Raw genomic sequence first — 43,255 nt, forward strand, 5'->3', positions numbered from 1 at the left:
CCCTTGGCAAGAAACACTGAAAATCAAAACTGATCACGTTATAATAGATGAAGTTCGTTAATATTAATAGCAGAAATAATAATAACATCTTCCCCATTTGTTCCTCCAATACCATTTAATGCTGATGTAATTGCCAATTGCATTATCATTCTTTTCACAACTAACACAGTTGTCATATTATAGTAAACAAATAATACATACTGTAAACGGTTTTATGCCCCTCTGCCTGATTTAAGTTAATTTTACATCACAATTTCACAATTATATTAATTACAGCTTACGTTAACATCTTTTACAATAGTATTGCATGCATAATTTGTTCCACAAATAGGCAACCATTTTTTCACCCGCTAAACCTTGCTAATGTACATATCTTCGCAAGGTCTCAGCAAAATCAATTTCAGTATATATCCTCATCAATCAGAATATGTGCACTTTTGAGCAGCAATGATTAAAAACCTACAATGATATCAATTACTGCATTGAACAGTTTCGTTGAGATAGAAATTAGTTCTTCAGTATGATCACATGCTTATTGCCTCTTTTCTGAATACTTTTTCTTCATCCGATTGATGCCAGATCCCTTCCCGGCTCAATCCTTTGCGGAATAACTCAATTATATGGGTTAATGCCATTTCACGTTATCTTGTGTATAAAAGATAAGGAAGTGATATAATGATAGATATAGAAAGAAACAATCTGGGGGCTTCGACATCACCTTATTTAAGGCAGCATGCAGATAATCCGGTGCACTGGCAGGAATGGACTCCGAAAGTGCTGGAATATGCCAGAGAACACAATAAACCGCTTCTGGTTTCTGTAGGATACGCTACTTGTCACTGGTGTCATGTTATGGCTCAGGAAGCTTTTTCTGATGACCAGATAGCCAGTTATCTCAATTCTAATTTCGTTAATATCAAGGTAGATCGTGAACAGCGACCGGATATAGACAACTATTTGATGTCTTATATCCAGGCAACTGGCGGTCACGGTGGCTGGCCCCTGAATGCCTTTTTAACACCTGAGCAAAAGCCGTTCTTTGCTGCAACATATCTACCTGTTAAAGCAAAATTTAATCTGCCGCCTCTTCTTACTATTTTGCAGAGACTGATAGGGCATTTCAAGGAACATGGTAAGGATATTCCCGACTATTATCCTCAAGCTTTTCAGCAGCAGGCAAGCAGCGAAAAAGAGATCATCGCTAACTTGAAGCGGCATCTAAGCCATTCCCAGGGAGCTCAGTTTCCTGCCCATAGCAGTCTGCTTTTTCTGCTTAGTTACTTTGAAACATATCCTGATATAGAGCTTAAAAAACTGCTGCAAATCTGGCTTGATAATATGGCCCAAAAGGGGCTGCACGATCATTTGCAAGGTGGTTTTTACCGCTACTGCGTAGATGACAAATGGACAATTCCGCACTTTGAAAAGATGCTTTATGATCAGGCTATGCACCTCTGGGTATATAGTCTTGCCTATAAAGTACTTAAAATAGAAAATTATAAGACAATCGCTAAAAAAATAGTGAACTGCCTGGAACAAAGTTTTGAAGGTGATGGACTATACTATTCTGCTCATGATGCAGATACCGACCATCAGGAAGGGATGACTTATCTGTGGACAAATGACGAACTGAAAACGGTATTAACTCAAGAAGAACTAGCAGACTTTTCCCGGATATATGAATTGCAGGAAAATTTCGAGGGCAAAATCCACCTGCTGAAAAAGCAAAACAACTTCCTGTCTGAAATAGAAAATAAGCTTTTGCAGGTCAGAAAGAAACGCCAGCAGCCCTTTTTGGATAATAAACTACTGACCAGCTGGAATGCTTTGACAGGAATAGCATTGCTGCAGGCAGGTCGCTGGCTGGGTGAAGAGAAGCTAATTCTGAAAGCAGCAACACTATTTGAACATTTGCTTGCCAGACACTATAAAAAAGGTAAACTCTTTCACAGCTCTAATGAAGGGATTTTGCAAAAGAATGAATTTCTGGAGGACCATGCAGCTGTTTTACTGCTTGCGACTTATCTGCAGGAAGAAACGGGTAATTACCGGGAGCAGATTATCAAGCTCAGAGACAGCCTGAAAGGGTTTAATCAGGATGGATGGAAAAGCAATCGCAGCGAAGATTTTATTACCATACCCGCGGACAGTTTTGATCATCCATCACCTTCGAGTGTGTCAATGGCAGAAGCAGCTTTATTGCGTACTGCTCTACTTTTAGAAGAGGATTATACCCCCAGGGAATATCGACAGCCTTTTATCAATGATTTTCATAATCTGATGGCATTCGTTTCCCAGGACAACTGGCATATCATCCATTCTCCCATCAAAATTGACTCGCAGAAATTACCGGCTAATTCCCTGATCATTAAAAGCTCTCATTTTCAGGACTGCTTTCAGGGTACGTGCAGAGAATTTTCCAGCCTGGAAGATTTTTTAACCGCTAAAAGCGCTAAATGACGCGAAAAAGAAATGTAAAATGTGAATATAGACTGCGGAATTCTTGTTGTAACCAGGGCATCCCTGCGCTGGGTGGGGGAAGAATTGGATGTTAAGATTTTTTTACCACAGAGGCACAGAGATCACAGAGAACGCAAAGGGAAGAGAATAATTGAAAATGTAAAATGTAATCAGAGCAGGAGAACGAGGGGGTGAAGAGGAGAAGAGGCGAAAATGCTAAGGTTAGAAGGTTAGAAGAAAATTTAGCTGGTATTTCATTAAATTGTTCGCGTTTGTTTGGTTTGTTCGCGGCTTAATGATCTTACATTACATTTTTTCGCGTTATTTAGCGGCTTTCGTGGTTGATGAATTTTGTATTATTAAAAAAGCCCCGGAAACCGGGGCTTTATTTTATTTATAATGCAAGACCTATTTGAGTAAGATCATTTTGCCGGTAGCAGATTCCTGATCAGTAATAATGCGATAGAAATATACTCCGGATGGAGCATCTTCCGCATTCCAGACCAGATCATGCTGTCCCGAATCGAAATGTTCATCGGCAATAGTTTCTACTTTCTGTCCCTTGATATTATAAACATCAATTCTTACATTAGAAGATTGATCAAGATTGAAAGCAATTTTTGTCTCAGGATTGAAGGGATTAGGATAATTCCTTGCTGAGAGATTATTAGAGACTATTTCGGCATTACCATTATCAGAATAGGTGATCCTGATGGAAGCATACTCGAAAGTAGAACCATTATTAAGACCCTGAGTCTGACTGTGGAATGAGCCATAATCATTATCATCAAGGAAGAATAAGTGCAATATCATATCTCCATTATCAGCTTCTTCGATCTTATCTCCAGGATATACAAAGCAGGGGATCATGCCATCAAGTTCTGTTACATAATTGTCACTTTCAGAATTTGCATTCATAAAGATGGGATCGCTCCAGTTCATTCCCCAATCTTCTGAAACGCAGATGGCAATTTCAGGTTTGGCAACCCAGGATTCAAATCCTGCAGTTCCTTCATTTGCTTCCTTGGCATTCAAACCATCTACCCAAACATAAGCCATCCAGCCATTTTCAGGATTGCTGGTCAAATAATATTGATTATAATAGAATCCGCTATCTTCATCAAAATGGAAGATCGGCCAGTCCATTGCCCACATAGGGCTTCTATCATCATAAGTCTCATCATATTCACCATCTTCATCCAGATCCCAGGGCTTCATCGGTATTCCATCATTGGGATTGGCTCCCGCTGGATATACATCAGTAAAGCTGAATTCATGAGTATTAAGATCAAATCTGAAGACTTTGGGATAAATTTGATACCAGAGAGGACGATACATACTAAGTTGGGTAGCATCAATATCAAAAAGAATACCTAATGAACCACCCCAGGAAACAGAATTACCTTCTTCTGAAGGATATAGATTAAATCTTCCAGAATTGATAAATGTCTGATATACTGCCGGATATGGTTCTGTGGGAGAAGTAGCTAAATCGGAATACAGGTAGTGGAGATCCCCAGAAACTGAATCTATCCAGGTAGGATTATCCTCTTCTATCTGCATCTCCTCATAATATTCCACAAATTCACCTTCGCCATAATTCTCATTTACAAAGCAAAACATATCATCAGGATCATAATCTACATTAGATAAACGGTATCCGGCAAATATGACCTTGTTATCGATTACTGTCCAGGATTTGAAAGCTCGATACCACATGGGTTCTTCAGCATTCCAATTGTCAAATGTTGTAATTGAGCGATAAGTCCAATCCAGATCGCTCTGCATGGATAGATCATCAGCATCAAAATCTGCATAACAGATAATTGGATTTTCTGATGGTAATGTCTCAGTTCCATCAGATGGATTAGCATTTGTAGCTACAGCATAAATCCTCTGCTTACCAGCTACAGGTGATGGTCCAATCTGTAATTCAGGCCAGATAAATTCATCATCATCAGTGGGATCAGGGAAAGGCGGATCATCTGAATCTATCACTGTGATCACTGGATCTTTCCATAATCCATGACCCTGAATAATATGATAAAGATCATAAGTAACAAAGCAATCCATTGTTTCCGGGGTTGAAGGCATTGCTGCATGCCAGGTGGCAAACACATCTCCAGTCTGCTGATCCACTTCCGCATCGCAGTAATAGCCAACTTCGCCAAGTCCTGCTGATGCCAGCACATTTCCATTGGCATCAATATAGGTGTAATTTACTTCGCTATTTCCTGCCTGATCTTTCACACGGTAAACAATATAAATTCCGCCACCGTGTTCATCAGGCTGCAAAGCAATTGGTAAGGCACTATATGCCTGGAAATAATCAGCGTAATTTGTCAGTAGGGGTTGTGGGGGAATATCCCATTCCCAATCTGGAGCGTCTCGGGTTACGGGTGGAGTATTTGCTACGGCATTAACTGAAAAGTCAGGTGTCCCATCTTTGGTTTTGATGGGCATTCTTTCAGCAAAGGCGCTTAGGGCAAATACCAATAAAATGCAGATTATGAAGAATTTCTTCATTTTTCCTCCTAAGGTTTTTTATATACACACAAGTACCGGACAAGCTATTCCCCCGAATATTTATCACCCCTCCGGTACCTGTATTCTTACCTTTTTATGAGCTGCTGTTCTAACAGTTTATAAAGATCTTTCCTATTTTCTTCTTCTAATTAATAATATCGATATTTATTTCTGTTTGTCAAGCTTAAATTTATTTTTCCTGTAATATTCACCATGAGACTGTTCAATTATCACCAGCCAAAACCTTGCGAATGGTGCTTGCACCTCCGCAATGGCTGATCAGAGGATATAATTTATTAAACCTATACCATTATGCCATTTAGCGTTGTTTATATTTCGTTAAAATCGGCCAACCATTGCGGAGGTCTATCGACCATTCGCAAGGTTTTTGAAAGGTTAATTTCATTATTATGTCCTATTGATTTTATTTTATCCGTGATAATCCGCGTCATCCGTAAGATCAGTGTTCAATTATCTCCCCTGGATATTCCTCACCCAGCACAGCAGCAGATGATCGATTATAATCCCGGCAGCTCCCATCAACAATAGATAAAACACCATATTCTCATACTGCAGCAAATACCTGAAATCCAGCAGCCGAAAACCCAGACCTTGTTTAACACCGAGCATTTCTACTGCGATCACGGTTGTCCAGCCTAAACCCCAAAGTATCCTAAACAAATTTATAAACTCTACTCTCAGTAACGGAATTTCCACTAAACTAAAAACCTGCCAACCAGTTGCCCCACACATCTCTGCTTCTTCACGATATTCTGTTTGCACCTGCTCATAAAGCTCCGTGGTCATGATAACTGCCGGGAAAAATAAAGCAGTGAACATTATTGCCGCAGCAGGGGTTTCTCCTAACCCAAACCAGATAATTGCTACAGGCAGCCAGGCATATGGTGAAATATGTCTGATAAAATTTAAAGCTGGTAAAGCAATGATCTTAAGCCATGAAAAAGAATATAGCAGCTTACCAATAATAATAGCTACAATCCAGGCAAATATTGCCGTAAGAGTTACCCTTAAAAAGGAATATACAAAATCCGATGACATTTCATGCCAGTTGATCTTAAGCTGAAATATATCATGCACTGAAATCTCCAGGCTGAATAATAATCCAGCCACGATCAACAGCAAAAAAAGCAGACTAAGGCTGAATCTGATGATATACTTCATCTACAAAAGTCTTCCTTGCCAGATAACCTTTTAATAGCATAAGTTCTGCTGCCTCTACCTCAAAATCTTTTCCTGATGCTTCCAGACCCATCATATATTGCGTGTGAGCAAGCGACTGACTGACGATTTGCTCTGATAAACCAAAGCGTTGTTGAGCAATGCGAAACGTATTTTGAGGATTATCCTTCATCAAAGCAATAGTATCATCCAGCAGCTTCACAAATGCCCTCACCTGAGCAGCTTTAGATTTCAATGCCTTGTCTGAAGCCACCAGATCACAGCAAGGATGGGCTGGAAATGTGTTACTATACCAGTCAACTATCTGAAACCTGTCTGCCAGATTAAATATAGAAGGTACATAATAGCTGATAGCATCCACTTCCCCACTTTGTAAAGCAGCAGCCATGTCCATTGGTGTCCTGAATGGCACCATCTCAGGCATTGATAATCCCTGCCTCTCAAAAACCATTTCCGGAATGATCTCCAAAGTTGAATTTTTCAATATTCCCATTTTTGCCTCAGCCAGATCCTGTAATTTTGCAAATTTCTTAGCAGCTATGATCCCATCACTTTCCCGCTCCAGGAATGAGATGATCTTCACTTTTTTATCTTGAGAAACATCCATCCAGGCATAAGTGAATGGCATAATTGCTAGATCTATCCTGCCGGCAACCAGCGCTTCATTAGTCTCCCAACCAGAATGAAAATACTCAAACTGGTAATTTTTTTGCTCTCCAGAAATATTATCAAGAGCATATTGCACTGGAAGATGATTCATGGAAGGCTTTATCAAACCTATCACAAGTTTATCTGTCTGCTGAGTTCCGCAAGCAGTAAGGATCAAACAGCAGATAATGATCATAAAATATTTCATTAGACCTCCTTGATATAAAAAAACAGCCACCTTGACCTTTACAGTCAGGGTGGCTGAACCTATTTCTTAACTGATTACTTTTTTCTTCTGCATCCAAAACTTTCATTCCCGGTTTTTGTGTCAAGTATACTACTCTCACCAATCTGGAAGCATTAAAGTACCATCCCTGAGAAACAACTCAACCCGGCATAACATAAAAATGTCATGCCGGGTTGAGTTGTTTCTCCTGGGGTTTACTGTATTGGCGGTGAAGAACATAAATAGCTTTTTTTATTGGAGTTATTGGGCTTATTTAACCTATTAGCAGTGTAAAAGGATATTGCTGATAAATTAATATTTGACTTTAAGGCAGTGCTGATAAAAAAGTAATTATTAGAAAAAAGATTAATGTAAGAGGAAATAAATTATGAGAATATTACTGACAAATGACGATGGGATAGAAGCAGCGGGGATAAATATTCTGGGCAGGCATCTGGAAGAGGCAGGTCATCAAATCACCTATTGCGCTCCGAAAACCCAGCAGAGTGCTGCTTCTCATTCCATCACTCTACATGCACCAATACGCTTATATAAAAGTAGTGAGAACAGGTTTTCTGTATCAGGAAAACCAACTGACAGTGTACTTATCGCTTATCATATTTTTGGTGCAGATGCTTTTGATCTGGTGATTTCCGGGATCAATCAGGGACAGAATATGGCAGAGGACATATTATATTCAGGCACAGTAGCAGCAGCGATTGAAGCCTGTTTTCTGGGATATAAATCTATAGCAATATCTGTAACCAGCTTCACAGACGTGCATTATGATACGGCAGCAGCGTATCTTTGCCGTCTATTAAAAGCGGGACTTGCTGATGAGATCAAAGAAAAAGAGGTGCTTAATATCAATGTGCCTAATGTGGATATTGAAGAGATCAAGGGCGTGAAGATAACCCATCCCGGTCACAGGCATTATGAGAACTTTGTTACTGAGATCAAGGCACCACAAAATAATAAACTTTATTGGATATCAGGAGAAGTGGTCTGGGCAGAAGATGATGAAGCAGACACAGCAGTAATCCAGGAAAATTATATCTCCATCAGTCCGATTTTTCCGGATTTCAGTAAAAATCAGGCCAAAAAGCGTTATCAGAACTGGCTTAAAACCAATAATTAGTAATATAAGGAATATTAATAGTGAATTATTTGATAGATATGGTGAAGGGTTTAGTAATTGGGGTGGCAAATATTATACCGGGAATCAGTGGCGGAACTTTTGCCTTGATCCTGGGGATTTATGAGCGATTGATAAGTGCAATCGGCAATTTAAATGGTGAATTTGTCAAAGAGCTGTTTTCCCACAGGATATTAAATTCGCTCAAGCGCATAGATTTCTGGTTTCTGGTGCGGATATTCCTGGGAGCTATAATATCAATTGTTCTGCTTTCCAGGGTAATAGAATATTTTCTAGAGCAGCAGCATGATCCCACTTATGCTTTTTTTGTGGGTTTGATAATACCTTCGATTGCCGTACCCTGGAAAATGATGCAACGGAGAAAAATGCCGGAACTAATCTGGTTTATGGTGGGAGCAATATTTCTACTGTTACTTTCAATCGGTTTTGGACATTTAAATGATCAGAAGCTGGAGATCAAGGCTCAGGCAGAGCTATTGACAGCAGTAGACCTTCACAGTGTGTGGCAACTTGTATTTGCTGCGTTCAGTGGAGCTTTGGCAATCAGTGCCATGATCCTGCCGGGGATCAGCGGATCATTTGTGATGCTGCTTCTGGGGCAATATAAAAATATGGTGACTGCGATCAATAATCGTGATCTGATCTTTATTGCTGCCCTGGGGATAGGAATGGTGATCGGGATCATCATGTTTACCAGATTATTGAATATGCTGCTGAAGAAATTTCATTCGCAGACCATAGCCTTTTTAATCGGACTGATGATCGCCAGTTTATATACATTGTGGCCCTTTAAGAAAGTGATAGAACAGGGCGGAGAATTATATCACACCTCGGTGAATATATTACCTCAGTCGGGAGCAAATCTGTGGATATCGCTGTTATCATTTGCAGTAGGATTTTTTATTGTATGGATATTCCTGAAACAGGAAAGAAGGTTAATAGTGAGAAGTGAGACGTAGAAATGCGAAGAATAATAAAGGGAAACAGGAGTAGAAAAATGCGAAGAGTTACCCTGATCATAGCCTTAATGCTAGTTTTAAGCAGTTGCACACGTAAGGTGAATGAAGTTGTGGAGAAATATGAAAATGGTAACTGGAAAAAGGTGATCGTTTATCAGGAGAAAGGCGATGAACGAAAGAGGGTCAAGTCAATTGAGTATTATGAAAATGGCAAAGTGAAGCAGGAAATTGACTTGCGGAAGGTGAAAGATTATTCTGTGAAAAAGGAAACGACACCAGAGGAGAATGAAGCAGTCTCTGAACCACTTCCAGAACAGGAGATAGAATATCAGGGACCTTATGCCGACATGATGAATCAGCCGGGAGCAGTAACGCGCAAGCTGGAGGGAGAAGAAAAGGAACGTGTTCTGGAAGCTATGCGTAAACGGAAAGAGGAACAGCAGCAGGGCGAAGAATTCACTGAACTTAATGAAGATGGTGAGGAAGTAACCAAAATCCGTCAGGTTCTGGAGAGCTTTGAAGATGGCTCTGTGAAGCATGAGCAGATATTCGTGAAAGAAGAAGCCGGAGGAGAACTGGAGAAGGATATCGAATATTATGCTAATGGACAAATCCGCACTTATGTACCTTATGTGGCTGGCATAGCAAATGGGAAGTGGTTAAATTATTATCGTAATGGACAGCTTAAGACCGAGGGATATTCACGTGATGGTGATCATAATGGTGAATATACGCAGTATTATGAGAACGGTAACCCGATGATGAAGGGACAATTTATAGCTGGTAAAATGGATGGTTTGTGGGAAAATTACTGGGAAAATGGTAATAAGAAGATGCAGACGACCTTTAAAGATGACAAAGAGATAGGACCTATGCAGCGTTATGATGAGAATGGAGAACCAATTAAACGTCAATCACCCTTTAAGGTTGGAGAAAAACTCGATTTAGATGGAAATTAATGCAATATAAATATCTTGCCCAATTTGCCCGAGAAGAGATCAATCCCGGGCTTTTTTACAGGTCAGTTAAGCGCTGGCGTGATCAATATGCAATTATCTTTAATGATGGAAAATATCTGCAGGTAAGCCTGATGCAGCAGGATCCGCTGTGTTTTTTTACTGATAAAGATATCATTGAATGGGGGCCTGCACCAGAGCTGGCGATGATGGATCAGCATTTGAACCGGGCAAAACTTGATAGAATTTCCATTTCAGATACAGATCGCATCATAATTCTGCAGTTCAGTAAACCAGATCCATTTCAGGGACGGCAGCAATTCACCCTGATCCTGGAACTGATACCGCAATTTGGCAATATTATCCTTACTCGCAATGAAAATGATAAGCAGGTTATTATTGATTGTGCCAAAAAGATCAGTCTGGCAGAAAACCGTCAACGTCAGATATTACCGGTAGTTGAATATGAAACACCCCCGGCAGGATTTGTGAATGATAAATCTGAGATAAGCTTTCCCCTGGACTTTGCTGAAAATATGAAGGTGGTCGAGGAAGCTGAGGCTGGTTTTCAAAATATAAATGACCTTCTGGAAGCTTTATATTATGAAGGATGGCTGCAAAAACTCAGTGATCAAAATCTGAAAAGCCAGCGAAAAAGCTTAAATAATAAGAAAAAGAAAAAAACAGCAAAACTAATAAAACTAAAAGCTGAGCTGGATGACGCTGAAAAACAGAATAAATGGCTGCAAATGGGTGAATTATTAAAAGCAAATATACAGCAGGTAAAACCTGGAAGTGATCACATCTCTCTTATAAATTATTATGATCCGGCAATGGCAAAAATCACTATTGACCTTCAGCCGGAAAAATCAATCCAGTGGAATATCAATCATTATTTCAAGAAATATCGCAAGGCGAAAACAGGAAAGCTAATGATCGCCAGGCAGATAAAACTAACAGAAGAAGAGATATCTGAGTTTGATAATGCTCTGGAAAAGCTGGATGAGATCAATCTGCTCTTACCCGGTGAAAAGCTTCAGCATGTGAGTGGGAAAAATCCTGTAAGTGCAAATATTACCCGATTGGTAATTGATGATAACTGGGTATTTCTGATCGGAAAAAACAGTACTGAAAATGATCTGATCACAACTAGAATTGCTCAATCCCAGGATTGGTGGTTTCATACTCGTATTTATAAAGGTACTCACGTAGTATTGCGTAATCTGAAAAAGCAGGAACTGCCAGAGCATCTTCTAAGACTTGGCTGCAGACTGGCAGCATATTTCAGTAAAGCAGGGAAATCTACTAATGTTCCCGTGGATTATACTCAAATCCGTCATGTACGCAAACCTCGCGGCAGTGCTCCAGGCTATGTGATCTATACGAATCAAAAAACCTTATATGTTGATCCTTTGAGTCTTAGAGATGCCCGTCAGGAAATAGCTGAATGGCGGAAATAGATCAACTGCTCAATTGCCGGATGTGCCCACGTAATTGTGGAATCAACCGCTATCAGGAAATTGGTTATTGCCGTTCCGGTGCCCTGCTCAAGATCAATACCTGGCAAAAACATTTTGGTGAAGAACCTTATATATCAGGCATGAATGGCAGCGGGACAATCTTCTTTTCCAGCTGTAATCTATCCTGTGTATTTTGCCAGAATTACCAGATCAGTCAACTCAATCATGGTAAAGAATATACTATAGCTCAAACGGCAGAGATCATGCTGGAACTTCAATCTTCTGGAGTTCATAATATCAATCTGGTTACTCCCAGTCATTTCAGTATTCAATTAATAGAAGTTTTGCAGCTTGCCAGAAAAAAGGGTTTGTCGATTCCAGTGGTCTGGAATACTAATTCCTATGAGAAAGTAGAGATATTAAGGGAATTAGGGGGACTGGTGGACATTTATCTGGCAGATTTCAAGTATGCATCCAATGCAGCGGCAGAGAAATTATCTCAAGCAAAGGATTATTTCAGTATTGCCACAAAGGCGATCAGGGAAATGTATCGTCAGACAGGTCATATTATGCTGGATGAAGATAATATAGCCATAAAGGGTCTGGCAATTCGGATGCTGGTTTTACCTGAAGATGCGAATGGCACTGAGGAACTCTTGAAATGGCTGGCTGATAATATAGGAAATGATGTATTGCTGAGCCTGATGTCACAATATTATCCTGCCTGGCAGGCAGATAAATATCCCGAAACTGCTCGCAGTCTGTCTTGTTCAGAATATGAACTGGCTATGGAGCTGGCAGAAAAATATGGTTTTGAAAATTGTTTGGTTCAGGAACTGGATCCATCGGTTGACTGGACTCCAGATTTCAATCAATGATCATTAAATTGACATCTTAAGCCCGAATATAAGATTATTATATCCCTGCCATTGAGTAAATATCCTATAGGCAATATCAAGCTGAAACTCTTTTGAAGCGATCTTAAAGGCAATGCCACAACCCAGATTATAATGCTGTGTATCCAGAGAATAAAGCTTTGTTGCCATACCAGTTCGTAATTTGAGAATGTTATTGATAAGGGCAATTTCCAGACCCGTTCTGAGATAATTTTCCCTGTCACTGTAAAGAGATAGATCATAATCAAGAGCAAATTGTACTTTGGGAATTTGATAGCAATAACCCAGCACCAGTGAGACCGGTCTGGACTCATTATATTTTCCTTCTGCTGTTCCCACTTCATTCTGGCTGTCATAGAATATTGTGTTCACAAGATTTCTATTAAATATCCCCAATCTCTGCTGAGCATTGATCTCGTATTGAAGCCCCCAGTCAATTGCAAATCCATATGAAGAACCTTGCACCTGATGATTAAATCCATTCTCATCATACCAGGCTCCATTTGTGTTATTTCCATAACTGCTGCCAAGCAGCTTAAGATTTATTCCCAGATCAAATTTACTTAGAATTCTGCTGTAACTGAGGATCATTTCATATTCGCTCAAAGCTTCATCTCCGGAAAAATCCATTGCCAGAGATAGAACCTGCCCCGGCTGCTGCCGCCAGCTTACTCCAGCGTAATTATAATTGATCAGGTCAAGATAGGTGGAATTACTAACCTGAAAATAGTATTGTTCAGTTTGACCAGCCAAAGCCGCTGGATTGGCGATAATAGCGGCAGGAGATGTACCCTGTACGGCAACTGACGCCCCTCCCATTGCTATAATGCGGGGATCAAAATCATAATAAGCAGCATCAATACCACTCAGATCACTTGCTATTAGAAATAATGGAAAAAGTATTAATATTAAAATCAGGATTCTCATCTCTATTCCTTATTTTATCAATACGATGCTTTTCAGCAATTCACGTCTTTTACTGCTGTCTTCAGCAATCAGATGGATCAGATACCTGCCGTTTCTTGCCATCCTGCCACCATCCGTATATCCATCCCAGTAAAGGGTATTCACTTCTCCAGCATCATGCTGGCCCTTGAGCATTGGCTCGTTACGAGCGATTTCACGCACCAGTTCTCCTGTCATATTATACACTCTAGCAGTGATATTAATGTAACGACTGCGAGGTGTAGAAAGTCGGAACTGGATTTGTAGACCCATATTATTGCCAATCACATCATTTGGTGTGAAGGGATTGGGTAGTAATTGGAGATCATAAATCCCGAGTTCATCAGAGCTTTTTAAGGCACAATAATCCTCAGCGAGCAGGTCTATATGCACAAGTGATGACCGTGAATCATTGATTATATCCCATCTGAGTTTTTGAGAATTCCAGCGCGCAATAACCGAGCTATCATCCGCTTCAAACTGCAAGCCCGGCAGAAATTCAAATGCTGATTCAGCCAAATCAGAATTGGGTTCAAATACACTGCTTACGGTTTCATATTCCACTCCCGTTTCTTCAAATGGGGGTACAGATTTTGAAAGCAGATACACTTTAGCCTGATTTTGAGGATTTTTGAGCATATTATCATAAAGCAGCAATTCGCAACCTTCTCCGGTAGTTAATGACCCCTGACTAGTGGAAGAATTGATCACATCATACACGACCAAAGGAAATTCCTGATCATACTCAATTCCTGTTCCCGGATCCTCTACAGATATTCCCAGAATTACCCTTCCCAAGAAACTTTCAGAAGGAATATAAATGATATTATCTTGATCTTTCAATAATTCACCGGCATAGGCTTCCAGAGATTGATAACTCCAGGGAAGATTCAATAATCTACCGGTTTGAGAATAGATATGCACATTATAAAGTGCAGAGGAGCTGTTATTAACTTCTAAAGGTCCAGTTATCTGCAAATTTGCTATCTGATAATTACCTGTTGTGAGATCAGTTTCCAGGTTCAGATGAAATCCCTGATAATCAATCTCTGCTCTGATCTTACTATTTATCTCAAAAACTTCCAGCCAGTATGCTTCAAAGTGTGCCTGTAATGGGGCTGATTCATCATAAATGAGATTTCCCATTTCAGGATTATCAAGAATCCATTCCACTTCTCCTTCAGATTCAATTTCATCATTCATAATATTCCCCAAATCATCTTTGATCAGTAGCGATAGATCTATCTCTGCATTATATGGCAGGATGGGATGTTGAGGAGTGATAGATGAATATTCCAGAGCAGGTATTCCCGCTGAGGATATGGTTATTAATGTGGTTTCTGCCGAATTCGTATAAATAATCCCTGTATTGGAATCAATTGCCCTGAACCAGAATTCTAATTCACCTGCTGCCTGTTGAGCAGGGATTGTCTGATAAAATCTATCGATATCAGAATACATGATCAATTCCCTGAGATTATCATTTACTGACCTGAAGTATAGTACTGATGAACCCTCAAATTCAGGTAATTTATATAAATACACAGGTATCTCAACGTCATATTGATAGCTGGTTGCATAATCAGTATTATCCTGCCACAATGACAGAACATATTCCTGCTGATAAAATCCTAGACTGTCTAAAATGATTGTCTGCTGAACAAGTGATATATGCAATTCACTCAAGTTTGCAGGTGAAGTTATCCTGATACTATACTCACCTGTATGCAGCACACTTCCCGTCGTGCAATAGCCAAATGAATTTGTGCTGAGATTGATTTGAATATCCTCACTGCTGATCCTGACCTGGGTTGCTGGTAAAGGCAGATTCTCATGCTGACGAATATAAAATCCAACTTCACTCAGAATATACTGGAAAATATGCGAATAGTGATAATTTTGAGTTATGTAAATCCAGGGAGTTGTATCTGAAAATAATTCCTCACCATATTCAACTACAATGCTCAGGCGATATTCACCTTCAGGTAAATTACTGAAATTATAATACCCGCTGCTGCCAGTTGTTATCACCAGACTATCACCGCTGCTGCTTTCCAGAAGCAGGAACGCATCAGGCAGCGGAATCTGTTCTTCATCCTGCATATAGATATAACCACTCCAGGTATATCTTTCCGGGATATAAGTGAAAGTAAAATACTCAGTCCAGACCTGAGGAGAATTAATCTGGATATTCTCTCTCCTCTCAACAAAGATTGTCTCATTATATTCTGCTGTCACCTCCAGACTAAATGTCTCTGGAATAATCAAATCCTCAAAACACCAGGTACTATCAGGACTAATTAACTGTAAAAGACTATCAATTCCAGAATCTGATTGCAATCTTATTTCACAACTTTCTGGTGATTGCCAGTCTTCATCCCAAATACGCACTGAACCACAAATATCTGCATAATATATTATAGGCTGCAGGTAGAAATTCTGCTGATAGAACAAATCTTCCCAGTTAAGTTCGATTATTACCGGTTGAGATGAATAGTAACCCTCACAGTTTACAGAAACCTGCCAAAATCCTATTGTATCCACCTGCACTTCATAATATCCGCTGATATCAGTTGTGTCAGTAAATGTCCGCCAATGAGCTAATTTAGATCTTTCTCTTCCCCTGCTGAATATTTCATCAATCCTTTCAATTTCCACTTCTGCACCATATACCGGAATCCCTCCATCGGTGTACACATAACCAAAGATATTCAATTCCTTTGGCAGCATATTAAAATCTGCTGTAGGGGGTTCAGATCCACCATCAGACAATATTATCTCTATTTCATCGATCGGTAAATAAGCGGGATGGGATGCCTGAACATAATAAAGCCCATCAGCAAGTGGACTAAAAAAGAAAGTACCATCAGGTCCTGTAGTAATTTCTTCCAGAATATTATGCAAACTATCTGTAAGTACCACCTCTGCCCCACTTATCCCAATTCTGGTACCTTCTCTTTGTACAATTCCGCTGATGCTGTTCTGTAAAAATGTCATATTTACTGGTGAGAGCACAATATCCTCTCCAGCATCGAGAGTAATTATTCCCGGTAAATTGCTAAATGTATAACCTTCGCAATAATAACTTACCGTGTAACTCCCCGAGGGCAATCCAGTCAATTCATATAATCCATCCTGCTCAGTGATATCCCTCGACCATCTTCCACTATTGAGATTTGTTGCGGTTACACTTACACCAGGTTTAGGTTCTCCCTGATACAGTGTTAAACCGGAAATCGAAGCGGCATCAATCAGCTCAGGGAAAAATCGTTCCGAGCCACCTGCTGGAATATTTACTCCAAAACTTATACTCGTATATTCTTCTCCATATTCTGCCCACACATCACGGTAGCCATTAATATTTGAGAACATATAGTCACCAAACTCATCAGTTTGTGTATCAGAAATTTCCATTGCCTGATCTCGTATCACAACGCGAGCATCAGCAATCTCATTTTCATCCAGAAATACTGTACCACTTAGACTGTTTTGCCACTCGCTTAGAACTATCTCCAGCATCAAGCTGTCCACAGCTACTGAATCAGGATATATATAATCAATAAATCCTGTTTTTGTCACAGAAATTTCATATAGCCATCCAGCTGGTAATGAATCAAGTTGAAATGCTCCACTGGCATAGGTTGTGTCCCTTGCAATAATTTCAATATCATGCCTGGCAGTAACTACTGCATTTTTTAGTCCGGCTTCCTCCCCACTTCTTACTACACCGCTGATTGTCCCGGCTAACTGTTCTATGATGATATTCTCTATAAGTTCATCATTATCATTGATCTGAATATTCTCTGCAAATAATTCATAACCCGGTCTGTAGGCAGAAAGTTCATATTGTCCTTCATATAGTTTATCAAAATTGTAGTAACCATTTCCAATAGTGATATCAGTAAAAGTTGTATCGGCTGAAATCAGATTTATTTCCACACTCCCAAGGGAATTAAATCCATCTGTAACCTGCCCACTTAGATTGGCATTATGCACATCCATTTCCAGAAGGATACCAGTGATATCCTCATTCGTTATAATTAGCTCTACCCAGTAATTATCATATTCCAAAGGATTCATATCTGTTGTGACTATTACCTCTGAATGAGGTATCACCTGATCAAAAGTAAAACTTCCAGTACTATCTGAAGTAGTTGCCATACTGATATCTGAGCCAACTATATCGATTAAAATAGCTGACATCGGTCGATTATCCGTATCTCTCACGTTACCACTCACTATCAGTGGTTGAGTGAATTCCATTTCAAAATCAAGTTGAATTTCTTCCCGATGGCCGAGATATATGCTGTCAATCTCTACTGATGCATATGAAGGCTTCTGAGCCTGAAGTGTATAGATACCTTCATATAAATATCTTATTCGGTAACTGCCATCTGATTGAGAAACTGCCCCACTTGTCTGCCCACCAATTATTTCATTCACATTAATAAGAGCACCTGCTACAGGTTCTCCCGTATCTATATCTGTGATTATACCTGAAATTATACTAATATGAACTGGTATTACCACTTCTCCAAGATCGAGATCACTATTGAATATTTCTGATTGCCAGCTAATATTTTCGTAACCATTTTCAGATGCTATTGTCCAGCAATTATATATACTGAAAGGAGCTAATGGTTCCAGCACAAAACTTCCATCTGCTGAAGACTGGGTTTGGACACCAGTGATCTGACTCTGACAATTTACCTGTATGCCTGGCAATTCATAACCCACCTGGTCGACAAGTATCCCCGTTATCTGGTAATTATGTTCATAAATGATCAGATCAAGATTATATGGCTCAGGTGTGAGATAGATATTCACGATCTCGTATTGAGAATAGCCCTGTTTGAGCACTTCTATCTGATAATACCTGTCCACAGGCATATCCTCAAGTATATAGGCACCATTTGCTGAAGTAAAACAATTTTCTTCATAACCATCATCACTGGTAGCAATTACGTTTGCGCCTACCACAACATTATTCTCCTGATCACGTACAAAACCATAGATAAGCCCATCAACCCGGATCAAATCAAAATTCAGCTCTAATGTATCTCCCGGCACTGGATAGACCAATGTATCACTGCTGGTATAATTCTCAAGATTTACACTCACTTCATAAGGTTGCAGACTTGCCAGATCAGTTATCAAACTCACTCCAGATTCATTAGTTACATCATATACTACTTCACCATTGACCAGGTTTTCAGCTGCAACTGTCACTCCCCCCAATCCTTCACCCTGATATCTAACTATAGATCTTATCGCAGCTTCATAAGGTTCTAATAGCACATCTATATTAGTAGTATAACTTCCAGGTAATAATGTATTTGCTTCAATGTGAGAATAATATCCTTCTCTGGAATATATAATGGATTCATATAGTCCTGGGAGCAGATTTTCGAGACGATAATATCCATAAATATTGCTGTAACCGCTATTCCCCCCCCCATTATTATAATTAGCTGTTATCAATACTTCCGACAGGGGTTCTCCTGTATTCTGTCCGATCACATAACCCTCAAGTATCGCAAAATTCTCCTCAAGATAAAAATCAAGTGAGTCTAATTGTGTTCCCGGCACCAGAGTGATTTCCATACTATCTTCTATATAACCGGGCTTTGCGGCTGTCACCAGATATGTCCCGGCAAAAATGCTTATTAACCAGCTTCCATTCAGGCTGGTTTCAGTACTGTAAACATCATCTCCTTCAGCAGTCACGTTCACACCCTGCAACGATATTCCATTCTGGTTATAAACCCTTCCCGAGATCGTGGAAGGCATTTGTTGAAGCATTATCTCAAGTTCAACCTCTTCTCCAATCTCCAAAATACCGGTTTGTCCTGATCCACTGCTATATCCCGCTTTACTTGCCATAACCAGGTAATCATTGCCGGGTTCTACTGTTACACTGAAATTACCATAATTCCCGCTTATGGAATTATAATAAATATCTCCACTCACCAATTCCAGCAAAGCACCTGATATTCCCAGTCCCTGATTACTGATCACCTGACCATTCACATAAGCTTCTACTGGTGTAAGATTAATATCCACATTCTCCAGTCCTTCTCCGGGTGCTACTGTCACGAAAACTGTATCTGCCGGCATGCACACAAAATTCGTTTTCTCTGCCCATAATTTATAACTCCCATGCAATAAACTGAAACTATATTCTCCATGCTGATCAGAAATTTCCATATTAGTTATTAATACACCATTCTGCTTCTCGGCATATACATTTGCTGCTGCTATATTGATCCCCTCATGATGGATTCTTCCATTAATCACACTCGCATTGGGATAAAGGATAAAATTTATGTTTTCCAAAACTTCATCAGGGGCTAATGAAAGCTGATAGCTCCTGTTGGTAGTATAACCCTCGCGATAGGCAGTCAGTTCATAAGTTCCCGGATACACGATCAGTTCAAATTCTCCATTCTCATCAGTATAAGTTTCATTATCTCCTGCTCTTATCCGCACAGCTTCCAGCCGGTCTCCTTCACTATCTACTCTTCCTCTGATGATTGCATCATTGGGTAATAATACAAAATCAAGATTATCAAGAGTTTCACCGGTGTTTAAGGTTACTTGATAGGTTGTCTGATTTGTATAATGGGTCTTATATGCTCCAATGTAATATGTTCCTGCAACCAGGTTCAGTTGATAATCCCCGTACTCATTTGTAATCGTTTCCACGGCATCACCCATAGCTGGCACAGCGGTTATCGTTACCATTTTAAGTCCCACCAGACCGTTTCTGGCAGTTCCAATTATCATACTCGATGGCTGTAATATCAGATCAATAATATTCGTCATCTGGGGAGAAGCAGTAGAAATAATAACACTTCCTTCATTTATTGGAGTATAACCTGCCTTTTCAGTTAATATTCGATAGCTGCCATAATTTAAACCACTGAACTGGTAATATCCATTTGCATCAGTGATACTTCGCACAAAACTTTCATCCGTTTCTGCTGTTATCAGACATCGCATCAAAGTAAGTCCACTGCTGTTATACACATAACCCTGAACGGATTTAGTGCTTTCTGTCATTTGAATATCTTCTAATTGCAGATTCTCTCCTGCCTCAATAATTACCTCGATATTATTCGTTTCAATCCAGCCATTTTTTTCAGCCCAAATACTCCATTCACCTGATGTTACTGATAATAGATAAGTCCCATTGATGGAAGTTATCTCACGTCTTTCTCCCTCATCACTTTCTGCTTTTATTATCACATTATTTAAATTATATCCTGCCAGACCAGTGACTCTTCCATAAAAACAGGAGGGAGAATATTCCAGAATCACTGTCACATCCGTAAATTCTCCTTCGTTGATTGTGAACACTGTATCAGCCGGCTCATAGCCATCTTTACTCACTTCCAGAATATATTCACCTTCCGGAATTATTTTTGTCTCATTACCACCTGCATTTACTGCCAGTGGAAAATTATCTGATGAACCCTCAATGGGATCTAGTTCTGCAGTAGCAAACGATACTCCACTCCCATAATTATCTCTTACGTGCAGGTTCAGTGTTCCCACTGCAATATCATAGCTGAAATTCTCTGATGCACTCACAGAACTGATCTCTGTGGAACTGGTGGCGTACACCTTCCAATTATAATCTGCTGCTATCAGGATAGAAGATGCATTCATATCTATATCTGTATTTGTGGTTACCTGATCCCATACCAGGTAATTGCCAATATTGCTACCCTCTTGTCGTATCTCAAATACCTGTACCTGGTAATACATTGCCTCTGCTACATCTGACCAGTTAAAATTGATCTCACTGCTGGAGAGCATTGTTCCATTAACGGGTGAAATTAATTCAGGAGACTCTATGGTTTCATCGGAACTGAAATAAAAAGAAAATGGATTACCGGCTACCCTTGAAGTGAATAGGGGATCGTTGTCATAGGTATTTGCCACTATCCAGTTATATTCCTGTCCAGGGATCAAAGGTGGAGCATTATCACTGAAAAATCCTGATGGATCGGGCATACCATACATTATTGACGTATCATAAGTGATCACCTGCCAGACAGTCTCTATTCCCGTTATTATTGTTTCGCCATTTTCATCATGCTCAATTATAAAAGGAGTATCTGATATACCAAGTATATAGTAAGGTACTCCAGGATTAACCTGCCACTGAAATATCGGCAATGGGTCTGAAATTGTTCCTCCATTAGGCGGATAGATCATCTGTGGAGCTGTGGAACTCTCCACTATCAATGGAAACTCTATTGATAAATAATTAAACTCAGGATTATGTAATACCCCACGGTAAACACCAACCCCTAACCCCAGTTCTGCTGGACTGGTCAACAGAATATCTTCTCCCCATATTCCACTTGCATCGTAATTGGAAAGTATCTCTCCACCTGGTGAAGAGCTGGTATATAGCTGATTATATAATCCCGCTGGTCCCCAGATAATCTCTATGGTCTCATCAGATTTATATAATCCAGCTGGTAATTGACTGATCTCAATATAGCTGGAATATCGGGCATAATAGCTCAAATGGGATGGATACCCCTCATATTCCTCACCGCAAGTGAAATAGGCATCATCTCCATAACTCCAGCATATAGCCTCTCCCTGGGGTTCTAGCTCATAATTCACTTGAACACCTGACTCTGAAAACAATTCCTCAACTGACATTCCCGGTTCTATTTCCCAGAAATATACCCTATCATAAGTTTTTAATAATAATTCCAACCCGCTGCTTGAAAGATCACCCCCTGTTATACCATAACCCTGATATAGATCTAAAGACAACTCACTGACCTCTTCCAACAGGTTCACATTGATCAGATCCTGCGGATATTCTGCTTTGAAAATAATATCAGTATCACCACTAAATGGATTAGCAGGATTGCGTTTTGTAACCACATATATGTCATTACTCTGATTATCAATAAACACCGTCTCAGCATCGTAATTCGCCCCGTCAGGATAAACCACAGCAATGACTTCGATATCTTCTGCGGAGATATAATAATCTCCTGGTATTTGCTGAGCATCCACCTCAGGTTCTTTTATCCTGTAGATATATTTTTCCGGATAGATCCCTGAATTATCACCTACATCTGCCAGATAAAGATATGAGTCTCCGGTTAATGGTCCTGACCCGCTGGCAATATCTTCCACATCCCTGAAATCTATACCTTCCAGATAGTATTTCCCCAGATGTTCGCCATATACACTAAGGGCATAGATCGCAGTCTCACCTCCAGAATCATTATGAGTCCACAGCACTTCAGCATCCCAGCCAGATACTGCCAGTCCTGATGCCTCACTGATCTCATCATTCTGCAGCATCCCTCTATCAATCCTGGGACCAAAGGATATCCCATACAAAAGACTTGATATTGTCACAAAAATAAGTATTATCAGCTTCAGCTTCATTGTTTTTTACCTAAATCATAAATCAGATTGAGCTTCATAAAAGGTCCCGGAAATCCAAAAATCAGGCAATCTGCGGTTAAATTACTGCTTATTTGCCAGCTCATCCCAAAATTTCCCGTGATTAGATTCATCAATGTCTCTGGCTCTATCTCTACACCGTTTTCATCCTTGATATTATCCATCACTTCTTCAAGTGAATAATACTGCAAACTCAAAAATATCCCAAATTTATCTGATAATAGATGTGCCAGATTATATTCCAGTTTAGATTTCAGCTTGATTCCATAGGTATAATCCACATCAGTTGAATTTTCATAATCTTCAAAATGATTGCCATTTTTCTCTCTGCCCGTTTCATATACATTACCCTGATACCTGAGTGATAATTCTCCGGGATAGGTGGACATGCTGATCTGATGCTGAGTTCTACCTCTGTCAATCCCCAATCCCAACCTTATTATCCCCGGATAATTAATGATCAAACTTCTGCAGCTATACACAGTTTCATAGGTAAATGTCATCTTACTGGGTTCCAGAAGGAGCTCATCAAATAATTCTTCCTCTGATTCTCCTATCAACGATTCATAATTAACTGCCCCCAGTCCATGAACTATCAATTCACTATTACCTGAAACCTCCTGTTGATATGGCTGTGATAAACCAAGATCAATTATGGTTCTTTCTCCTATTTGATATGATAAACCACCATTAAAGCCAAATAGAGTCTCTTCAAAATCAGATTGCCACGTATTATCAAGCGTATTGCGGAAGTACTGACTGTCTTGTGGATCATTAAATGCCTGATTTATATCAGTATCTCCACCAAATTGCCTGATGTAACCTTCAGTACGCGTGTAACCATCTCCTTCAATCTTCAAATTCAATATATCAATCCCTAAACCAATATTGATCCCATTATTTAGACGATGTACATATCCTGTTCTGATCTGTGACATCTCGATATTCAAACCTATCCGGAAGTCATTTCCTAACACTATTTTGGTTTCTTCATCCTCTCCCATCCCGGCATCAGTACGTAAGGTCATTAAAAAGGAATTTCCTGTAATATTTCCACCCAAAACCAGGGGCTGCCACATTGATATCCCCCAGCAACCACCATAACCGGATTCGATTTTACTGGTTAGTTCCTGAATCCCTCCTGCCTGAGCCAATTGCAAATCCATCTCTGGAAAAACAATCTCCAGACTATCTGATTTCACGCTCGAAACCAGGCTCTCCAATTCTTCATTCAAAGTTGATCTGTAATTTGGATATAATGATCCTGCGTTGATTTTTATCCCTGGTGAAATACTTGTCTTGATTATATTGTCTTCACTCTCCGCAATCAGAGCAGGATTCTCCCGAAATTGCCCGGCATGATTTATTCCGCTATCCCAACCTGAAAACATGTCCAGATAGTAATAGAAATCTGCTTTTACTCCGCCGCATTCAAGCTGACTAAGCTCACTCGCTCCCGCCAGACCATAAAATATTAACAGAATGAATCCAAAAATAATATATCTTTTTAACAAATTGCTCCCTTACCTCGCTTTTCTATGTTTTAGTCAAATATTCCCATTTGAAAAATACTGATCAATGTTCCCCACATCATTATTGCGAACACGTAACCTATTACCTGCAATACTAACCATGCTTTCGCCCAATTTGCCTTGCATATGTTTGTGCTGCGACTAAATGCCCACATCAGCAACATAATTATACCTACAAATGGTATTGATGATATTATCAGCGTGCCTAACCATTCTCCAACTGTCATCTCGTGATCTGATCTGCCATCATAATTTTCCATTGCTTACTCCCGGTTCTTATATTGATTCTTCTCTTTTCAGTGCCTGACAAATCATCTTCATACCCTTAATCACTGTCAATCCCTTTATTTCCAAAATCGTTCTCAGCAATAATCTGCCTTCCCAGTGCCACAACTCAACCCGGCATGACATAAAAATGTTATGCCGGGTTGAGTTGTGGTACTGGGTGTATTCTGGTTATCTGGAAATATGATATTTTAGGACTAATAGGCAGGATGGGTCAGCAAATAAATAATGCCCTCTATCGGATGATAGAGGGCATTATCAGTATATTAATGATCAGATTATTTCATCAGGATCATTTTCTTTGATGTAGTATATTTTCCAAACTTTGTTTTGTAGAAATAAACTCCAGAAGGAACTTCTGAGCCATTATCATCAGTACCATTCCAGGTTACTGTGTTGATACCAGCTTCATAAGTTTCATTTGTCAGAGTTCTGATCTTCTGGCCTCTTACGTTGTAAACATCAATTCTTACATTACCAGCAGTTTCATTTCTGAACTGAATAGTAGTAGTAGGATTGAAAGGATTAGGATAATTTTTGATCTCTAATGGAACAGAAACAAGATCATTTTCATCAGTATCGTCACCAATACCAAAATAAATACGCATTGCAGCATATTCAAATGTAGAGCCATTATTAAGACCATGCTGCTGGCTGTGGAATGATCCATAATCATTATCATCGAGGAAGAATAAATGAAGAATACCATATCCATCACCATCATCTTCAATTCTGTCACCAGGATAAGCAAAGCAGGGGATCATACCATCAAGTTCTTCAACATAAGTTTCACTGTTTACATTAGCATTCATAAAGATAGGATCACTCCATGTAGCACCCCAGTCATTGGAAACACATATAGCCATTTCTGGTTTTGCTACCCAGTCTTCGTAACCTTCCCATCCTTCATTAGCAGCTTTTGCCATCATTCCATCAACCCACATGTAAGCCATCCAGCCATTTTCTTCATTAGTAGTTAAATAATATTCATTATAATGGAAAGCACTATCTTCATCATAATGGAAAATGGGCCAGTCTTCTGCCCAAAGAGGATAATGAGGAAGACTTGGATCATCATCTGGAGTAAATTCATCAATTTCACCATCTTCATCCAGATCCCATGGTAATACGGGATTACTATCTGCAGGATTAGCACCCTGAGGATAAACATCAGCCTGAGTGAATTCTTCATTAACAAGATCAAAGGTGAAAGTTTTTGGATAGATCATGAATCTCAGTGGCCAGTAGTAACCTGGACCTGAACCGCTGTCAAAAGTAAGACCCATAGCACCAGCCCAGGTAACAGCTGTATTACCATGAGTGGGAACCAGGTTAAAATGTCCAGTATGGATTATATCTTGATTTACAGAGGGATATGTATATGTGGGTGGATCTGTAGGATATCCGGCAACGTTGTCTTCAAATAGATGCCATGTAATACCGTTCCATTCCCAGGAAGGATTCTCAACATCATATACCCAATCCTCATAATATTCCTGCCAGTTATCACCTTCACCATAATTATCATTGATAAAGCAGAACATCTTATCCTGCTGGTCAGGAGCAGCATCTCCAGCGACTCTGTAACCCATAAAGATAAGCTGGTTATCTATAACGCAGAAAGATTTGAAAGGACGATACCAGTACGGATCACCAGAATTCCAGGTATCCAGAACTGGAATTGTATTGTAGTTCCAATCCAGATCACTTTGTGCACTTAAATCTAATTCATCAAAATCAGCATACATGATCATTACATTTTCTGAAGGATTAGCTTCTGTGCCATCCGCAGTCTGATGGTTGCTGGCAACGCAATAAATTCTCTGCTTGCCTGCTACTGGTGAAGGGCCAATAGCCAATTGGGGCCAGATAAATTCATCATCTACTGTAGGATCAAGATCATCTTGAACGTCAGAATCAAGAACTGTGATCACTGGATCTTTCCAGAGACCATGTCCCTGAATGATATGATAAAGGTCATAGATTGCAATACAATCATAAGTGTCAGTACCATCATCAAGAGCATAATGCCAGGTTCCGAATACATCTCCAGTTTCCTGATGTACTACTGCATCAGCATAGTAACCTGGGCTACCAATACCCTGAGAAGCTTGAACTACTCCCATATTATCAATGTAACTGTAACTGATCTCGCTGTTTCCAGCTTGATCTTTCACACGATACATGATATAAACGCCACCACCGTGATCTTCTGGTTGAAGAGCAATCGGAGTCTGGTTATAGCACTGGAAGTAATCTGCATAATTAGTTAACAGATCCTGTGGTGTTACCGACCATTCCCATTCAGGAACGTCACGTGAAATAGTTTTTCGAGCAGGTGCAGATACTGAGCGATCTGGTGTAAACTTGTCCGTTTTCACCGGCATCAATTCTGCCCATAAGCTTACTACAAAAATAATAAGTAAACTGATTAATAATACTTTCTTCATTTGTCCTCCTAAGATAAATTAATATAACAATTTTATAGTGAAACGCTGTGGCGTTTCGATAAATGATTCGGTCAAATCTCCGAAATCAGAATATGAGTAATCGAGCATAATGATGAATGAACTGGTGGGAATGATGAATCCCATTCCACAACTGAAACCGGCAGCATCATATTCAAACTGATATCCACTTCTCAGGAAGAATTTCCCGATTTTATATTCAGCTCCAAGATTATAAGTTTCCTGGCGGTCAACATAACTATCTAACTGCAAAGAAGCAAGCAGATATGAACTTTCATCCGGATTGCGGAAAACATCACCAGCAATAGCTAAAGAAAAATTCATTGGTAATTTGAAAGGCATCTCATCTCTATCTTCATCGATTAAGCCATCACCGTCATTATCCAGCAGGTCAAAAACGTCCTCGTCATATTGACCATCACCATCTTCATCGACGTCAAATTCCATGTCCGGTCCAAAATTCCTCATAGCCATACCAATAGTAATATTATTCCAACCAGTATTATAAAGAGTTCCCAGATCAAAGGCAAAAGAGCCCCAATCATATAAACCAGTGGCAACATATTCATCAAGTTCTTCTCTGATATATTTTACTGTAAAACCAAAAGAAAACTTATCTGTGAACTGGTTAGCATAGGAAAGTCCTGCTGCCAGATCATAGCAATTAAACATTTCGCCAGTAGGTCCAAATTGCTCCTCAGTAGTCACTTCCATTTCTGGCATGTGCAAATATGACATACTAAATGCCAGAACACCAAAATCATAGTAACGGGAAGCGGCAAAATATTCATGCTGAATGTCTGCTACCCATTCGGTGTGAGAATAGAATACCTGATTTTGTGTGCTCAATGCAAGTCCTGCAGGATTCCAGTAAACTGATGAGATGTCATTAGTTACGGCAGTATAGGCCTCTCCCATTCCAATAGCACGAGCATCAATTCCTAATTTCAGGAATTGAACTCCCGCAGTTGCAGATTTTGGGAAAATATCCGCTGCCAGGAGCAGGGGTAATAATACTACCAATGTGATTATTAATAATTTCTTTTTCATGATTCACCCCCTACTTTATTATGACAAACTTGCCGACTTTCTTATCGCCGGAATCTTTGTCTTTTACTGAGAATAGATAAACACCTGGGGCAATGATCTGATTATGCCTTGATAAAAGATTCCAGGCATGAATTCCACCAGCAGCCTGAGCTTCATTAGCAGCTTTGGATACTGTCAGGATATCTTCGTAATTCTCGTTACCATTATGCTCCAATTGATCAACCAGGTCTCCTGCCAGAGTCCATATCTTGATCGTGCATCTTTCTGGAAGATTAACAAACCATAACCTGCGACTCTTATCACCTTTATTATCTGTATCATACTTGCCATCAAACTTGCTGAAACCTATATAAGGATTCGGTACTACATAAATATTATCCATAGCACTATTAGAAGCGGGTCCAGGGAAGAATATCTTCATGTTTGCATCAGCATCTCTGGCAGATTCCAGTACAGGTATATCCAATGAAGGCATACCTCTATCCCAGGATGATACTGCCACGTAATATTCAATGCCTTTGGGTGGATGATTGATAGTTTCAGTATAATAACGACGGGCAAGTCTATCTTTTCGCAGCTTTGCGATTTTTACTTCATCATCTATATTTGATTGACCAAGGTGATTTGAGATTGGAATTAACCTGTCATCATAGAGTTCAAGATATACATCGTCACTGACATCAGGATGTTTAAATAATAATGCCTGATCATTAAATGATTTGCCTACTGCCTCAGTAGCTGCTGTTGCTGCATCCATCTGATAATTATACAAAGGTGCACCATAAACAGTTATACCATCATTAAAATCATCTATGGTATAAGGAATAAGGTCATATAGCTCATTAAAATGATAATAACTTGTATCTGCTTCAGTAATTTGATGAGCATCAGGGAGTCCTTTATCAATACCCAGGTCTCCACCAAAATCCAGGAAAAATTCAGTACTATAATTTACCATATAGTCTTCATAATCCTGATCAGTTTCAAACTTATCCCAGCGTCCTTTCTGCATCCAGTATTCCTGAGAACCACTTCCTGATCTTCCCCAGAGTGAATAGCCCTGGAAATCATGACGAAGCCTGTAACCTGTCCAGGGATTCAGATAGGCATTAATATTGCGATTTGCTTCTATATCTGTATAAGCTTCCAGGTCTTCATCCCAAACATAAGGAGCAAATTCATGAGGACAATCTTCTCTAAATTGAGGATCATTTTCCCAGACGGTCATATAGCTATTAAGAGTTGAGAGTGTATCTTCTACCTGCCAGCCAATCTGCTGAATTTTAATTGTTTTTGTATCTATATTATCAATTTCAGAGCGGTTATCCCAATATACATTAATTGAATTTCCGGTCTCTGATAATTCACCAAACATCATAGGAATCTCTGGTGGTTCCGGCGGAATATAATGAATAAATGTATCTGGTTGAGTAACAGTTATCAAATCCTGTGCCTGTCCATAAGTATCCTTGGCATGAATTGATGTCTGCATCAGATCAAGTCGGGAATCTCCAGGAAATACTGCCACAACAATCTTCATTGTTTTACCAGGTGCCAGATTCCAGCGTTTGTAGTAGTTTCCTTCATCATCTGTCTCATTATATTCAGGAGTATCTGGCAGAGCACCATAAAATCCAAACAAATAACGTGTATCCAATCCACCAGATGCTTCCTGAGCATTGGGCTGATCTCTTAGAGAAGTATATTTATCATCATTAGGGTTTATATTAGTTAATAACCAGTATTTCTCATTTGCTGTTGTAGTAGGATTAATATCTAAAGGATCTGAATCATCAGGGCCATCACCAACATCCCATGTCCAGCAGGCAAATTCCAGAATATCAGGATCAGGAGTACAAACTCTTGAACCGATCAAACCGGTTGTAAGACCATTATCACCATCAAAATCTTTGGTGTAGGCAAATTCATATCCAGGTCCAGCCACGTAGGAACTGTAATCATCAGAATGCACATTATCCCAGGCTTGAGGTCCCACATCAGAATCCATATAAACACCCATGGCACAATCAAATAATGTATCCTCATAGGTACTGGTAAAATTCATATTAGTAATATCAAATTCCACATAAACCAGATTTTTTATATGTTCATAACTCCACTGGTAACTAAGCTGTCTTACTCTTACTTTCAGTGGAAAATGATCAGATGAACCCTTGCTGTCTCCCCAGTCACGTTCAGTAGATGTACCAAAAGGACTATAGTCATAATAATAGGCAATAAAATCCTGCTCTGATACCGGATATCCATCTTCATCAAGTAAGCCATCGCCATCATCATCATGTGCTTTTGTAAAGCAGAATACATCATTACTGGGATCCTGAGAAAGATCAACAAAACCCAGTGGGAACCAGATTTCTTCATTATTTATTACTGGTCCAAACTCTATAGGATTCAATTCGTGAAGATACATTCCTCCGTAACCTGAAAAGGCAATTGGTAATTCATCAGCAACTCTAAATGGGAAAGCAAAGCCAACGGGATCTTCATCAATCCGTCCATCACCATCATCATCTTCACCACGACGCTGCTTTCTGATTGAAGTGGTCGCTACAACGTCTTCACTGTTATAATCATTATACATCTGCCCCAATGGAGAAGTTTCCAGCGGATTATATGCCGGTAGAAATTCCTTTAGATCAAGGTCTCCATCAAAACCTACTGTCACTAAAGTATCAATTACCAGTTCCAGATCCTCTGTCCATTCATCAGAACCTTCAGGGATTACGTCATTTTCATCTTCAGGATCTTCTGCCCAATACAGCTTCTGTCCCAAACCGTTTCGTCTAATTTTCTTTGCTCCAAACCATAGTGCTCCACGATAGAGATAATCTATGCCGCTACCACCCGGATACTCGAGTGAAGGCCACTCAGGGGTGATGTCTCCACCAGAACCAAAAAAACCATAGTTACTGATACGTAACCAGATATTTCCAACATTGTGGTAACGGACAAGATCGAGCTTCTTTCCAGAAGCAGGTTCTACCAGGGCTTTGGCATATAATACGCCAAAAGCTATTAGCAAAATGAGGCAAATTACAAATATCCTGGTTCTCAGTAAATTCATATATCTTTCCTCCATTGTCTTAATTTTCTAAATAGAAGTTCACGGGAAATGTTACCCAGACAGCAATGGCTTTACCATTCGTCTTTGCTGGTTCAAATTCCAGTTGACGTGCATATTCAATAGCAGCTTCATCCAGACCGCCTGGTCCGGGTAAAACTGATTTTTTTACATCTATTGCCCCAATTTTACCGCTACGGAGCACTTCCAGTTCCAATATTACTGTACCCTGGATATTTGCTTCTTTGGCAAATTTGGGATATCTCAGTGGCGCTTCATTCAACTTTTTGGGGGGTTCATCGTAATATATGAATTCTTTAGGTGTAGTATTCCAGCCATCAGGTTTTGCGATCTCTTCATACGGATCTAAAGTTGTCTTATCTATAGTATCCAGTTCCATCAATTCATCATCATCATCATCATCTGATAATTGATCATCGATCACGATCTGGATCTGTGGTTTAATTTGTGTCTCCGGTGGTTTGATCTTCTCTTTGATCTCTGGTGGGATCTCAATAGCTTCAGTAGTTTTCACCTCTGCTTTATATGCTTTGATTTCAATATTTGGTGATACCAGAAAGGCAAATAAAATTAATAATATAGCTAAACTGAAAGCTTTGTCATAGTAGCTGTTGGCTACGTCTTTCCAATCCTGATATTTTCTTTCCATATCCGTTACCTCTTCAGTTTAGCTTCAAATTGTACCCGCAGAGCATTCGCATCCTTGAGTTGATTTAATATATCTGACATGATACCGTAGTTTGTATCTTTATCTGTCCGGAAACAGGTTATGGTATTGATATCTTCTGCCAGTTTCTGCTGCATTATCACACTCACCTGGGGAATTTCCACAGCATAATCATCAATCGTAATAGTTCCCGTGCGGTTCACATAGATAGTAGTAGCATGTTTGCGAGGAATCTTTTGGATTTCTTTTGCTTTTGGCAGGATCACATCTAAACCTTTCTCTTTTACAAATACCGTACTTACCATAAAAAATAACAGCAAGAGAAATGAGATATCTCCCATGGATGTTGTAGGTATCTGTGTCTCAGGTTTTGCATTACGTCTAACTTTTGCCATAATACCTTCCTAGTTAGTGGATAACGAGATTTTTTCTGCTCCCGCTGCCTGTAAAAGGTCAAGAACCCTTACCATGTAATCATAATTGCTTTTTCTATCAGTTTTTAAAGAGATAACCATATCAGGGTTACCCTTTACTTTATTCCGAATTACTTTCTCAAGGTCTTCCAGAGGGACTTCTTCTTCGTTTACAGCTACCAGTCCGTCTTTATTGATCCAGACCTTGGTGAGATTTTCATCTTTGATCTTTGCCTTTTGCTGGGTCGGATCGCTCGCTGGAGGTAACACCAGACCTAATCCCTTTTTGATATCAAAGGTAGTGGTTGATAAGAAGAAAACCAGAAGCAGGAATGATATATCAGACGTAGATGTTGTCGGAATACCACCCAGATTCTTTCTTTTCCTGCCTAATTTCATCTTTGCACCCCCTGTTAATTCTCAATCAGGGTTTCCACAACCTTCTCTGAACCTCTCTGCATATCAAGAACTATACCATCTACATTACCAAGAAGTAGATTATTAAAAAACTGTACAGGGATTGCCACTGCCAATCCGGCAGCAGAAGTAATCAAAGCTACATTAATACCACTTGCCACAATAGTAGGATCCACTTCACCAGCTTTGGCAATAGCATCAAATGCCTGGATCATGCCCACAAGAGTTCCAAAGAATCCCAGCATCGGTGCCAGATTAATAACTGTGGACATTGGTACAAAACCCTTTTCCAGAAATGCCATCTCGATGGTTCCTGCGCTTTCCATAGCCTTTTCAACAGCATCCACTCCGCGATCTGCTTTCAATAGACCTGCATGGATTATAGCTGCTACTGGTCCCTTGGTTTTAGCGCACACATTTGCTGCATCCTGGTACTTTTTTTCCTTAAGTAAAGGTATAATTTTATCAAATAAGGCATTAATATTGATTCTGGCATATGATAAGGCAATAATCTTATATATTATAACTGCTATTGCCCATATAAGAAGAACCAGAATCGGCCACATGGCGAATCCACCATCAAGGAACAGATCTACAAATCCGCTTCCAACCAGACTTCTGGCAAATGCTTCAAATCCACCTACCTGGGGAGATTCATCAAACATCATCTCCTCATTTGCTGCTGATGTAGTTTCTGTTATTCCTGTTGCATTATTCTCTACATCCTGGGCATAAAGACTCACTCCGAAAAGTAATGTTAAGATTGTTACCATCATGAAGAGATTCAAAAACCTTTTCTTCATTATATCCTCCTAAATATTATTCTCTTTTTTTACCAGTTAAAGGTGAAACCAATACTATATGTTCTGCCTTCGCTGGCTCTTGACGGGTCATCTATGCCCATCTGATGAATTAGATATGTCTCTTCTGAAACATAGTCACCATTATCATCTATATAACCATCACCATTAGGATTTGGTTCATATAATCCGTCATCATTCGGTCTGCCAGTTCTTGGAAATACACCATAATAATTAATCTTATCGAACAGGTTACTGATCGTTAGGTAAAACTTGACTGATGATTTTTTACTAAAAGAAAATTTCTTGTAAATTGTCAAATTTGCATTTGATGTATAAGGCTTATTTGAACTATTGATATCATCAGAAGTATCTTCATCATTTACGCCTGTATATGGTGATCCGGAAGCAATATTATAGAGGAAATTCATTGAGAAATCATCAAATGGTACACGTACATTAATAAAAGGCAGATAGAATTCCTCATCATTTTGAATCCTGAATCCCATATTGAAATTGAAATTGTGTCGTGTATCCCAATCCAGTGGAAATTCGCGAAGATTAGTAGTCTCATCCTGAACTACAGTACTGGAATTGTTTCCATTTGCCCATGATAATGAGTACGAAGCTGATCCCGAAATGAAATTAGATAATTGCTTGCTCAAATTAAGATCAATCCCTTTTGCAGAGCCGTAATCCTCTGAATAATATTCGTACCAGTAAACTGTCTCATCGCCTTCCTTTTCTACTTTACGTGTACTTACATAATTATATATATTTTTGTAATAAGCTGTTAAATCCATCATTATATCTTCTGTCAACTGCTGTTGTAATCCCACCTCGTATGTTACTGTGATCTGTGGTTCCAGTGAAGGATTACCAACTACTACATTGGAATCACTTGTATAGGCATCAGTGGAATCCACTGTAGTAAATATATACTGCATCTGAGGTAATTGATTTTGATAATTATAAGCAAAATGCAGCACTGAACCCTCAACAATTGGGTGAGATACGCCAAGACGTGGAGAAACCATCATCTGGAATTTCTCATCATTGTCAAAGTCACGTTCGCGATATGATCCATCTTCCTTTAATATCTCATAGCTTTCACCCAGATACCAGAAATCTAACCGGACTCCGGCATTTACTATCATACCTTCCCATTCCATCTTGTCCTGAAGATAATAAGCTGCCTGCCAGGGATCTGCCCTGTAACCATCAGTAGTTCCCGATGCAGCAACTATTGCATCAAAATTATCCTGTTGTGAATAAAAATCAGTATCTTCTGATAATTCCAGATCCATTATCCCATCACCATTTGTATCCAAACTGTCACCAGCATCATAATGCTCTATTGCAATACGACTTGCCAGATATTCATCATAGCGATATGGGTCTATTATCCAGGGATTATACAACCTGTCTTTTTCAATATGATGTTTGATCAATTCAAAACCTGATTTAAAACCATGAATTGTATTAACCTGATACTCAAAATCAGTTCTTAAAGTCATTTGCTCACTGGAATCATCCTGATAAGTTCCATAAATGGCTCCAGGAGTTACAAATGAGCCTACCGGGTATTCATTACCATCACTAAAGTACTGCCAGTTATATACTTCTCCTTCTCCTATTACACCATTACCGTTCTCATCCAGAAAATATATTCCGCTGGTATTACGACCATTGGAATCCATATAATAAATATCCCATTCTGAACTATCCATCATTGTATAATAATCATCTCTATCAATATCCTTAGGCTGAAGAGTATAGCTCTTTTGGTAATATGATCCCTTTATTTTTAAATTCATTTGTGAATTGAACATGTGATCATAGGTGACAATATACTGGTTCTGCAACTGTTCATACTCCAGATAATGCTCAAGTGCATATCTCCAGGCATGACTGTATGGAGTACTGTTGCTGGTATCCCCACGCATGGCAAAAGTAATATTCTGACGAGGATTTAACTGGTATTTAACCTTTAAATTTGCATTATAGTAATTATAATTTCGCTCATCTAAAACAATATCATCAAAATCCATTAACCAGTTTTCATCATGGTATGGATTATAACTGGACCATTCACCACTAAGGTTTGGTATATCATCGTTAGGGTCAGTGGAATAATAATCTCTGTATCTACCATCAGTAAATTTAATTGCACCGTTTAAGAAAAAGGTTAAATCGTTTCGAAGGTTGGGTCCCAGGTCACCTAGTACAGGTCCACCAAGGGCAAATTTTAATTCATCTTCATTAGAAGGATTGTCAAAATTCAGTTTTTCAGACAACAGATCAAAAGTTAATTCTTTCAAACCTAATAAATGATCAGTATTAATTTCCAGCTTACCACTGTAATTCTCTCCACCACTCTTGGTTACGATATTTACAATTCCAGACTGAGCATTACCGTATTCAGCGGTAAATCCACCAGTCATCACGCTCATATCTGCAATTGCATCCTGATCTAAAGTCAAGGCAGAACCTCCATCAACTGGATCTGAGACGCTCATCCCATCTACAGTATAAACTACCTCATTCGCTCTACCACCACGAACGTGAAGCTCTCCACCGGTATTTACAGCACCTGCCTGGATCGCTACGATATCTTCAATACTCTCTGCAGCTATTTCTTCGATTGTATCCGAAGTTACTGTTGATGAAGAACCAGAGCGATCTCTTTTCACTCCCTGATTCTTTGCTTCAATAATCGTTACACCTTCCAGAGCTAATGCATCTTTGCTCAATGTGAAATTCAAGGTCGTTGTCTCATCGATTCCGATCTTAACTCCTTCAACCAATTGAGTACCAAAACCCATTGAAAGGCATTTTACATTATAAGTCCCGGGAGGTATGTTTATGATTATATATTGACCGTTGTCTTTTGCTGCTGCGCCAATCTGCGTACCCTCCAGAATAATATTTGCCGGTGCTGGTCTACCTTGTTCGTCTCGCACCTTTCCTGCTAATTGTCCTGTAGTTCCCGCATTTAACATCAGACCGATGAAAACAGTGAATATAAATATAAACAATATCTTCTTCTTCATCAAAATCCCCCTTAGTTATTGGATTTCATTCATTACACAAAAAAACTTTGTAAAGTATAATGTCAATTTAATTTTTTTGCCTGTCTTAATCATCTTTACACTATCTTTATTCTTTTTGTTGTTCTTGACTCTCGGTTTGAATTGTATTTCGCCAGTACTCACCAAAATTTCTGCCATTTGGACTGATTATAAAACGAATTAATAATATTAGAAGGATAAAAATCGCCAGCTTGAATAATAAACCACCCCAGGTTGATGCTCGCTTACTGCGTCGTTCTGCCTTTCTTCGCTCTATTTCTTCCCGAAATACTTTCATTAGTCCTGACTTATCAGTGAACGTAGACCTTCACCAAACCACTCAATTCCACGACGAATATTATCTACACTATTGGCATAGGAAAATCGCACAAAGCCTTCAGCCTGAAAAGCACTACCTGCAACTAATGCCAGATGATACGTACTCAAAAGATAACTGCATAGTTCTTCACTGGTATTGATACCTCGCTGATTTTTTTTCAGATACCAGCTCACATCTGCCATTATATAAAATGCCCCTTGTGGTTTCATGCAATGCACTTCGGGAATTTCATTTAATCCCTTAAACATATAATCTCGTCGTTGGGAAAATTCCTTCCGCATATATTCCACACTTCCATCATCTTCATCTAAAGCAGTCACACAGGCTCGCTGGGTTATAGAATTTACGCAAGATGTTGTATGGCTTTGAATCTCACTCGCTTTACTAACTATCTCCTCTGGTCCCGCCATATATCCCAGCCGCCAGCCGGTCATGGCATATGCTTTGGATACTCCATTCACTACCACAGTATTTTTCTTTAATTCAGGTGATAATGAGGCTATTGAGACGTGCTCAGTACCATCATAGATCAGCTTTTCGTAGATTTCATCTGAGAGTATGAGTATCTCATTTTCCAGACATACTTCACCAATTGCCTCGAGTTCTGAGCGGGTATAAACCATTCCTGTTGGATTATTGGGACTATTAAGGATCAATACCTTTGGATTGCTTAATTTCTTGATCCGTGCTGAAAGCTGCTCAGCAGTTATTTTAAAATTATTTGCCATACTGGCTTCCAGTATTTCCGGATGTGCATCACATAACCATACCTGGCTTTCATAGCTGACCCAGCTTGGTGTCGGGATGATGACTTCATCCCGGGGGTCACAGATTGTCATTAGTACATTGATCAGAGAAGCTTTTGCTCCAGGGCTCACCAGAATATTTTTGGGTTCATATTCCAAGCCATTATCACGCTTGAATTTCCTGATAATTGCTTCTTTTAATTCTATTATTCCTGCACTGGGCGTATATCTGGTATAATTATCATCTATTGCCTGCTTTGCTGCTATTTTAATATATTCTGGAGTATTAAAATCAGGTTCACCTACTCCAAAATTAATTACTTCAATTCCATCCTTTATCATCTTTTTAGCTAATGCAGATACTTTTAAAGTTGGAGATGGCTGCATACACCTTGCGCGATGAGATAATCTTTTTTTCATTTCTCTTCTCCTTGATTTTGGGCTAAAAGAATTACTAATGCTGTGGTATTAACCACATCTTCCCATTCGCAACCTCGCGAAAGGTCACAGATTGGGGCTGCAAGTCCCTGGATTATGGGTCCTATCATTTGTGCTTTGGCAAAATGCTCAACTAATTTACAGCCGATATTGCCACTTTGTATTTCCGGGAAAATCAAGATATTTGATCTTCCGGCAACAGGGCTGTCAGGTGCTTTTCGCTCAGCTACCATAGGCACGATAGCTGCATCAAGCTGCAATTCACCATCAAAATCAAAATCTACGTTGCGATCTTCAAGAAGCTTCTTGGCTCTGCGAACTTTGTTTACCCTTTCATGCTCAGCACTGCCTAAAGTGGAAAAACTCAATAAAGTCACTTTAGGATCCATTCCCAGCAATTGTCGCCCGGTATGAGCAGTTTCGATCGCAATATCTGCCAATTGCTCTGCTGTAGGTACTGGTACCACTGCACAATCTGAAAACAAAAAGATTGACTCTTTCCCCTGAAAATCCGGCACAACCATGATCAATGCACTGGATACAGTATTTAAACCCGGGGTTATTCCCACAACCCGTAAACCTGCCTTGATCACACTGCCGGTTGTATTTGCTGCTCCTGCCACCATGCCGTCTACTTTACCAAATTTCACCATCATGGCGCCAAAATATAAGGGTTTAGTAACTGTCATCAACGCTTCATCGTAGCTGATTCCCTTTTTCTTCCGCTTGGCATAATAATAATCTGCAAAGGCTTCTATTTCATGATATGAGCCAGGATCCACAATTTCAATGCCACTCACATCCAAACCTTCCAGCTTGGCATAAGTCCTGATCTCATCAGGTTTACCAACTAAGACTATTTCCGCCAATCCTTGTTTAGTGATCTCTTGCGCAGCTTTCAAAATCCGCACATCATGCGATTCCGGCAAGATCACTCTCCCACCGATTGCTTTAGCCTTTTCTCTAAACTCTTTCAATATCTCCATAATTGTCCTCTATTTATTTTTCTATTTTTCTTCTACTACGATCAAAGCCAGATCTGCTACCCGTAAAAATTCCTCTCGGATCTTGCTCAATAGATTATATCTGTTCTTCCTGACTCCCTGATCTTCCACATTTACCAGCACTTCGTCAAAAAATCTGTTAATGTATTCACTAAAATGTACCAATTTCTCCATCATTTTATCATAATTTCCGGCTAACTCAGATAATTCTTCTGCCAGTATCAGGTATTCCTTAAATAATTGTTTCTCCGCTGTGTCTGCAAAGAGTTCTTCCTTTACCTTACCAAAATCTGATTGTTCACCAATGATATTTGATACTCGTTTAAATCCCAATACCAGCCTGATGAAATCATCTCTTTGCCGAAAACTTTCCACTTCCTTTGCCCTGACTAAGAGATCAGGAATATTTTCCCTGCCCACATGCATCACACTTTCGATCACATCATAGCCAATTCCATTCTGTTTCAATAACCAGTTTACTCTCTGGTTAAAAAAGTCCTGAACTATTATTAGATTATGATCTGGCTCTTTCAGCTTGTCTGCCAGTAGTTCAAAGCTCTTATCTATCGCCTTCTCCAGATTAAGCTCTATTCCCTTATCTGCCAGAATGCTAACTATCCCATTAGCTGCTCTTCGCAAGGCAAAGGGATCATTGGAACCCGTGGGAAGCATGTCCACTCCCATTATCCCGCAAACAGTATCAAGTTTATCTGCTATTGCCACAATAGTTCCCGTTTCTGTCTCAGGAAATCCATCATTTTGACCCTTTGGTTGATAATGTTCATATATTCCGGCAGCCACTTGCTGGTTTTCTCCACTCTTGATAGCGTATTTCATCCCGATGTAACCTTGTAATTTAGTAAATTCCTTCTCACCCAGCATTTGCGTCACTAAGTCTGCCTTGCATAAAAGGGCAGTTCGCAGTACATCTGATTTCCTTCCCTTATCTATTTGCAGCTCTTCACATATATATTCACTTAAAGCTGCAATCCGCTTTGTCTTTTCCAAAAGATTCCCTAAATCCTTCTGAAATAATACCTCTGTAAGCTTATCCACATAGAATTCCAGCTTTTCTTTGGTATCTTCCTCATAGTAAAATTCTGCATCTGCAAGTCTGGCACTTATCACCTTCTCATTTCCGCGCCGGATTAAGGATTCACTATTTTTATCTGAATTATTTGTAAATATAAACCGGTTAGCTAATTTGCCATCTGACCCGCGCAAAGCAAAACATTTCTGGTTTTGACTCAGGGTAGATATTATTATTTTTTCAGGCAATCTCAAATATTTCTCTGCAAAACTTCCCAGCGTTGCTGTGGGATATTCCACCAGATTTGTTACTTCTTCCAGCAATCTGTCATCTTTGATAACTTCCAGACAGTTCTTCTTCTCGATTGCTGCCATCTGCTCTGCTATCAATGATCTGCGCTCATCGCGATCAGCTATCACATCCACTTTTCTCAGCTTTGCCAGATAATCATCACTAGCGGAGATTTCTACCGGATTCACCAGTTTTTTATTTCTGTTTCCATAACTTATCCTGCCTGAGTCTATCCCATTGATATTTATTTCTATTAATTTATCACCATAAATACTTATCAGCCATCTTACTGGTCTGGCAAACCACATCCTGCTACTGCCCCAACGCATGGTTTTGGGAAATGTTATACTCTCCACTGCTTCAGTAATAACTGATGGTAAAAGCTCCTCGGTAGTCTGTCCCTTTTTCTCTATGCGTACAGCTATTTTATCACCTTTGGGACTGGATACCTGAAATATATCCTGTTCATTCGCTCCCGCACCTCTCACAAATCCCAATGCTGCCTTTGTTAGATTTCCTTCACTGTCAAATGCTATTTTCACTGCTGGTCCCACTCGCTCTATCACTTTATCCTGCTGTTCACTCTCCAGATCGCGAATGCACAATGCCAGCCTACGAGGCGTACTATATCTTTCTACTTTATTATATCCCAGCCCAGCTTTCTTTAAACTGGCTTCTATACTGGAGCAAAACTTCTCCATCGCAGGCTCTATATAACCCGCAGGGATTTCCTCTACTCCCAGTTCTATCAGCATATCTCTTTTATCCATAATGCCTTCTATCACGTTTTTTTTAGTGAAAAATCAAAACTTAATATCTTCCAGATATTGTCCATAAATTATTTGTCAAATATGATAATTATATCAATAATCCGTCAATCACCCATAACTTTGCCATCCACCTAGATGAAATCATATTTCTCAAATAATTTGACACATTTTAACCTCAATGGGATATTGCATTAATTAAAGTAAAAATACGGAGGATCAATGAAAAATATACTTAAACTTATACTGATTGCCCTTTTGGCAATGTTTTTCTTTGCCTGTGAAACTGATGATGAAGATAATGATAAGGATACAGCTGATATCCAGATATCAAACCTTTCTAATAACCCTGCCAAAGTGTATATTTACAATTCTGGCAGCAGTTCATATCTACAGGACACTATTCCTGCCAATGGTTCCAAAATTGTTACTGTTGAAGACGGAACAGCTGGACTTAATGTTAATGGTGGCAGAGCTATTATTGATTACAGACACGTGATCAATTCTGAAGAAGTTGATGTGATCTCTTCCATTTATGCTGATCTCAGCATCGCTACCACTGCCTTTGTTCAGATCGATAATGAATATGGATGCCTGGATATTGAAAGCTATAGTCAAAGTGATGAAATGTGGGTAAGTATAGATTTCGGACTTCCAGAAATTATCCCTGCCTGGAGTGATCTCACTAAATTCTATGACCCTCCCGGTCTTGCTGTTAATAAATTTATTGAGTATAATGGTTATACTCTTTTTGCTGGAGAAATTAATATCACTGTCGTTGAAGATGATTATTCCAGACTGGATATTTATCCAGATGCCGGCTGTTTCAGGATAAATAATACTTCCACATCATTTGTGATCGAGGAAGTATATCTTTCTCCTTCCACCGAAACCACCTGGGGAACAAATGATCTCATGTTCTATATTGATCCTGGAGAATTTTATACCTGGACCTGTACTTCTGATATGGAATGGGATCTCAAGGTTGTGGATGACTGGGAAGATGAGTTCACTTTCTTTAATATTAATATGGGCACTGATGATGTATATACCTATAATTATGATGGCTTCCGTGCATCCAAAAACCCAAATGCTGATCAGGATAAAATCACCAATGCCAAAAATGCTGAAATTACTGTAACTTCACCAAGATGCGAAGCTAATGATCGCCCTGCATCTGCCATCACCATCAGTTCAGTTAAATAATGTTATAATAATATTTCAATAAATAAAAAAGCCGGTACCTACCGGCTTTTTTTTATCCCTGGAACTACGAGCACCAGCTCGTAGAAATTTAAAAGCTACGAGCTGGTGCTCGTAGTTCCCACAAATACACACCCCTTATCCGTGAATATCCGTGTAATCCGTGGCTTCTTCCTTCTCGCCTGCTATTAAGTAGAAATTTTGAAGTTACATACTTATCTTCATGAAACATATTTTGTTAAGATGAACAAATTATGTAATATATAGGCAAATTTGTCCCACAGCACCAAACAAGCCATTGTATAAGCATCTTACAGCTTTTCAACAACCCCATAGACTGCTTAATGCCTGAGCAAATTAGCACTATCTAACAATATAATGTCACTACGTGCTAAGTTGTTGTGGGAGATATAGGGCTTATCGGTCGTATAGTACCTATAAAATGGGGTGATGGCAGATAGTGATCTATTTAAAAAATTATGGGAAAGACAATCACTACTATAAATGTCCATACCCCATAGAGAGGTAGAAATCTGGTGATGTTGCGAGAGATAGATAGCGGATCTCGTTTTGATATCTGGATTTGGAATAGATTGATACCGATCGTGATCAGGTTGGCGAATACTATCAGATTCATTCCGGTTACTGCCAGTTTATTGGGTGTGATGCCATAAGTGAAAAGGCGGTAGAGTATAGCCGAAAGCGCGATCAAATTCAAGACGCAGGCAAATAGAGTGAGAAAATAAAGGAC

At 39.4% G+C, this 43,255-nt stretch carries 27 protein-coding genes; 7 read left to right on the forward strand and 20 right to left on the reverse strand.

The genetic code is table 11. The features are described 5' to 3' along the window. Nucleotides 1–675 precede the first annotated feature (675 nt). Complete coding sequence (locus RAO94_03695) at nucleotides 676–2,460, forward strand: DUF255 domain-containing protein (protein ID MDP8321437.1); 1,785 nt, start codon at nucleotides 676–678, stop codon at nucleotides 2,458–2,460. Nucleotides 2,461–2,868: 408 nt separating this feature from the next. Here RAO94_03695 and RAO94_03700 read toward each other — a convergent pair whose 3' ends face one another. The 3 genes from RAO94_03700 to RAO94_03710 all read right to left on the reverse strand — a co-directional run bounded on the left by RAO94_03700 (nucleotide 2,869) and on the right by RAO94_03710 (nucleotide 7,042). Beyond that, on the reverse strand, nucleotides 2,869–4,986 hold the full coding sequence (locus RAO94_03700) for a T9SS type A sorting domain-containing protein (GenBank protein MDP8321438.1): 2,118 nt from the start codon (nucleotides 4,984–4,986) through the stop codon (nucleotides 2,869–2,871). A 471-nt stretch (nucleotides 4,987–5,457) separates the two neighbouring features. Then, nucleotides 5,458–6,168: an ABC transporter permease subunit gene (locus RAO94_03705; protein MDP8321439.1), complete on the reverse strand. Its 711-nt coding sequence runs from the start codon at nucleotides 6,166–6,168 to the stop codon at nucleotides 5,458–5,460. Beyond that, nucleotides 6,140–7,042: an ABC transporter substrate-binding protein gene (locus RAO94_03710; GenBank protein MDP8321440.1), complete on the reverse strand. Its 903-nt coding sequence runs from the start codon at nucleotides 7,040–7,042 to the stop codon at nucleotides 6,140–6,142. Before RAO94_03710 ends, RAO94_03705 begins: the two co-directional genes overlap by 29 nt. Nucleotides 7,043–7,448: 406 nt before the next feature. On the opposite strand from RAO94_03710, the gene surE reads away from it, so the two are divergent. The 5 genes from surE to RAO94_03735 are packed head-to-tail and all read left to right on the forward strand — an operon-like array spanning nucleotide 7,449 to nucleotide 12,469. Beyond that, the gene (gene surE / locus RAO94_03715) at nucleotides 7,449–8,198 is read left to right on the forward strand and encodes a 5'/3'-nucleotidase SurE (GenBank protein MDP8321441.1); all 750 of its coding nucleotides are present in this window, start codon (nucleotides 7,449–7,451) and stop codon (nucleotides 8,196–8,198) included. Between the two features lie 20 nt (nucleotides 8,199–8,218). Further along, complete coding sequence (locus RAO94_03720) at nucleotides 8,219–9,175, forward strand: DUF368 domain-containing protein (protein ID MDP8321442.1); 957 nt, start codon at nucleotides 8,219–8,221, stop codon at nucleotides 9,173–9,175. 38 nt (nucleotides 9,176–9,213) lie between these two features. Further along, the gene (locus tag RAO94_03725; protein MDP8321443.1) at nucleotides 9,214–10,134 is read left to right on the forward strand and encodes a hypothetical protein; all 921 of its coding nucleotides are present in this window, start codon (nucleotides 9,214–9,216) and stop codon (nucleotides 10,132–10,134) included. After that, entirely contained in the window at nucleotides 10,134–11,591 is a 1,458-nt protein-coding gene (locus RAO94_03730; protein MDP8321444.1) for an NFACT RNA binding domain-containing protein, read from the forward strand. The genes RAO94_03725 and RAO94_03730 overlap by 1 nt, the downstream gene beginning before the upstream one ends. Next, complete coding sequence (locus RAO94_03735) at nucleotides 11,579–12,469, forward strand: radical SAM protein (GenBank protein MDP8321445.1); 891 nt, start codon at nucleotides 11,579–11,581, stop codon at nucleotides 12,467–12,469. The genes RAO94_03730 and RAO94_03735 overlap by 13 nt, the downstream gene beginning before the upstream one ends. A gap of 3 nt (nucleotides 12,470–12,472) precedes the next feature. Here RAO94_03735 and RAO94_03740 read toward each other — a convergent pair whose 3' ends face one another. The 16 genes from RAO94_03740 to glyS all read right to left on the reverse strand — a co-directional run bounded on the left by RAO94_03740 (nucleotide 12,473) and on the right by glyS (nucleotide 41,304). Next, nucleotides 12,473–13,414, reverse strand: coding sequence for a hypothetical protein (locus RAO94_03740; protein MDP8321446.1), 942 nt, complete (start codon nucleotides 13,412–13,414; stop codon nucleotides 12,473–12,475). Between the two features lie 9 nt (nucleotides 13,415–13,423). Next, on the reverse strand, nucleotides 13,424–22,861 hold the full coding sequence (locus RAO94_03745) for a carboxypeptidase regulatory-like domain-containing protein (GenBank protein ID MDP8321447.1): 9,438 nt from the start codon (nucleotides 22,859–22,861) through the stop codon (nucleotides 13,424–13,426). Continuing rightward, entirely contained in the window at nucleotides 22,858–24,393 is a 1,536-nt protein-coding gene (locus RAO94_03750; protein MDP8321448.1) for a hypothetical protein, read from the reverse strand. The genes RAO94_03745 and RAO94_03750 overlap by 4 nt, the downstream gene beginning before the upstream one ends. A gap of 29 nt (nucleotides 24,394–24,422) precedes the next feature. Then, nucleotides 24,423–24,671 carry a hypothetical protein gene (locus tag RAO94_03755; GenBank protein MDP8321449.1) on the reverse strand — a complete coding sequence of 83 codons (249 nt, stop codon included), beginning with the start codon at nucleotides 24,669–24,671 and terminating at the stop codon, nucleotides 24,423–24,425. A 303-nt stretch (nucleotides 24,672–24,974) separates the two neighbouring features. Continuing rightward, a complete protein-coding gene (locus RAO94_03760; GenBank protein MDP8321450.1) occupies nucleotides 24,975–27,146 on the reverse strand; it encodes a T9SS type A sorting domain-containing protein in 2,172 nt (723 codons plus the stop codon). 18 nt (nucleotides 27,147–27,164) lie between these two features. Further along, nucleotides 27,165–28,214: a PorV/PorQ family protein gene (locus RAO94_03765; protein ID MDP8321451.1), complete on the reverse strand. Its 1,050-nt coding sequence runs from the start codon at nucleotides 28,212–28,214 to the stop codon at nucleotides 27,165–27,167. Nucleotides 28,215–28,224: 10 nt separating this feature from the next. Then, nucleotides 28,225–31,299 carry a hypothetical protein gene (locus tag RAO94_03770; protein MDP8321452.1) on the reverse strand — a complete coding sequence of 1,025 codons (3,075 nt, stop codon included), beginning with the start codon at nucleotides 31,297–31,299 and terminating at the stop codon, nucleotides 28,225–28,227. 19 nt (nucleotides 31,300–31,318) lie between these two features. Continuing rightward, on the reverse strand, nucleotides 31,319–31,966 hold the full coding sequence (locus RAO94_03775; GenBank protein ID MDP8321453.1) for a TonB family protein: 648 nt from the start codon (nucleotides 31,964–31,966) through the stop codon (nucleotides 31,319–31,321). A 5-nt stretch (nucleotides 31,967–31,971) separates the two neighbouring features. After that, nucleotides 31,972–32,379 (reverse strand): biopolymer transporter ExbD, encoded by a 408-nt coding sequence (locus tag RAO94_03780; GenBank protein ID MDP8321454.1) that lies wholly within the window; start codon nucleotides 32,377–32,379, stop codon nucleotides 31,972–31,974. 9 nt (nucleotides 32,380–32,388) lie between these two features. Continuing rightward, nucleotides 32,389–32,796, reverse strand: a complete 408-nt coding sequence (locus tag RAO94_03785) for a biopolymer transporter ExbD (protein MDP8321455.1) — start codon at nucleotides 32,794–32,796, stop codon at nucleotides 32,389–32,391. Nucleotides 32,797–32,810: 14 nt separating this feature from the next. After that, nucleotides 32,811–33,617: a MotA/TolQ/ExbB proton channel family protein gene (locus RAO94_03790; GenBank protein ID MDP8321456.1), complete on the reverse strand. Its 807-nt coding sequence runs from the start codon at nucleotides 33,615–33,617 to the stop codon at nucleotides 32,811–32,813. A 29-nt stretch (nucleotides 33,618–33,646) separates the two neighbouring features. Then, nucleotides 33,647–36,667, reverse strand: coding sequence for a carboxypeptidase regulatory-like domain-containing protein (locus RAO94_03795; GenBank protein MDP8321457.1), 3,021 nt, complete (start codon nucleotides 36,665–36,667; stop codon nucleotides 33,647–33,649). Between the two features lie 106 nt (nucleotides 36,668–36,773). Then, a complete protein-coding gene (locus RAO94_03800) occupies nucleotides 36,774–36,983 on the reverse strand; it encodes a hypothetical protein (protein ID MDP8321458.1) in 210 nt (69 codons plus the stop codon). Then, the gene (locus RAO94_03805; protein ID MDP8321459.1) at nucleotides 36,983–38,191 is read right to left on the reverse strand and encodes a pyridoxal phosphate-dependent aminotransferase; all 1,209 of its coding nucleotides are present in this window, start codon (nucleotides 38,189–38,191) and stop codon (nucleotides 36,983–36,985) included. Before RAO94_03805 ends, RAO94_03800 begins: the two co-directional genes overlap by 1 nt. Further along, entirely contained in the window at nucleotides 38,188–39,195 is a 1,008-nt protein-coding gene (gene pta / locus RAO94_03810) for a phosphate acetyltransferase (protein ID MDP8321460.1), read from the reverse strand. Before pta ends, RAO94_03805 begins: the two co-directional genes overlap by 4 nt. A gap of 21 nt (nucleotides 39,196–39,216) precedes the next feature. After that, the gene (gene glyS / locus RAO94_03815; GenBank protein ID MDP8321461.1) at nucleotides 39,217–41,304 is read right to left on the reverse strand and encodes a glycine--tRNA ligase subunit beta; all 2,088 of its coding nucleotides are present in this window, start codon (nucleotides 41,302–41,304) and stop codon (nucleotides 39,217–39,219) included. Between the two features lie 219 nt (nucleotides 41,305–41,523). Between glyS and RAO94_03820 the strand changes: the two genes are divergently transcribed. Further along, nucleotides 41,524–42,507, forward strand: a complete 984-nt coding sequence (locus tag RAO94_03820) for a hypothetical protein (GenBank protein ID MDP8321462.1) — start codon at nucleotides 41,524–41,526, stop codon at nucleotides 42,505–42,507. 466 nt (nucleotides 42,508–42,973) lie between these two features. Here the strand turns inward: RAO94_03820 and RAO94_03825 are convergent. Continuing rightward, a partial coding sequence (locus RAO94_03825) for a hypothetical protein (protein ID MDP8321463.1) occupies nucleotides 42,974–43,255 on the reverse strand: 282 nt, incomplete at its 5' end.

The sequence above is a fragment of the Candidatus Stygibacter australis genome, assembly GCA_030765845.1.
In the GTDB taxonomy this organism is placed as follows: domain Bacteria; phylum Cloacimonadota; class Cloacimonadia; order Cloacimonadales; family TCS61; genus Stygibacter; species Stygibacter australis.

Bases quoted from the DNA above. Each gene is read 5' to 3' on its own strand.
- RAO94_03695 (MDP8321437.1), top strand. From the start codon at position 676: ATGATAGATATAGAAAGAAACAATCTGGGGGCTTCGACATCACCTTAT.
- RAO94_03700 (MDP8321438.1), bottom strand. From the start codon at position 4,986: ATGAAGAAATTCTTCATAATCTGCATTTTATTGGTATTTGCCCTAAGC.
- RAO94_03705 (MDP8321439.1), bottom strand. From the start codon at position 6,168: ATGAAGTATATCATCAGATTCAGCCTTAGTCTGCTTTTTTTGCTGTTG.
- RAO94_03710 (MDP8321440.1), bottom strand. From the start codon at position 7,042: ATGAAATATTTTATGATCATTATCTGCTGTTTGATCCTTACTGCTTGC.
- surE (MDP8321441.1), top strand. From the start codon at position 7,449: ATGAGAATATTACTGACAAATGACGATGGGATAGAAGCAGCGGGGATA.
- RAO94_03725 (MDP8321443.1), top strand. From the start codon at position 9,214: ATGCGAAGAGTTACCCTGATCATAGCCTTAATGCTAGTTTTAAGCAGT.
- RAO94_03730 (MDP8321444.1), top strand. From the start codon at position 10,134: ATGCAATATAAATATCTTGCCCAATTTGCCCGAGAAGAGATCAATCCC.
- RAO94_03735 (MDP8321445.1), top strand. From the start codon at position 11,579: ATGGCGGAAATAGATCAACTGCTCAATTGCCGGATGTGCCCACGTAAT.
- RAO94_03740 (MDP8321446.1), bottom strand. From the start codon at position 13,414: ATGAGAATCCTGATTTTAATATTAATACTTTTTCCATTATTTCTAATA.
- RAO94_03745 (MDP8321447.1), bottom strand. From the start codon at position 22,861: ATGAAGCTGAAGCTGATAATACTTATTTTTGTGACAATATCAAGTCTT.
- RAO94_03755 (MDP8321449.1), bottom strand. From the start codon at position 24,671: ATGGAAAATTATGATGGCAGATCAGATCACGAGATGACAGTTGGAGAA.
- RAO94_03760 (MDP8321450.1), bottom strand. From the start codon at position 27,146: ATGAAGAAAGTATTATTAATCAGTTTACTTATTATTTTTGTAGTAAGC.
- RAO94_03765 (MDP8321451.1), bottom strand. From the start codon at position 28,214: ATGAAAAAGAAATTATTAATAATCACATTGGTAGTATTATTACCCCTG.
- RAO94_03770 (MDP8321452.1), bottom strand. From the start codon at position 31,299: ATGAATTTACTGAGAACCAGGATATTTGTAATTTGCCTCATTTTGCTA.
- RAO94_03775 (MDP8321453.1), bottom strand. From the start codon at position 31,966: ATGGAAAGAAAATATCAGGATTGGAAAGACGTAGCCAACAGCTACTAT.
- RAO94_03780 (MDP8321454.1), bottom strand. From the start codon at position 32,379: ATGGCAAAAGTTAGACGTAATGCAAAACCTGAGACACAGATACCTACA.
- RAO94_03785 (MDP8321455.1), bottom strand. From the start codon at position 32,796: ATGAAATTAGGCAGGAAAAGAAAGAATCTGGGTGGTATTCCGACAACA.
- RAO94_03790 (MDP8321456.1), bottom strand. From the start codon at position 33,617: ATGAAGAAAAGGTTTTTGAATCTCTTCATGATGGTAACAATCTTAACA.
- RAO94_03795 (MDP8321457.1), bottom strand. From the start codon at position 36,667: ATGAAGAAGAAGATATTGTTTATATTTATATTCACTGTTTTCATCGGT.
- RAO94_03800 (MDP8321458.1), bottom strand. From the start codon at position 36,983: ATGAAAGTATTTCGGGAAGAAATAGAGCGAAGAAAGGCAGAACGACGC.
- RAO94_03805 (MDP8321459.1), bottom strand. From the start codon at position 38,191: ATGAAAAAAAGATTATCTCATCGCGCAAGGTGTATGCAGCCATCTCCA.
- pta (MDP8321460.1), bottom strand. From the start codon at position 39,195: ATGGAGATATTGAAAGAGTTTAGAGAAAAGGCTAAAGCAATCGGTGGG.
- glyS (MDP8321461.1), bottom strand. From the start codon at position 41,304: ATGGATAAAAGAGATATGCTGATAGAACTGGGAGTAGAGGAAATCCCT.
- RAO94_03820 (MDP8321462.1), top strand. From the start codon at position 41,524: ATGAAAAATATACTTAAACTTATACTGATTGCCCTTTTGGCAATGTTT.